At 58.6% G+C, this 57,009-nt stretch carries 50 protein-coding genes, 1 tRNA gene, 3 rRNA genes and 1 pseudogene (2 of these 55 running past the window's edge); 25 read left to right on the plus strand and 30 right to left on the minus strand.

What is annotated here, in order from left to right:
- On the plus strand, window positions 1-337 hold the 3' end of the coding sequence (locus tag ACMGG9_RS23165) for a glycosyltransferase family 2 protein (RefSeq protein ID WP_033645184.1). 437 nt of this gene lie to the left of the window's left edge; only the last 337 of its 774 coding nucleotides appear in the window; the start codon falls outside the window, past its left edge; it ends in the stop codon at window positions 335-337.
- Between the two features lie 3 nt (window positions 338-340).
- Window positions 341-826 (plus strand): pantetheine-phosphate adenylyltransferase, encoded by a 486-nt coding sequence (gene coaD / locus ACMGG9_RS23170; protein ID WP_414161749.1) that lies wholly within the window; start codon window positions 341-343, stop codon window positions 824-826.
- A 3-nt stretch (window positions 827-829) separates the two neighbouring features.
- On the opposite strand, the gene mutM is transcribed toward coaD, so the two are convergent.
- The 4 genes from mutM to radC all read right to left on the minus strand — a co-directional run bounded on the left by mutM (window position 830) and on the right by radC (window position 3,088).
- Window positions 830-1,645, minus strand: coding sequence for a bifunctional DNA-formamidopyrimidine glycosylase/DNA-(apurinic or apyrimidinic site) lyase (gene mutM / locus ACMGG9_RS23175; protein WP_208061026.1), 816 nt, complete (start codon window positions 1,643-1,645; stop codon window positions 830-832).
- 81 nt (window positions 1,646-1,726) lie between these two features.
- Window positions 1,727-1,894: a 50S ribosomal protein L33 gene (rpmG, locus tag ACMGG9_RS23180; protein WP_002442576.1), complete on the minus strand. Its 168-nt coding sequence runs from the start codon at window positions 1,892-1,894 to the stop codon at window positions 1,727-1,729.
- A gap of 11 nt (window positions 1,895-1,905) precedes the next feature.
- Entirely contained in the window at window positions 1,906-2,142 is a 237-nt protein-coding gene (rpmB, locus tag ACMGG9_RS23185; protein WP_004931195.1) for a 50S ribosomal protein L28, read from the minus strand.
- A 262-nt stretch (window positions 2,143-2,404) separates the two neighbouring features.
- The gene (radC, locus tag ACMGG9_RS23190) at window positions 2,405-3,088 is read right to left on the minus strand and encodes a RadC family protein (protein WP_016929682.1); all 684 of its coding nucleotides are present in this window, start codon (window positions 3,086-3,088) and stop codon (window positions 2,405-2,407) included.
- Window positions 3,089-3,271: 183 nt separating this feature from the next.
- Between radC and coaBC the strand changes: the two genes are divergently transcribed.
- The 3 genes from coaBC (at window position 3,272) to slmA (ending at window position 5,773) form a co-directional block, all read left to right on the plus strand.
- Window positions 3,272-4,489 carry a bifunctional phosphopantothenoylcysteine decarboxylase/phosphopantothenate--cysteine ligase CoaBC gene (coaBC, locus tag ACMGG9_RS23195; RefSeq protein ID WP_168177212.1) on the plus strand — a complete coding sequence of 406 codons (1,218 nt, stop codon included), beginning with the start codon at window positions 3,272-3,274 and terminating at the stop codon, window positions 4,487-4,489.
- Window positions 4,467-4,925, plus strand: a complete 459-nt coding sequence (gene dut / locus ACMGG9_RS23200) for a dUTP diphosphatase (RefSeq protein ID WP_033652257.1) — start codon at window positions 4,467-4,469, stop codon at window positions 4,923-4,925. Before coaBC ends, dut begins: the two co-directional genes overlap by 23 nt.
- Before the next feature lie 251 nt (window positions 4,926-5,176).
- Window positions 5,177-5,773: a nucleoid occlusion factor SlmA gene (slmA, locus tag ACMGG9_RS23205; protein WP_033652258.1), complete on the plus strand. Its 597-nt coding sequence runs from the start codon at window positions 5,177-5,179 to the stop codon at window positions 5,771-5,773.
- 31 nt (window positions 5,774-5,804) lie between these two features.
- On the opposite strand, the gene pyrE is transcribed toward slmA, so the two are convergent.
- Both pyrE and rph read right to left on the minus strand, forming a co-directional pair.
- On the minus strand, window positions 5,805-6,446 hold the full coding sequence (pyrE, locus tag ACMGG9_RS23210) for an orotate phosphoribosyltransferase (protein ID WP_042785593.1): 642 nt from the start codon (window positions 6,444-6,446) through the stop codon (window positions 5,805-5,807).
- A 96-nt stretch (window positions 6,447-6,542) separates the two neighbouring features.
- A complete protein-coding gene (gene rph / locus ACMGG9_RS23215) occupies window positions 6,543-7,259 on the minus strand; it encodes a ribonuclease PH (protein WP_025160305.1) in 717 nt (238 codons plus the stop codon).
- Window positions 7,260-7,385: 126 nt separating this feature from the next.
- Here rph and ACMGG9_RS23220 point away from each other — a divergent pair, with 126 nt between their 5' ends.
- Window positions 7,386-8,249, plus strand: coding sequence for a YicC/YloC family endoribonuclease (locus ACMGG9_RS23220; RefSeq protein WP_015379441.1), 864 nt, complete (start codon window positions 7,386-7,388; stop codon window positions 8,247-8,249).
- 54 nt (window positions 8,250-8,303) lie between these two features.
- On the opposite strand, the gene ACMGG9_RS23225 is transcribed toward ACMGG9_RS23220, so the two are convergent.
- Window positions 8,304-8,693, minus strand: coding sequence for a hypothetical protein (locus ACMGG9_RS23225; protein WP_147881328.1), 390 nt, complete (start codon window positions 8,691-8,693; stop codon window positions 8,304-8,306).
- Between the two features lie 375 nt (window positions 8,694-9,068).
- On the opposite strand from ACMGG9_RS23225, the gene ACMGG9_RS23230 reads away from it, so the two are divergent.
- Complete coding sequence (locus ACMGG9_RS23230) at window positions 9,069-10,253, plus strand: NupC/NupG family nucleoside CNT transporter (protein ID WP_004931212.1); 1,185 nt, start codon at window positions 9,069-9,071, stop codon at window positions 10,251-10,253.
- A gap of 34 nt (window positions 10,254-10,287) precedes the next feature.
- On the opposite strand, the pseudogene ACMGG9_RS23235 reads toward ACMGG9_RS23230, so the two are convergent.
- Window positions 10,288-10,724: pseudogene (locus ACMGG9_RS23235) on the minus strand (DUF3574 domain-containing protein).
- A gap of 253 nt (window positions 10,725-10,977) precedes the next feature.
- Between ACMGG9_RS23235 and ACMGG9_RS23240 the strand changes: the two are divergent.
- The 6 genes from ACMGG9_RS23240 (at window position 10,978) to recG (ending at window position 17,669) form a co-directional block, all read left to right on the plus strand.
- On the plus strand, window positions 10,978-11,595 hold the full coding sequence (locus ACMGG9_RS23240) for a trimeric intracellular cation channel family protein (RefSeq protein ID WP_025304704.1): 618 nt from the start codon (window positions 10,978-10,980) through the stop codon (window positions 11,593-11,595).
- A 211-nt stretch (window positions 11,596-11,806) separates the two neighbouring features.
- Window positions 11,807-12,430 carry a guanylate kinase gene (gene gmk / locus ACMGG9_RS23245; RefSeq protein WP_033636481.1) on the plus strand — a complete coding sequence of 208 codons (624 nt, stop codon included), beginning with the start codon at window positions 11,807-11,809 and terminating at the stop codon, window positions 12,428-12,430.
- Between the two features lie 54 nt (window positions 12,431-12,484).
- Window positions 12,485-12,760: a DNA-directed RNA polymerase subunit omega gene (gene rpoZ, locus ACMGG9_RS23250; protein WP_004931221.1), complete on the plus strand. Its 276-nt coding sequence runs from the start codon at window positions 12,485-12,487 to the stop codon at window positions 12,758-12,760.
- Between the two features lie 18 nt (window positions 12,761-12,778).
- Window positions 12,779-14,890, plus strand: coding sequence for a bifunctional GTP diphosphokinase/guanosine-3',5'-bis pyrophosphate 3'-pyrophosphohydrolase (spoT, locus tag ACMGG9_RS23255; RefSeq protein WP_015379445.1), 2,112 nt, complete (start codon window positions 12,779-12,781; stop codon window positions 14,888-14,890).
- 5 nt (window positions 14,891-14,895) lie between these two features.
- A complete protein-coding gene (gene trmH / locus ACMGG9_RS23260) occupies window positions 14,896-15,591 on the plus strand; it encodes a tRNA (guanosine(18)-2'-O)-methyltransferase TrmH (RefSeq protein ID WP_004931227.1) in 696 nt (231 codons plus the stop codon).
- Window positions 15,588-17,669, plus strand: coding sequence for an ATP-dependent DNA helicase RecG (gene recG / locus ACMGG9_RS23265; RefSeq protein ID WP_042785598.1), 2,082 nt, complete (start codon window positions 15,588-15,590; stop codon window positions 17,667-17,669). The genes trmH and recG overlap by 4 nt, the downstream gene beginning before the upstream one ends.
- 42 nt (window positions 17,670-17,711) lie before the next feature.
- Here recG and gltS read toward each other — a convergent pair whose 3' ends face one another.
- A complete protein-coding gene (gene gltS, locus ACMGG9_RS23270; protein WP_033645177.1) occupies window positions 17,712-18,923 on the minus strand; it encodes a sodium/glutamate symporter in 1,212 nt (403 codons plus the stop codon).
- A 240-nt stretch (window positions 18,924-19,163) separates the two neighbouring features.
- On the opposite strand from gltS, the gene ACMGG9_RS23275 reads away from it, so the two are divergent.
- Both ACMGG9_RS23275 and ACMGG9_RS23280 read left to right on the plus strand, forming a co-directional pair.
- Entirely contained in the window at window positions 19,164-20,564 is a 1,401-nt protein-coding gene (locus ACMGG9_RS23275; protein ID WP_414161750.1) for a nucleobase:cation symporter-2 family protein, read from the plus strand.
- Window positions 20,565-20,692: 128 nt separating this feature from the next.
- Window positions 20,693-22,354: an AsmA family protein gene (locus tag ACMGG9_RS23280; RefSeq protein WP_414161751.1), complete on the plus strand. Its 1,662-nt coding sequence runs from the start codon at window positions 20,693-20,695 to the stop codon at window positions 22,352-22,354.
- Window positions 22,355-22,392: 38 nt separating this feature from the next.
- Here ACMGG9_RS23280 and fabY read toward each other — a convergent pair whose 3' ends face one another.
- From fabY to typA, 5 genes are all read right to left on the minus strand, one after another.
- Window positions 22,393-23,340, minus strand: a complete 948-nt coding sequence (fabY, locus tag ACMGG9_RS23285) for a fatty acid biosynthesis protein FabY (RefSeq protein ID WP_004931235.1) — start codon at window positions 23,338-23,340, stop codon at window positions 22,393-22,395.
- Window positions 23,341-23,361: 21 nt separating this feature from the next.
- Window positions 23,362-23,799, minus strand: a complete 438-nt coding sequence (gene dtd / locus ACMGG9_RS23290) for a D-aminoacyl-tRNA deacylase (RefSeq protein WP_016929644.1) — start codon at window positions 23,797-23,799, stop codon at window positions 23,362-23,364.
- Window positions 23,796-24,689 carry a virulence factor BrkB family protein gene (locus ACMGG9_RS23295; protein ID WP_025304713.1) on the minus strand — a complete coding sequence of 298 codons (894 nt, stop codon included), beginning with the start codon at window positions 24,687-24,689 and terminating at the stop codon, window positions 23,796-23,798. The genes dtd and ACMGG9_RS23295 overlap by 4 nt, the downstream gene beginning before the upstream one ends.
- Window positions 24,690-24,740: 51 nt before the next feature.
- Window positions 24,741-25,331: a glucose-1-phosphatase gene (gene yihX, locus ACMGG9_RS23300; RefSeq protein ID WP_033652265.1), complete on the minus strand. Its 591-nt coding sequence runs from the start codon at window positions 25,329-25,331 to the stop codon at window positions 24,741-24,743.
- 166 nt (window positions 25,332-25,497) lie between these two features.
- Complete coding sequence (gene typA, locus ACMGG9_RS23305; RefSeq protein WP_004931243.1) at window positions 25,498-27,321, minus strand: ribosome-dependent GTPase TypA; 1,824 nt, start codon at window positions 27,319-27,321, stop codon at window positions 25,498-25,500.
- Between the two features lie 370 nt (window positions 27,322-27,691).
- On the opposite strand from typA, the gene glnA reads away from it, so the two are divergent.
- From glnA to ACMGG9_RS23325, 4 genes are all read left to right on the plus strand, one after another.
- On the plus strand, window positions 27,692-29,101 hold the full coding sequence (glnA, locus tag ACMGG9_RS23310) for a glutamate--ammonia ligase (RefSeq protein WP_033645173.1): 1,410 nt from the start codon (window positions 27,692-27,694) through the stop codon (window positions 29,099-29,101).
- Between the two features lie 194 nt (window positions 29,102-29,295).
- Window positions 29,296-30,345, plus strand: a complete 1,050-nt coding sequence (glnL, locus tag ACMGG9_RS23315; RefSeq protein WP_004931246.1) for a nitrogen regulation protein NR(II) — start codon at window positions 29,296-29,298, stop codon at window positions 30,343-30,345.
- An 8-nt stretch (window positions 30,346-30,353) separates the two neighbouring features.
- Window positions 30,354-31,766, plus strand: coding sequence for a nitrogen regulation protein NR(I) (gene glnG / locus ACMGG9_RS23320; RefSeq protein ID WP_033652266.1), 1,413 nt, complete (start codon window positions 30,354-30,356; stop codon window positions 31,764-31,766).
- Window positions 31,767-31,879: 113 nt separating this feature from the next.
- Complete coding sequence (locus ACMGG9_RS23325; protein ID WP_015379453.1) at window positions 31,880-32,002, plus strand: YshB family small membrane protein; 123 nt, start codon at window positions 31,880-31,882, stop codon at window positions 32,000-32,002.
- A 34-nt stretch (window positions 32,003-32,036) separates the two neighbouring features.
- Here the strand turns inward: ACMGG9_RS23325 and hemN are convergent, their stop codons facing one another.
- Window positions 32,037-33,410, minus strand: a complete 1,374-nt coding sequence (hemN, locus tag ACMGG9_RS23330; RefSeq protein WP_033645172.1) for an oxygen-independent coproporphyrinogen III oxidase — start codon at window positions 33,408-33,410, stop codon at window positions 32,037-32,039.
- 182 nt (window positions 33,411-33,592) lie between these two features.
- Entirely contained in the window at window positions 33,593-34,135 is a 543-nt protein-coding gene (yihI, locus tag ACMGG9_RS23335) for a Der GTPase-activating protein YihI (protein WP_015379455.1), read from the minus strand.
- A gap of 733 nt (window positions 34,136-34,868) precedes the next feature.
- Between yihI and yihA the strand changes: the two genes are divergently transcribed.
- Window positions 34,869-35,513: a ribosome biogenesis GTP-binding protein YihA/YsxC gene (gene yihA / locus ACMGG9_RS23340; RefSeq protein WP_004931258.1), complete on the plus strand. Its 645-nt coding sequence runs from the start codon at window positions 34,869-34,871 to the stop codon at window positions 35,511-35,513.
- Between the two features lie 517 nt (window positions 35,514-36,030).
- On the opposite strand, the gene polA is transcribed toward yihA, so the two are convergent.
- The gene (gene polA, locus ACMGG9_RS23345) at window positions 36,031-38,829 is read right to left on the minus strand and encodes a DNA polymerase I (RefSeq protein ID WP_108682217.1); all 2,799 of its coding nucleotides are present in this window, start codon (window positions 38,827-38,829) and stop codon (window positions 36,031-36,033) included.
- A gap of 497 nt (window positions 38,830-39,326) precedes the next feature.
- On the opposite strand from polA, the gene ACMGG9_RS23350 reads away from it, so the two are divergent.
- Complete coding sequence (locus ACMGG9_RS23350) at window positions 39,327-40,223, plus strand: acyltransferase (protein WP_033645170.1); 897 nt, start codon at window positions 39,327-39,329, stop codon at window positions 40,221-40,223.
- Window positions 40,224-40,265: 42 nt separating this feature from the next.
- On the opposite strand, the gene dsbA is transcribed toward ACMGG9_RS23350, so the two are convergent.
- The 3 genes from dsbA to ACMGG9_RS23365 all read right to left on the minus strand — a co-directional run bounded on the left by dsbA (window position 40,266) and on the right by ACMGG9_RS23365 (window position 42,273).
- Window positions 40,266-40,889, minus strand: a complete 624-nt coding sequence (gene dsbA / locus ACMGG9_RS23355; RefSeq protein WP_025304721.1) for a thiol:disulfide interchange protein DsbA — start codon at window positions 40,887-40,889, stop codon at window positions 40,266-40,268.
- 29 nt (window positions 40,890-40,918) lie between these two features.
- The gene (locus ACMGG9_RS23360; protein WP_147881325.1) at window positions 40,919-41,905 is read right to left on the minus strand and encodes a serine/threonine protein kinase; all 987 of its coding nucleotides are present in this window, start codon (window positions 41,903-41,905) and stop codon (window positions 40,919-40,921) included.
- A gap of 98 nt (window positions 41,906-42,003) precedes the next feature.
- Entirely contained in the window at window positions 42,004-42,273 is a 270-nt protein-coding gene (locus ACMGG9_RS23365) for a YihD family protein (protein WP_004931268.1), read from the minus strand.
- A gap of 148 nt (window positions 42,274-42,421) precedes the next feature.
- Between ACMGG9_RS23365 and mobA the strand changes: the two genes are divergently transcribed.
- Together mobA and mobB are read left to right on the plus strand one after the other, a co-directional pair.
- The gene (gene mobA, locus ACMGG9_RS23370; protein ID WP_147881324.1) at window positions 42,422-43,012 is read left to right on the plus strand and encodes a molybdenum cofactor guanylyltransferase MobA; all 591 of its coding nucleotides are present in this window, start codon (window positions 42,422-42,424) and stop codon (window positions 43,010-43,012) included.
- Window positions 43,009-43,527: a molybdopterin-guanine dinucleotide biosynthesis protein MobB gene (mobB, locus tag ACMGG9_RS23375; protein ID WP_033652270.1), complete on the plus strand. Its 519-nt coding sequence runs from the start codon at window positions 43,009-43,011 to the stop codon at window positions 43,525-43,527. The genes mobA and mobB overlap by 4 nt, the downstream gene beginning before the upstream one ends.
- A gap of 72 nt (window positions 43,528-43,599) precedes the next feature.
- On the opposite strand, the gene rrf is transcribed toward mobB, so the two are convergent.
- From rrf to ACMGG9_RS23395, 4 genes are all read right to left on the minus strand, one after another.
- Window positions 43,600-43,715 (minus strand): 5S ribosomal RNA (gene rrf, locus ACMGG9_RS23380).
- Between the two features lie 99 nt (window positions 43,716-43,814).
- A 23S ribosomal RNA gene (locus ACMGG9_RS23385) occupies window positions 43,815-46,722 on the minus strand.
- Window positions 46,723-46,961: 239 nt separating this feature from the next.
- Window positions 46,962-47,037: transfer RNA gene (locus ACMGG9_RS23390), tRNA-Glu, on the minus strand.
- Window positions 47,038-47,125: 88 nt separating this feature from the next.
- Window positions 47,126-48,667, minus strand: a 16S ribosomal RNA gene (locus ACMGG9_RS23395).
- Together the 16S, 23S and 5S rRNA genes with 1 tRNA gene alongside form the textbook arrangement of a ribosomal RNA operon.
- Before the next feature lie 475 nt (window positions 48,668-49,142).
- Between ACMGG9_RS23395 and ACMGG9_RS23400 the strand changes: the two genes are divergently transcribed.
- Both ACMGG9_RS23400 and mdtD read left to right on the plus strand, forming a co-directional pair.
- Window positions 49,143-49,832, plus strand: coding sequence for a FadR/GntR family transcriptional regulator (locus ACMGG9_RS23400; protein WP_033652336.1), 690 nt, complete (start codon window positions 49,143-49,145; stop codon window positions 49,830-49,832).
- A 67-nt stretch (window positions 49,833-49,899) separates the two neighbouring features.
- On the plus strand, window positions 49,900-51,315 hold the full coding sequence (mdtD, locus tag ACMGG9_RS23405) for a multidrug transporter subunit MdtD (RefSeq protein ID WP_033645165.1): 1,416 nt from the start codon (window positions 49,900-49,902) through the stop codon (window positions 51,313-51,315).
- Here mdtD and rbsR read toward each other — a convergent pair.
- The 6 genes from rbsR to rbsD form a co-directional block, all read right to left on the minus strand.
- A complete protein-coding gene (rbsR, locus tag ACMGG9_RS23410) occupies window positions 51,312-52,313 on the minus strand; it encodes a ribose operon transcriptional repressor RbsR (protein ID WP_042785608.1) in 1,002 nt (333 codons plus the stop codon). The two genes, mdtD and rbsR, sit on opposite strands and share 4 nt — an antisense overlap.
- Before the next feature lie 4 nt (window positions 52,314-52,317).
- Complete coding sequence (gene rbsK / locus ACMGG9_RS23415; protein ID WP_069100087.1) at window positions 52,318-53,244, minus strand: ribokinase; 927 nt, start codon at window positions 53,242-53,244, stop codon at window positions 52,318-52,320.
- 61 nt (window positions 53,245-53,305) lie between these two features.
- Window positions 53,306-54,193, minus strand: coding sequence for a ribose ABC transporter substrate-binding protein RbsB (rbsB, locus tag ACMGG9_RS23420; protein WP_028128068.1), 888 nt, complete (start codon window positions 54,191-54,193; stop codon window positions 53,306-53,308).
- Window positions 54,194-54,217: 24 nt separating this feature from the next.
- Complete coding sequence (rbsC, locus tag ACMGG9_RS23425; protein ID WP_033652333.1) at window positions 54,218-55,186, minus strand: ribose ABC transporter permease; 969 nt, start codon at window positions 55,184-55,186, stop codon at window positions 54,218-54,220.
- A gap of 6 nt (window positions 55,187-55,192) precedes the next feature.
- On the minus strand, window positions 55,193-56,698 hold the full coding sequence (gene rbsA, locus ACMGG9_RS23430; RefSeq protein WP_033652332.1) for a ribose ABC transporter ATP-binding protein RbsA: 1,506 nt from the start codon (window positions 56,696-56,698) through the stop codon (window positions 55,193-55,195).
- Between the two features lie 7 nt (window positions 56,699-56,705).
- Window positions 56,706-57,009 carry the 3' portion of a D-ribose pyranase gene (rbsD, locus tag ACMGG9_RS23435; protein WP_033645162.1) on the minus strand. It continues 116 nt past the right edge of the window, so only the last 304 of its 420 coding nucleotides appear in the window; the start codon falls outside the window, past its right edge; its stop codon occupies window positions 56,706-56,708.

The following is a 57,009-nucleotide window of genomic DNA, read 5'->3' on the forward strand; positions in this document are numbered from 1 at the left end:
CGATCTGGTGCACGAGTCGCTGAACATCGGCGACGCCAAAGTGATCCCCCTCAGCGGCGATATGCTGCACCTGACCTGCCGCGACTTCTTCGCCTTTCAGCGCAAACAGCTGCGCTATGCCGAAGAATGGGCCACACAGCGCCACCGGGCCGGCAAGCGTTGCGGCTATCTGTCCATCCTGACCCACACGCTCGGCGCCTTCGTCAAAACCTGGCTGCTGCGGGCCGGCTTCCTCGACGGTAAACAGGGGTTGCTGTTAGCGGTGGTCAACGCGCAATATACCTTCAATAAATATGCCGCATTATGGGCATTGGGCCGCAACTACTCAGAGAAGTGAATCATGACCAGCAAAGCCATCTATCCCGGGACCTTCGATCCCATGACCAACGGCCACCTGGATTTAGTGACGCGCGCGTCGCTGATGTTCGATCACGTGATTCTGGCCATCGCCGCCAGCCCGAGCAAAAAGCCGCTATTCAGCCTGGATGAGCGCGTGGCGCTGGCGACGCAGGTCACCTCGCATCTGGACAATGTGGAGGTAATGGGCTTCAGCGAGCTGATGGCGCATTTCGCCGCTCACCAGAATGCCAATATCCTGGTGCGCGGCCTGCGGGCGGTGTCTGACTTTGAGTACGAACTGCAGCTGGCGAACATGAACCGCCATTTGATGCCGACGCTGGAAAGCGTGTTCCTGATGCCTTCCGAAGAGTGGTCGTTCATCTCCTCCTCACTGGTGAAGGAGGTCGCCCGCCACGGCGGCGATATCGCGCCTTTCCTGCCCGATGTGGTCACTCAGGCGCTGATGGCGAAGCTCGCCGCCGCGTGATGCTCAGCGCTGGCAGCGTCGGCAAAAGAAGGTGCTGCGCTGCCCGTGCTTGGTGGATTCAATCGGCGTGCCGCATGTGCGGCACGGTTCTCCCGCCCGTCCGTAAACCTGCAGCTCCTGCGCGAAGTACCCCGGTTTCCCGTCCGACTGCAAAAAGTCGCGCAATGTGGTGCCGCCCTGCTCGATGGAGCGTTGCAACACCGCCTTGATGGTCTTCGCCAACAGCGCCGCTTCGGCTTTGGTCAAGGATCCCGCCGGACGATCGGGCAGGATCCCGGCGCTGAACAGCGATTCACTGGCGTAAATGTTACCGACCCCGACCACCAGCTTATTATCCATCAGCCACGGTTTGATCAGCGTGCGCTTATTACGTGATTTTTCATACAGGTAGTCGCCGTTGAACGCCTCACTCAGCGGTTCCGGCCCCAGATGCGCCAACACGCTGCTGGTCGCCAGGTCTTCGCACCACAGCCAGGCGCCGAAGCGGCGCGGATCGGTATAACGCAGGATCATACCGTTGTTGATCACCAGATCGACGTGGTCGTGTTTGCCGGCTTCGTCTTCGTTTTCCTCACGCAGCATGCGCAGGCTGCCCGACATGCCCAGATGCACGATAATCCAACCGCGCTCCAGCTCAATCAGCAGGTATTTGGCCCGACGCTGCACGCTGAGCACCGGCTGATCGCTCAGCGTCAGGATCTGCTCGGAAACCGGCCAGCGCAGGCGCGCGTTGCGCACCACCGCATACTGAATGCTGTGGCCGACAAGATAAGGCTCTATACCGCGTCTGCTCGTCTCAACTTCCGGTAATTCAGGCATCTGGCTTCCCCTCCGATGTTTTCTACCCTTTATAAAACAAAAAACCCGGCCAAGGCCGGGTTTTTCATTAATCCACTAAAATTATTTAATTTTAGCTTCTTTGTATACTACGTGCTGACGGACAACTGGATCGAATTTCTTCAGTTCCAATTTTTCCGGCTTAGTACGCTTGTTCTTCGTGGTGGTATAGAAGTGACCAGTACCAGCAGAAGAAACCAGCTTGATCTTCTCGCGAACACCTTTAGCCATGATTCAGTTCCTTAATACTTCTCACCACGGGCACGCAGATCGGCCAGAACCGTCTCAATACCCTTCTTATCGATAACACGCATACCTTTAGCAGATACACGCAGAGTTACAAAGCGCTTCTCAGCCTCAACCCAAAAACGGTGTGAGTGCAGGTTAGGCAGAAAACGGCGTTTGGTCGCGTTCATTGCGTGGGAACGGTTGTTACCGCTCACCGGGCGCTTGCCAGTAACTTGGCAGACTCGGGACATGTCTATTCTCCAAAAATCAAATCAGCTCGAGCTTCGTATAGGGTATGGCCGCCTCGTCAGGCTTTTAGAGCCCATCTCAGCAAACTTCATACTGAGGAGACTCTCGTCATCAGGTAGAAACCACACATCAGGTCAGAAACCTGCTGAGATAGGCTCTTGCGCCAAACCCAAGATTCTCAAAGGTGGCGTAGTATACGCTCTGAAGCGTAAGTGCTCAAGTCCCGAACAGCTAAAGATCCCACAAGGATCGCGAAAAAATCGCTTAAAGCCATCCGCGCTCGGCAAAAGAGACGCATTCACCCCGACCGATCACCAAATGATCGAGCACTCGGATCTCCAATAACTGGCAGGCTTTCACCACCTGTTCAGTTATCAAACGGTCGGCATGACTGGGTTCAGCCTTACCCGAGGGGTGATTATGCGCGAGAATCAGCGCGGCGGCATTAGCCTTCAACGCTTCACGCACAATTTCTCTCGGGTAGACGACGACGCTGCTGATGGTACCAGCAAACATCTCCTGATGGCGAATAACCCGATGCTGATTGTCTAAAAACAATACCAAAAAGACCTCTCGCTCACGATGTGCCAGCAGGCTTTGCAGATAATGCTGGGTGACGCGCGGGTTAAGCATGGCGTTTTCCTGCGAGAGATGGCTGGAAAAGAAGCGAAGCGCCAGCTCGGCAATCGCCTGCAGCTGCGTATAGCTGGCGTCGCCCAGGCCTTTTTGACTGCAAAACGCCTGATGATCGGCCGACATCAGATGGTAAAGCGAGCCGAATCGGCGCAGCAGCTGCTCCGCCAGCTGCATTACGTGCACGCCGGGCAACCCGGTGCGCAAGAAAATGGCCAACAGCTCTGCGTCGGACAGCGCCGCGGCCCCCTGCATCAACAGCTTTTCACGCGGCGCCAGCGCGCCCGGCCAGCACGCCACAGTCGGGTTGCTCATCGTGTTCCTCCCTGAAAGGGCTACAGCATGCCATGCGCCCCCCGGCGCGTTCGACAGGTGTTTGATAACATTGCGAAGTGTTTCGCAAAGCACAATGTAACGCCCTGCAGCCATTGCGGAATCGCTCACCTGAACGGCGGATATGCTAAAATGGCGCATCTTTCGGCTTTCAATCGGACAATGATGATGACGGGACTTTCCGGCAAACATATTGTGCTTGGCATCAGCGGCGGCATCGCCGCCTACAAATGCCCAGAGCTGGTGCGCCGCCTGCGTGACAGGGGCGCGGAAGTGCGCGTGGTGATGACCCACGCCGCCAAGGCGTTCATTACGCCGCTGACGCTGCAGGCCGTTTCCGGCCACCCGGTGTCCGACGATCTGTTGGATCCCGCCGCCGAAGCCGCCATGGGCCACATCGAACTCGGCAAATGGGCGGATCTGGTGATTCTGGCGCCGGCGACCGCCGATCTGCTGGCGCGCGTCGCCGCCGGCATGGCCAACGATCTGCTGACTACCGTCTGCCTGGCGACCGACGCCCCTATCGCCGCCGCCCCCGCCATGAACCAGCAGATGTATCGCGCCGCCGCCACGCAGGCCAACCTGCAAACGCTGCAGGCGCGCGGCATGCTGCTCTGGGGGCCGGACAGCGGCAGCCAGGCCTGCGGCGACGTCGGCCCGGGCCGCATGCTGGATCCGCTGGACATCGTCGAGCTGGCGAACGGTCATTTCTCCGCCCCGCAGGATCTGCAACATTTGCAGGTTATGATCACCGCCGGCCCGACGCGCGAAGCGCTGGATCCGGTACGCTTCATCAGCAATCACAGCTCCGGCAAAATGGGCTTCGCCATCGCCCGCGCCGCCGCCGCCCGCGGCGCGCAGGTGACGCTGATCGCCGGGCCGGTGAGCCTGCCGACGCCGCCGAAGGTCACACGCGTGGACGTCACCAGCGCGCTGGAGATGGAACAGGCGGTGCAACAGCGCGCCGCTCAGCAGCAGATTTTCATCTCCTGCGCCGCCGTAGCCGACTACCGTCCCGAGCGGATCGCCGATGAAAAAATAAAAAAACAGGGTGATGAAATCGTCCTCAAGATGGTAAAAAACCCCGATATCGTCGCCGGCGTGGCGGCGATGACCAAAAATCGACCGTTTGTCGTGGGGTTTGCCGCCGAAACCCAGAATGTGGAAGAATACGCGCGGCAAAAACTGGCGCGTAAGAAGCTGGATTTGATTTGCGCTAACGATGTATCGCTTGCAGAGCACGGGTTCAACAGCGACACCAATGCCCTGCACCTTTTTTGGCAGGATGGAGATAAACGCCTGGCGCTGAGCGACAAGGCACTCCTTGGCCAACGTTTAATAGACGAGATAGTCAGCCGTTATGATGAAAAAAATCGACGTTAAGATCCTCGACCCGCGCATCGGTCAGGATTTCCCGCTACCGACCTACGCCACTCCGGGCTCAGCCGGTCTCGACCTGCGCGCCTGCCTGGACAGCGCGGTGGAGCTGGCGCCGGGTGAAACCACGCTGCTGCCTACCGGTCTCGCGATCCATATCGCCGACGCCGGCCTGGCGGCGGTGATCCTGCCGCGCTCAGGCCTGGGCCATAAGCACGGCGTCGTGCTGGGCAATCTGGTCGGCCTGATCGACTCCGATTATCAGGGCCAGCTGATGGTGTCCGTCTGGAACCGCGGCCAGAAGTCATTCACTATCGAACCGGGCGAACGCATCGCGCAGATGGTCTTCGTGCCTGTGGTGCAGGCCGAGTTCAACCTGGTGGAAGAGTTCGACAGCAGCGAGCGCGGCGAAGGCGGCTTCGGCCACTCGGGGCGCCACTAAGCGCCACCCAATGCACGATGGCCGGCAGGGAAACGTCGCCTGAACCTTGCCTTTCCGGGGAGAAGGATGTCTCTGCGGCAAGGTTTTACCGCGACAATTGCAGCGCACACCAGGCAGCGCGGAAAAAGGCCGTTAAGGCCGCTGACCCCAGCATCGTAAAAAAGCTATCACATAAGCCGCACAGAGCCTGCTCTGCAGCGGCCGGTGCCCGGGTTTCCGTCAGTTAAGTTTTAGCAAGGGTCTAATCAGACATGGCAGAAAAAGAAAATACGAAAAGGAATCGGCGCGAGGAAATATTGCAGGCGTTAGCCCAGATGCTGGAATCCAGCGACGGCAGCCAGCGCATTACCACCGCCAAGCTCGCCGCGAACGTGGGTGTTTCTGAAGCTGCGCTGTACCGGCATTTCCCCAGCAAGACACGGATGTTCGACAGTCTGATCGAGTTTATCGAAGACAGCCTGATCACCCGCATCAACCTGATCTTGCAGGACGAGAAAGAGACGTTTAGTCGTCTGCGCCTGATTTTACTGCTGATTCTGGGCTTTGCGGAACGCAACCCGGGGCTGACGCGCATCATGACCGGCCACGCGCTGATGTTTGAACAGGATCGCCTGCAGGGCCGCATCAACCAGCTGTTCGAACGCATCGAGGCGCAGCTGCGTCAGGTGTTGAAAGAGCGCAAATTGCGCGAAGGCAAAGGCTTCATCGTCGATGAAACGCTGCTGGCCAGCCAGCTGCTGGCCTTCTGCGAAGGCATGTTGTCGCGCTATGTGCGTTCGGAATTCCGCTATCGCCCAACGCAGGAATTCGACGCCCGCTGGCCGCTGTTGGCGGCCCAGCTGCAATAACGATAACGCCGGGCATGCCCGGCGTTTTTACTTATATCCCGTACTGCTCGCGGTAAGCGCGCACCGCCGCCAGGTGGTCCGCCATTTCCGGTTTCTCTTCCAGATAGGCGATCAGATCCTTCAGCGTCACGATCGAAATCACCTTGCAGTGGTAGTCGCGTTCCACTTCCTGAATGGCGGAGATGTCCGCGCGGCCGCGTTCCTGGCGGTCGAGGGAGATCAGCACGCCCGCCAACGAAGCGCCGCTGGCGCCGATGATTTCCATCGACTCACGGATCGCGGTACCGGCGGTGATCACATCGTCCACCAGCATCACGCGGCCCTGCAGCGGGCTGCCCACCAGCGAACCGCCCTCGCCGTGGGTCTTGGCTTCCTTGCGGTTAAAGCAGTAAGGCACGTCGCGCTCATGGTGTTCCGCCAGCGCAACCGCCGTGGTGGTGGCGATAGGAATGCCTTTATAGGCCGGGCCAAACAGCAGATCGAAATCGATGCCGGAATCCATCAGGGCTTCGGCATAGAAGCGCCCCAACAGCGCAAGATCGCGCCCGGTATTAAACAGGCCGGCGTTGAAGAAATACGGGCTGGTGCGGCCGGATTTCAGGGTGAACTCGCCGAATTTCAATACCTGCTTGTTAAGCGCGAACTCGATAAACTGGCGCTGATAGGCTTTCATTACTGCTTCTCCTCGTCTGAATCTGCTTGGGTCTTGTCATTACTGCCGCCCGATCGGCGGGCATAAAAAAGGCGACTTCTCAGTCGCCTTGAAAAATTAGTCCGCCAGCGCCGCTTTCTGCGCCTGGAAGATGGTTTCGATGCCTCCTCGGGCCAGCGCCAATAGCGCCAACAGCTCATCGTGGCTGAACGGCTCGCCTTCGGCGGTGCCCTGCACTTCAATCATGCGGCCGTCTTCCATCATCACCACGTTCATGTCGGTTTCCGCCGCGGAATCTTCCACATACTCCAGATCGCACAGCGCTTCGCCGTTGACGATGCCGACGGAAACCGCCGCCACCATGCCCTTCATCGGATTGGCTTTCAGCTTACCGTTGGCCACCAGGGTGTTCAGCGCATCGGCCAGCGCCACGCAGGCGCCGGAGATGGAAGCGGTGCGGGTACCGCCATCGGCCTGCAGTACGTCGCAGTCGAGAGTGATGGTGAATTCACCGAGCTTTTTCAGATCCACCGCGGCGCGCAGCGAACGGGCGATCAGGCGCTGGATCTCCAGCGTGCGGCCACCCTGTTTGCCTTTGGCGGCTTCACGGGCGTTGCGGCTGTGGGTGGAGCGCGGCAGCATGCCGTACTCGGCGGTGATCCAACCTTGCCCCTGGCCTTTCAGGAAGCGCGGAACGCCCTCTTCTACCGTGGCGGTGCACAAGACTTTGGTATCGCCAAACTCAACCAGCACTGAACCTTCAGCGTGTTTGGTATAGTGACGGGTCAGTGTCAGGGGGCGAACTTGCTGTGGTGCTCTGCCTGCAGGACGCATGGGCTCTCTCCGGCTTCAAATCAACTATTGGCTGCGCATTATACGGGCTTCGTGACGTAATGCCTATCCTGCCCGCAGCCGCGACGCTATAATCGCCCCATCTTTTCCTATTACGGGTACGCATCAATGATCCGCAGCATGACCGCCTACGCCCGGCGTGAAATCAAGGGTGAATGGGGCAGCGCAGCCTGGGAGCTGCGTTCCGTTAACCAGCGCTACTTAGAAACCTACATCCGCCTGCCGGAACAATTCCGCAGCCTGGAGCCGGTGATCCGTGAACGTATCCGTGGCCGCCTGACCCGCGGCAAAGTCGAATGCAACCTGCGTTTCGAACTGGATCCAAGCGCGCAAAGCTCGCTGATCCTGAACGAAAAACTGGCCAAACAGCTGGTCGAAGCCGCCAACTGGGTGAAAATGCAGAGCGACGAAGGAGAAATCAACCCGATCGACGTGCTGCGCTGGCCGGGCGTGATGTCCGCGCAGGAGCAGGATCTGGACGCCATCAGCGCCGAGCTGATGCAAGCGCTGGACGGCGCGCTGGATGACTTTATCGTCGCACGCGAAAGCGAAGGCGCCGCGCTGAAAACGCTGATCGAACAGCGCCTCGACGGCGTCAGCGCCGAAGTGGTCAAAGTGCGCGCCCAGATGCCGAACATCCTGCAATGGCAGCGCGAGCGCCTGGTCAGCAAGCTGGAAGAGGCGCAGGTGCAGCTGGAAAACACTCGCCTGGAGCAAGAGCTGGTGCTGATGGCGCAGCGCATCGATGTCGCCGAAGAGCTGGACCGCCTGGAAGCGCACGTGAAAGAGACGCACAACATCCTGAAGAAGAAAGAAGCCGTCGGCCGCCGCCTCGACTTTATGATGCAGGAATTCAACCGCGAATCGAACACCCTGGCCTCCAAGTCAATCAATGCCGACGTCACCGCCTCCGCCATCGAGCTGAAGGTGTTGATCGAGCAAATGCGCGAGCAGATCCAGAACATCGAGTGATCCGCTCCGCACGCCATCAAGCCCGCGCCACGCGGGCTTTTTTATGGCTATAGATCAGCGATAGGCGGCCGCCTGTTCCTCACCGATCAACCCCATTTTCTGCAGTTGCACCGCAATGCTCCAGGTTGAACGCTCGAACTCATCGCTCAGCGCCTCCAGCGTCGTCCCGGCCGCATGGCTCTCGCGCAGCCGCAGTTTTTCTTCTTCCGGCCAAGGGAAGTAGGCATTGGCCGGCCGGCCCTCGGCCAGATTCTTCTGCCGCTTTTCTTCCGGCGTCAGCCTGGCTTTTTTCTGCAGTTCAGATTCACCGTCAAACTCGTCGGCCAACGCGAACAGCAGGCGGATAGCCTCCGGCGCGCAGGCCGCTGAAGCCGGTCTCAATAGCTCGCCGGTGTCGGGATTAACGCCGTTGGCCAGCGCCCTGAGCAACGTGCCGATATTCATCGTTCGCCTCCTTGTTCGATAAAATGCGCGCCGATCGCGACCGGCGCCTTGTCCAAACATGTTTCTCTTCCTCAGCCAAGAAAGCCACGCTTTGCGCCATGAAAAATCGCCCATTGCGAGCCAGATTCCAGGTGCCTGAACGTGCGGGACAGTGGTTGCATCAGGCTGCGAGCCGGCAGGCATCATGGAAGACGGCTCACTAAGGCACTTCGGGGGCTTATGAAAAACTGCCGAGCAGCGCGTGCGGATGACAATCGGCAAGATATCCCGCACGCCATAAGTATTTTGTTCTAATTATCACGCAAGGTAATGAAAGGACGGCGATGCTGTGGCTAAATGTGTTTTTTTCCTGCCCGTGAACCGTACGGACCGTTTATGCCACAAATTCTGCAATTTATTATGGCCCTGGTGGTGATCATCGCCCTGGCGCTGCTGGTCAGCAATAATCGCAAGAAAATCCGCCTGCGCTATATCATCCAGCTGTTGGTGATCGAAGGCGCGCTGGCCTATTTCTTCCTGCACTCCGCCAGCGGGCTCAGCGTGATCAAACACGTCGCCGGCTTCTTCGACACCCTGCTCGCCTACGCCGCACAAGGGTCGGAGTTCGTGTTCGGCGGCATGAGCAAAGATGGCCTGGCGTTTATCTTCCTGGGCGTTTTGTGCCCTATCATCTTTATTTCCGCCCTGATCGGCATTTTGCAGCATTTCCGCATCCTGCCGCTGATCATCCGCCTGGTGGGCACCCTGCTGTCCAAGGTCAACGGCATGGGCAAGCTGGAATCGTTCAACGCCGTCAGCACGCTGGTGCTGGGGCAGTCGGAGAACTTCATCGCCTACAAGGGCATCATCGGCGACATCTCGCCGCGCCGCATGTACACCATGGCCGCGACCGCCATGTCGACGGTATCGCTCTCCATCGTCGGCGCCTACATGTCGATGATCGACGCGCAGTACGTGGTGGCGGCGTTGATCCTTAATATGTTCAGCACCTTCATCATCCTGTCGATCATCAACCCGTATCAGGTCGAAGACGAGCCGGAGCTGAAGCTGAACAAGCTGCACGAAGATCAGAGCTTCTTCGAAATGTTGGGCGAGTACATTCTGGCCGGCTTCAAAATTGCGATGATCATCGCGGCGATGCTGATCGGCTTTATCGCGCTGATCTCCGCCGTCAATGCGCTGTTCTCGGCGGTGCTCGGCATCAGCTTCCAGCAAATCCTCGGCTACGTGTTCTATCCGCTGGCCTGGCTGATCGGCATCCCGGCGGAAGAGGCCCTGAAGGCGGGCAGCATCATGGCGACCAAACTGGTGGCCAACGAATTCGTGGCGATGATTGAGCTGAAGAAAATCGCGGCGGAGCTGTCGCCGCGCGGGCTGGGCATTCTGTCGGTGTTCCTGGTGTCGTTCGCCAACTTCGCCTCCATCGGCATCGTCGCCGGCGCCATCAAGGGGCTGAACGAGCAGCAAGGCAACGTGGTTTCCCGTTTTGGCCTGAAGCTGGTTTACGGCTCGACGCTGGTGAGCCTGTTGTCGGCGGCCATCGCCGGCCTGGTGCTGTAATCCCCACTCCCGGCCGCAGGGCCGGGAGTTTGCTTTAAAACGCCACGCACACCGGCGCATCCACCCGCATTACCGAATCCTGCGCAAACTGCTGCTTATAGCCGCTGCGCAGCGCCTCGATATTCGCCTCGCTCTCTTTGCCCGGCGCATGGATCAACAGCAGCGCCTTGCTGTTCTCGCGCGCCAGCTTGCCGTCGTGACCCAGCCACTGCCCTTTGGCATCAAACACCGTCAGCCCGTCTTTAAAACGCGGCGTCACCTGGCTATCGACGAAGGTTTGCCACTCGGCGGCGGTGATCGCCGGCCCCGCCGGCCGGTTCAGGCCGAAGTAGAGCGTTGTCTGTACCAGCGGATCGCCGGTGCGACAAGTCGGGGCGGGGGGGAAACAGCCTGGTGGCCTGGCGCCACGCAGCCGCTCAGCAGCAGGGCGGCCACCATGGCGCCGGCGGCCAGTCTCGGGGAGTTTTTCATCTGCAGTCTCGATTTTTCGGTTGAAGGATTCGCTGCAAAAGTCATAGTCAGCGATGGAAATTAGCTCGAAATTTCTAATGCTTTCATTAACAGCCAGATGTTAAAAAAGGCTGGTTATCGGCAATAAAAATGGAGTTTGGATTAGCTATATTAATCCGAAACACCATCGGTGAAAAAAACTCAGTGGCGCGCGTCCTCGGCGGCGATTACCCTGCCGGCCATCATTCTGACGCAATTACGCTGTGAACCCCTTATGTTACTGAGCATCCTTTATATCATCGGCATCACCGCCGAAGCCATGACCGGCGCGCTGGCGGCCGGCCGCCGCCAAATGGACATGTTCGGCGTGATCATCATCGCCTCTGTCACCGCAATCGGCGGCGGGTCGGTGCGCGATATGTTGCTCGGGCATTTTCCGTTGGGCTGGGTCAAACACCCGGAATACATCGTCATCGTCGCGATAGCGGCGATCGTCACCACCTGGGTGGCTCCTCTGATGCGCCATCTGCGCCGCCTGTTCCTGGTGCTCGACGCCGTCGGCCTGATCGTCTTCTCCATCATCGGCGCGCAGGTGGCCCTGGATATGGGGCACAGCGCCATTATCGCCGCCATCGCCGCGGTGATCACCGGCGTCTTCGGCGGGGTGCTGCGCGATATGTTCTGCAACCGCATCCCGCTGGTTTTCCAGAAGGAGATCTACGCCGGCATCTCCTTCAGCGCCGCCTGGCTGTATATCGGCCTGCAGCACCTCAGCCTGCCGCACAATCTGGTGGTGATCCTCACCTTGGTCGCCGGCCTGAGCGCGCGTCTTATCGCCCTGCGCTTCCGCCTCGGCCTGCCGGTGTTCAACTACCAGCATCCGGATCACTGATCTCGGGGCGGCAACGCGCCGCCGCCGAGGCCAAAACTGCAAAAATGTCGCCCTTCGACGCGCAAATTCGCCCTTTCGGCGCTTTTTCCACGCAAAGCCGCGGGCAAAATGCGAGCTAACGCTGCACCCGGCGCGTTAGCCGTGTATACTGTGCGGAGAAAATACACATCCGCTGTTTTTGGCATATCAACCGTTATCAACGAACATCATCATGGCTCAAGGCACGCTTTATATTGTCTCTGCTCCCAGTGGCGCAGGTAAATCAAGTCTGATTCAGGCTTTGTTAAAGACGCAACCGCTGTACGACACGCAGGTTTCGGTTTCGCACACCACGCGCGACAGTCGCCCGGGTGAAAATCACGGCGAGCACTATTTCTTCGTCTCGAAAGACGAATTCCGCCGGATGATCGAGCAGGACGCGTTTCTTGAGCACGCCGAAGTGTTCGGCAACTATTACGGCACCTCGCGCGCCGCCATCGAACAAGTCTTGTCGACCGGCGTGGATGTGTTTCTGGATATCGACTGGCAGGGCGCGCAGCAAATCCGCGCCAAAATGCCGCAGGCGCGCAGCATCTTCATTCTGCCGCCGTCGAAGGAAGAACTGGGCCGCCGCCTGCGTGGACGCGGGCAGGATTCCGAAGAGGTGATCGCCAAACGCATGGCTCAGGCCGTGGCGGAAATGACGCATTACGCGGAGTACGATTACCTGATCGTGAACGATGATTTCGATCTGGCGCTGTCCGATCTGAAGACCATCATTCGCGCCGAACGCCTGCGTTTGGGCCGCCAGTTGCTGCGGCATGACGCTTTAATCAGCAAACTATTGGCAGACTGAAGGCAGTTTCAGTATCATGCCCAGTCTTTTCGTCACCTGTGGAGTAGCACAAATATGGCACGCGTAACTGTTCAAGACGCTGTAGAGAAAATTGGTAACCGTTTTGACCTGGTGTTGGTCGCTGCTCGTCGGGCGCGTCAGATCCAGACCGGCGGCAAAGATGCACTGGTTCCGGAAGAGAACGACAAGTACACCGTTATCGCCCTGCGCGAAATCGAAGAAGGCCTGATCACCAGCCAGATCCTCGACGTGCGTGAGCGCCAGGAACAGCAAGAGCAGGAAGCCGCAGAGATTCAAGCGGTTACCGCGATTGCTGAAGGTCGTCGTTAATTAGACTGCGAGTCCGCCTTGTACCTGTTTGAAAGCCTGAATCTGCTGATTCAACGTTACCTGCCCGAGGAGCAGATTAAGCGCCTCAAACAGGCATACCTCGTCGCGCGCGACGCGCACGAGGGCCAGACACGCTCCAGCGGTGAGCCCTACATTACTCACCCGGTCGCCGTGGCCTGCATCCTGGCGGAAATGCGTCTCGATCACGAGACGCTGATGGCGGCGTTGCTGCACGACGTCATCGAAGACACCCCAGCCACCTATCAAGATATGGAACAGCTGTTCGGCAAGAGCGTCGCCGAACTGGTTGAGGGCGTCTCCAAGCTCGACAAGCTGAAGTTCCAGGACAAGAAAGAAGCGCAGGCGGAAAACTTCCGCAAGATGATCATGGCGATGGTGCAGGATATCCGCGTCGTGCTGATCAAGCTGGCCGACCGTACGCACAACATGCGCACCCTCGGTTCGCTGCGCCCCGACAAACGCCGGCGCATCGCGCGTGAAACCCTGGAAATCTACAGCCCCCTCGCCCACCGTCTGGGTATTCATCACCTGAAAACCGAGCTGGAAGAGCTGGGCTTCGAGGCGCTGTACCCAAACCGTTATCGCGTGATCAAGGAAGTGGTGAAAGCCGCGCGCGGCAACCGCAAAGAGATGATTCAAAAAATCCTCTCCGAGATCGAAGGGCGGCTGACCGAGGCCGGCATCGCCTGCCGTGTCAGCGGGCGGGAAAAACACCTCTACTCCATCTACCTCAAGATGCACCTGAAAGAACAGCGTTTTCATTCCATCATGGATATCTACGCGTTCCGGGTGATCGTAAAAGAGGTCGATACCTGCTACCGCGTGCTCGGCCAGGTGCACAGCCTGTATAAACCGCGCCCGGGGCGGGTCAAAGATTACATCGCCATTCCCAAGGCCAACGGCTATCAATCGCTCCATACCTCGCTGATCGGCCCGCACGGCGTGCCGGTCGAAGTGCAGATCCGCACCGAAGACATGGATCAGATGGCTGAGATGGGGGTGGCCGCGCACTGGGCTTACAAGGAAAGAGAACAGGGCGAAACCGGCACCACGGCGCAGATCCGCGCCCAACGCTGGATGCAAAGCCTGCTGGAGCTGCAGCAAAGCGCCGGCAGTTCGTTTGAATTTATCGAGAGCGTCAAATCCGATCTGTTCCCGGATGAGATTTACGTTTTCACCCCGGAAGGCCGCATCGTCGAGCTGCCCGCCGGCGCCACGCCTGTCGACTTCGCCTATGCGGTGCATACCGATATCGGCCATGCCTGCGTCGGCGCACGCGTCGATCGTCAGCCATACCCGCTGTCGCAGTCGCTGACCAGCGGCCAGACCGTCGAGATCATCACCGCGCCGGGCGCACGGCCCAACGCCGCCTGGCTGAACTTCGTGGTCAGCTCGAAAGCGCGCGCCAAGATTCGCCAGATGCTGAAGAACCTCAAGCGCGACGACTCCGTCGGCCTCGGCCGCCGTCTGCTCAACCATGCGTTGGGCGGCAGCCGCAAGCTGGCCGAAATCCCGCAGGAAAACATTCAGCACGAGCTGGACCGCATGAAGCTGGCGACGCTGGACGATCTGCTGGCGGAAATCGGCCTCGGCAACGCCATGAGCGTAGTGGTGGCGAAGAACCTGCAGGGCGATCAGTCCAGCCTGGGCACCACCTCCGGCGTGCGCAACCTGGCCATCAAGGGCGCCGACGGCGTGTTGATCACCTTCGCCAAGTGCTGCCGTCCGATTCCGGGCGACCCGATTATCGCTCACGTCAGCCCGGGCAAAGGGCTGGTGATCCACCATGAATCCTGCCGCAATATTCGCGGCTATCAGAAAGAGCCTGAGAAGTTCATGGCGGTCGAGTGGGATAAAGAGACCGAGCAGGAGTTCATCGCCGAGATCAAGGTGGATATGTTTAACCACCAGGGCGCGCTGGCCAACCTGACGGCGGCGATCAACGCGGCCGAATCCAATATTCAGAGCCTGAACACCGAAGAGAAAGACGGTCGGGTTTATAGCGCCTTTATCCGCTTGACCACCCGCGATCGCATCCATTTGGCAAACATTATGCGTAAAATCCGTATCATGCCGGATGTGATCAAAGTTAACCGCAACCGAAACTAGCGCTTATGAGTCCTGAACGCTATGCGCGGATTTGTGAAATGCTCGCGACCCGGCAGCCGGATCTGACGGTCTGCCTGGAGCAGGTGCACAAGCCGCATAACGTCTCCGCCATTATCCGTACCGCCGACGCCGTCGGCGTGCATCAGGTCCACGCCGTGTGGCCCACCACCCGCATGCGCACCCTGGTCTCCTCCGCCGCCGGCAGCAACAGCTGGGTCAGCGTCAAGACCCATCGCACCATCGGCGACGCGGTCGGCCACCTGAAAGCGCAGGGCATGCAAATTCTGGCCACCAACCTGTCTGCGCGCGCGGTCGATTTCCGCGAGGTGGACTACACCCGGCCAACCTGCGTGCTGCTCGGCCAGGAAAAAACCGGCATCACCGAAGAAGCGCTGGCGCTCGCCGATCAAGACATCGTCATTCCGATGATCGGCATGGTGCAATCGCTCAACGTCTCCGTGGCTTCGGCGCTGATCCTGTATGAGGCGCAGCGCCAGCGGCAAAACGCCGGCCTGTATCGCCGCGACAACAGCATGCTGGACGAAGAAGAGCAGCAGCGTCTGCTGTTCGAAGGCGGCTATCCGGTGCTGGCCAACGTGGCCAAGCGCAAGGGGCTGCCGCGTCCACAGATCGACGAACAGGGCCAGGTGGTCGCCAGCGCCGAATGGTGGGCGGCCATGCAGGCGACGGTGCGCAAATGAAAGGCCGCCTGCTGGATGCTGTCCCACTCACCACGCTTTCCGGGGTTGGCGCCAGCCAGGCGGGCAAACTGGCCAAGCTTGGCCTCGACACCATTCAGGATCTGCTGCTGCACCTGCCGCTGCGCTACGAAGACCGCACCCGCCTCTACCCGATCAACGATCTGCTGCCGGGCATCTACGCCACGGTAGAAGGGGAAGTGCTGCGCAGCGACATCAGCTTTGGCCGCCGCCGCATGCTGACCTGCCAGATCAGCGACGGCACCGGCATCCTCACCATGCGGTTCTTCAACTTCAACGCCGCAATGAAGAACAGCCTGGCCACCGGCCGCCGCGTGACCGCCTACGGCGAGATCAAACGCGGCAACCACGGCGCGGAGATCATCCATCCGGAATACCGTATTCAGGGCGAAACCAGCGAGGTTGAGCTGCAGGAGTCGCTGACGCCGGTCTACCCCACCACCGAGGGGGTGCGGCAGGCCACGCTGCGCAAGCTGACCGACCAGGCGCTGGAGCTGCTGGATACCTGCGCCATCGCCGAACTGCTGCCGCCGGAGCTGAGCGGCGGCCTGATGAGCCTGCCGCAGGCGCTGCACACCCTGCATCGCCCGCCGCCGGACATCCAGCTGGCGGATCTGGAGCTGGGCAAACACCCGGCGCAAAAGCGTCTGATCCTCGAAGAGCTGCTGGCGCATAACCTCAGCATGCTGGCGGTGCGCGCCGGCGCGCAGAGTTATCAGGCGCAGCCGCTGCTGCCGGACGATCGGCTGAAAAACCGTTTTCTCGCCCAGTTGCCGTTCTCGCCAACCGGCGCGCAAACGCGCGTGGTGGCCGACATCGAAGCCGATATGCAAAAAGACTTCCCGATGATGCGGCTGGTGCAGGGCGACGTCGGCTCCGGCAAAACGCTGGTGGCGGCGTTGGCGGCGCTGCGCGCCATCGCGCACGGTAAGCAGGTGGCGCTGATGGCGCCGACCGAGCTGCTGGCCGAACAGCATGCCAACAACTTCCGCCAGTGGTTCGAGCCGCTGGGGCTGGAGGTCGGCTGGCTGGCGGGCAAACAGAAAGGCAAGGCGCGCATCGCGCAGCAGGAAGCCATCGCCAGCGGCCAGGTGTCGATGGTGGTCGGCACCCACGCCATCTTCCAGGAGCAGGTTCAGTTCAACGGCCTGGCGCTGGTGATCATTGATGAGCAGCACCGCTTCGGGGTGCATCAGCGGCTGGCGCTGTGGGAGAAAGGCGAAGAACAGGGCTTCCACGCCCATCAGCTGATCATGACGGCCACGCCAATCCCGCGCACGCTGGCGATGACCGCCTATGCCGATCTCGATACCTCGGTCATCGACGAGCTGCCGCCGGGCCGTACGCCGGTGACCACCGTCGCCATTCCCGATACCCGCCGCGCCGACATCATTCAACGGGTGAAAAGCGCCTGTCTGGAAGAAGGACGGCAGGCTTACTGGGTGTGTACGCTGATCGAAGAGTCCGAGCTGCTGGAAGCGCAGGCGGCGGAAGCCACCTGGGAAGAATTGAAAGCCGCGCTGCCGGAGCTGAAGGTGGCGCTGGTGCACGGCCGCATGAAAGCGCAGGAAAAGCAGGCGGTGATGCAGGCGTTTAAACAGGGCGAGCTGCAGCTGTTGGTCGCCACCACGGTGATCGAAGTCGGCGTCGACGTGCCGAACGCCAGCCTGATGATCATCGAAAACCCGGAACGGCTGGGCCTGGCGCAGCTGCACCAGCTGCGCGGCCGCGTAGGGCGCGGCGCGGTGGCTTCACACTGCGTGCTGCTGTACAAAACGCCGCTTAGCAAAACCGCGCAAACGCGCCTGCAGGTGCTACGCGACAGCAACGACGGCTTTGTCATCGCGCAGCGCGATCTGGAGATCCGCGGCCCGGGCGAGCTGCTCGGCACCCGCCAGACCGGCAGCGCCGAATTCAAGGTGGCGGACCTGTTGCGCGACCAGGCGATGATCCCCGAAGTGCAGCGCGTCGCTCGCCATCTCCATCAGCACTACCCGGAACACGCCCAGGCGCTGATCGAACGCTGGCTGCCAGAGAAGGCGCGCTACTCCAACGCATAAAAAAGGGCGCCGCAGGCGCCCTTCTCATGATGACTCGCGATATCACCCCACCGCCGGGAACACCGGCAACAGCAGATACAGCTTGATGACGATGGCGTTGGCGATATCGATAAAGAACGCCCCCACCATCGGCACCACCAGAAACGCCAGGTGCGACGGGCCGAAGCGATCGGTGATCGCTTGCATGTTGGCGATCGCCGTCGGCGTGGCGCCCATGCCGAAGCCGCAGTGGCCGGCGGCCAGCACCGCCGCATCGTAGTTCTTGCCCATTACCCGGTAGGTGACGAAGATCGCGTACAGCGCCATCACCAGCGTCTGTACGGCCAGGATCGCCAGCATCGGCAGCGCCAGCGAAGCCAGCTCCCACAGGCGCAGGCTCATCAACGCCATCGCCAGGAACAGCGACAGGCTGACGTTGCCCAGCACCGATACCGCCCGCTCGAACACGGTATAGAAACCGGTGAAGGCCAGCGTGTTGCTGAGGATCACCCCGACGAACAGCACGCAAACGAAGTTAGGCAGTTCAAACACCGTACCGCTCAGCAGACCGGCAATCAGTTGCCCCAGGCTCAAACAAATGGCGATCATGGCGATGGTTTCAATCATCACCAGCGAGGTGATCAGGCGGCCACTTTCCGGCTTCTCGAAGCCGCTCGGCTGCACGCTGTCTTCCGGCGTGCCTTCCGGCGTAGAGGAGTGTTTAACCAGATAGCGCGCCACCGGGCCACCGATCAGGCCGCCCAGCACCAGGCCGAAGGTGGCGCAGGCCATGGCGACTTCCGTCGCGTTTTCAAAGCCGTAGCGCTCGATGAACAGCTTGCTCCAGGCCGCCCCGGTGCCGTGGCCGCCCGACAGGGTGATCGAACCGGCGATCAGGCCCATCAACGGATCCAGTCCCAGCATTTTCGCCATGCCGATGCCGATGGCGTTCTGCACCAGCAGCAGCCCCAACACCACGAACAGGAATACCATCAGCGCTTTGCCGCCGGCGCGCAACCGCGCCAGGTTGGCGTTCAGGCCGATAGTGGCGAAGAAGGCCAGCATCAGCGGATCCTTCAACGACATGTCAAAGCTGATTTCCCAGTTGGCGAATTTTTTCAGGACTAACAGCAGGAGGGCCACCAGCAAACCGCCGGCGACGGGAGCGGGAATGGTATATTTTCGCAGCAGAGGAATGCTTCTGACGCACTTGCCCCCAAGGAGCAAAACCAGCGTCGCCGCGACTAACGTGCCATAAGTATCAAGATGAAACATCCAGGTACTCCATGTAAGGGAAAAGATCCAAATAAAAATAATAAGTTATAGAAAACCACGTAGTTTTTAAACTTGATGAGTGCAGGATTAGAAGTAAAAAACGCTGAGATGACAAGAAAAAATGAATGAAAATGCGACATAAACGGGAAAGTCGGCAACATAATATTTAGGCGCAACCGTTTGCTTTTGCGGGGCGGCGCATTAAAATGCCTGCTTTGCCGTATCTGGAAACGCCACACCATGAGCATGTCATCCTCCGAGCTTGATGCCGCACGCCAAACCGCCTCTGAACCCCGCGCCAGCGAACTGATTTATCGCCTCGAAGACCGCCCGCCGCTGCCACAAACGCTGTTTGCCGCCGGCCAGCACCTGTTGGCGATGTTCGTTGCGGTGATCACTCCGGCGCTGTTGATCTGCCAGGCGCTGGGTCTGCCGGCGCAGGATACCCAACACATCATCAGCATGTCGCTGTTCGCTTCCGGTCTGGCTTCCATTCTGCAAATCAAAACCTGGGGGCCGGTGGGCTCCGGGCTGCTGTCGATTCAGGGCACCAGCTTCAACTTCGTTTCGCCATTGATCATGGGCGGCCTGGCGCTGAAAAACGGCGGCGCCGACGTGCCGACCATGATGGCCGCGCTGTTCGGCACCCTGATGGTCGCCTCCTGCACCGAAATTTTGCTGTCGCGCGTGCTGCATCTGGCGCGCCGCATCATCACCCCGCTGGTTTCCGGCATCGTGGTGATGATCATCGGCCTGTCGCTGATTCAGGTCGGCCTGACCTCGATCGGCGGCGGCTATGCCGCGATGAACGACCACAGCTTTGGCTCGCCGAAAAACCTGCTGCTGGCCGGCGCGGTGCTGGCGGTCATCATCCTGCTGAACCGCCAGCGCAACCCTTACCTGCGCGTCGCTTCGCTGGTGATCGCCATGGCGGTCGGCTACCTGCTGGCCTGGGCGATGGACATGCTGCCCGCCGACGCTCCGGCGGCGCCGACGGCGGCGATTACCATTCCAACGCCGCTCTATTACGGCCTGGGCTTCGACTGGAACCTGTTGCTGCCGCTGATGCTGATCTTTATGGTCACCTCGCTGGAAACCATCGGCGACATCACCGCCACCTCTGACGTCTCCGAACAACCAGTTAGCGGGCCGCTGTACATGAAGCGTCTGAAAGGTGGCGTACTGGCCAACGGCCTGAACTCGATGCTGTCGGCGGTGTTCAACACCTTCCCCAACTCCTGCTTCGGCCAGAACAACGGCGTGATCCAGCTGACCGGCGTCGCCAGCCGCTACGTCGGCTTCGTGGTGGCGCTGATGCTGATCGCGCTGGGGCTGTTCCCGGCGGTGGCCGGCTTCGTGCAGCACATCCCCGAGCCGGTACTGGGCGGCGCGACCATCGTGATGTTCGGCACCATCGCCGCCTCCGGCGTGCGCATCGTGTCGCGCGAACGCCTGAACCGGCGCGCCATCATGATCATGGCGCTGTCGCTGGCCGTCGGCATGGGCGTCTCCCAGCAGCCGCTGATCCTGCAGTTCGCGCCGGACTGGCTGAAAACCCTGCTCTCTTCCGGTATCGCCACCGGCGGCATTACCGCCATCGTGCTGAACCTGGTGTTCCCGCAGGAACACGAGAAAAAGTAACCCGCCCATTGGCGTTCAAACGGCCGCTTGCGGCCGTTTTTTATTGTCTATCAGACCATTGCCCTTGAGATGCCCGGCCAATTGCGGCATAAACAGGGTATCTTTTTTGACCGATGCGGATGTAGACGATGAAATTTATCGGAAAGCTGTTGCTGACGTTGCTGCTGCTGATCGTGCTGGCGGTGGTGGTGCTGTATCTGGTGGGGCAAACCCGCTGGGCGGCAGGCCGTCTGAGCGCCTGGATCAGCGACAACAGCGAATACCGCCTGTCGATAGGAAAAATCACCCACTCGTGGAATCAGCCGGGCCAGATCGGTCTGGAAGACGTGCAGCTGGCGCGCAGCGGCCAACCTCAGGCGCTGGTCGCCAAACGCGTCGATCTCGGCCTCAGCCTGCGCCAAATCACCGAACCGCGCTATTTTTACAGCGTCACGCTGCGCGACGGCACGCTGAACGTGCAGCCACAGGCTGTTGCGCTGCCCGTACAGGCCGACGTGCTGCAACTGAGCAACATGGCGCTGCAGTCCAACGATAGCGAGTGGCAGCTCAACGCACAGCAGGTCAATGCCGGCATCACGCCGTGGCGCCCGCTGGCCGGCCATCTGCTGGGGGACAACAACCAGTTCCAGTTCAGCGCCGGTTCGATGACGCTGAACGGCATCCCCGCCTCGAAGGTGTTGGTGCAGGGGGAGCAAAAACAGGGCCAGTTGCTGTTGAACAACTTCGGCGCCGATCTGGCGCAGGGCGACCTGACCGGCGTGGCCAGCCGCGCCACCGACGGCAGCTGGCAGGTGGATCGCCTGCGGCTGAGCGGCGTGCGCATGCAGACCCCGATGACGTTGGCGGAATTCATGCGGCGCTTCACCGCTCTACCGCCGGTCACCCTCAAGCGTTTCGATCTGATCGATGCGCGCCTGGAAGGCAAGGCGTGGGCGGTTAACGATCTCGACCTGTCGCTGCAAAACGTCAGCGTCGAAAAAGGCGACTGGCGCAGTGAAGACGGCTCGCTCAACTTCAACGCCGGCGACGTGGTCAACGGCGGTTTCCACCTGATCGATCCGATCGCCACCCTGCGGCTCTCTTCCGCCGGCATCGCCATTCAGCAGTTCACCACCCGCTGGGAAGGCGGGCTGCTACGCACCTCCGGCAACTGGCTGCGCGCCGGCAAACGCCTGCAGCTGGATGAAGTGGCCATGGCGGCGCTGGAGTACACCCTGCCTATCGACTGGCGCGAGCTGTGGCTGAAACCGCTGCCGGACTGGATGGCGGAGGTGTACGTCACCAAGCTGACCACCAACCGCAATCTGATTATCGATATCAACCCGGCATTCCCGTTCCAGATCACCGCGCTGGACGGTTACGGCAGCAACCTGCTGCTGGCGCGCGACCACCAGTGGGGCATTTGGTCCGGTTCGCTGAACCTGAACGGCAGCGAGGCCACCTTCAACAAAATCGACGTGCGGCGCCCTTCGCTGGCGCTGAACGCCGACGCCAACCAGATCGCCGTCACCGAGCTCAGCGCCTTTATGCCCAATGGGTTGCTTGAGGCCAAAGCGACCGTCGATCAGCTGCCGGGCAAGCCGTTCCAGCTGACGCTGCACGGCCGTTCGGTACCGATCAACACCTTGCAGCAATGGGGATGGCAGCCGGTGCCGCTGACGGGTGACGGCAACCTTGAGCTGCAGTTGAAAGGGCTGCTGAACAGCGATGGGCCGTTCAAGGCCTCATTGAAAGGCAATCTGCAGGCCACCGCCGGCGACGGCCAAGCGGTGAACCAACAACTGCCGTAGTGCACTGCGCGGCCCGCCCTCAGGGCAGGGCCGCCGCCTTACTCCTCCAGCGCTTCAGAGCCGCCCTGATCCAACGGCACATCCGGCTCGGCCGGCAACACCATATAGGTGCCTTCGAACACTGCGCCCTTGTCCTCGTCACCGAACAGATGCACTTCGGCGTGTACGCGCGCGCGGCGGCCGCGCGCCAGACGCGCCAAATCGCCGCTCAGCGAGCCGAGATCCGCCACCGCCCGCGGCCTGCCGGTAATCGGTTTGCTGTAGCGAATGTGCGCATCCGCCAGAATGATGGTGCCGCCCAGATGTCGCTCGCGCAGCAGCAGCCAAATCAGCCCCCAGGCGGTCAGCGTCGCCAGTGAGAACAGGCTGCCGGCAAACAGCGTATGGTGCGGATTCTGGTTGCCGATCTCCGGCATGGTGGTGACGAAGCGCTGGCCGGTGTATTGGCTGATGCGCACGCCCATCTTTTCGCTCAGCGGGATGTGTTCATACCAGGCCTGCTGCAATTGGCCGCACCAGTCGGGGCGATGCAGGATATCGTCCAGCGTCGCCACCGGTTTGATCATCAAAAAATGACGGATCGGGGTGGTCTGCGGCGCGGTGATCTCGCCCTGATTGACGAAGCCCAGTTTGGCGAAGAAATCCACCGCGTCTTCACGGGCGCTGCACACCACCCGCTTCACGCCTTCCTGCCGCGCGACCGACTCCAGCGTCATCGCCACCAGCGTCCCCAGCCCTTTATCCTGCAGCGTCGGATCTACCGCCAGAAAACGGATCGCCGCCTCGTTGTCGGCATTGATGTACAGCCGCCCGATGGCGACGATTTTACCGGCCTCGTCCACCACCATTTGGTGATGGGCCATGGCGTCATAGGCATCCTTTTCCGAACCCACCGGCTGGTGCAGCGGCTTGCGCAGCATTTCCCAGCGAAACTGGTAATACTCCTTCAGTTCTTGCTCTGTTACGGGTACTCGTAGGTGATACATAGACGCCTGTTCTCCGAATGCTTAGACCTGTAGCCAGAATGTCACCGGACCATCGTTGACCAGCGCCACCTGCATGTCGGCGGCGAACTCGCCGGTCTGGGTCTCTACGCCGCGTTCGCGGCACTGGCCAACAAAATATTGATACAACCGATCGGCGACCAAAGGCGCGGCGCCGCGCGAGAAGCTGGGCCGCATGCCCTTCTGGGTGTCCGCCGCCAGGGTGAACTGCGAGACGACCAGCACGCTGCCCCCGGCCTGCTGGACGTTGAGATTCATCTTGTCGTTCTCGTCGCCGAAAATGCGGTATCCCAACACGCGTTCGCACAGGCGCTGCGCTTTTTGCTCGTTATCGCCCTGCTCCACGCCCAATAACACTAACAAACCGGGGCCAATCTTGCCTACCGTCTCGCCACCTACCGTGACGCTGGCGTTTAACACCCGTTGAATCAACGCAATCATTCCTGCTGCCCTTCTGGTTTTTGTTCCTGTTGCTCCGCCTTCTGCCGGCGGTAGTCGCGGTATTCGCCGATGGTCACGGTGATTTCCGCGCCGAGTAACACGATACACCAGCTCCAGTAGACCCACAGGAATAAAATCGGGATCACCGCCAGCACGCCGTAAATCAGCTGATAGGAGGGGAACATGGTGACGTACAGCGCGAATCCCTTCTTACCCAGCTCGAACAGCAATCCGGCCACCACCGCGCCAATCAGCGCGTCTTTGGGCGGCACGCGCACCGTCGGCACGATGCAATACAGCAGCCAGAAGGAGATGCACGACAAAATCAGCGGAAAGATGCGCAGCACCTGATCCACCAGGCCGTTGACGCCGGTCTGCGCCAGCCAGTTGAGCGACAGCAGGTAGGAACTGATGGCCATGCTGGCGCCCACCAGCAGCGGCCCCAGCGTCAGCACCATCCAGTACACGGCGAAGGAGAAGACGATCGGCCGTTTGTTCTTGCTGCGCCAGATGGTGTTCAGCACGCTGTCCACCGAGGAGATCAACAGCAACGCGGTAACGATCAGCCCGCAGGTGCCGACGGCGGTCATCTTGTTGGAATTGGCGACGAACTGTTCCAGGTAGTTCTGGATCACGTTGCCGGCGGCTGGCACGAAATTGGAAAAGATGAAGCTCTTCAGCTGTTCGCTGATGTCGGAAAACATCGGGAAAGCGGCGAACAGCGCGAACACCACGGTGACCAGCGGCACCAGCGACAGCAGGGAAACGTAGGCGAGATGGCCCGCCAACATCGTCAGGCCATCGTGGTCGATGCGTTGGTACAGCAGCCGTCCGAAGGTGACGCTTGGCTTAATCGCAGAAGGCAGCTTCTTGCGGCGGAAAAACGACATGGTCACTCCTTGATGTCCGTTGATACGCCTTAAGCTTAACGCGCCCTGCGCTCATTGAGCAAAATAGGCCGGCACCACGTCGCGATCGGTGACGTGCACCGTCTTGATCCCCAGCGCCTGCGCGGCGAGGACGTTCGCCGGGTGATCGTCAAAGAACACCACGTCGGCGGCGGCGGTGTTTTCCGCAGCCAGCACATGCCGGTAGATGTCAGCTTCAGGTTTGCGCATGCCGAGATCTTGCGACAAATAGAGATGATCGGCGGCGGCGGCCACTTCAGGATAGTGCTGCGGCCAGTAATTGCAGTGCAGACGGTTGGTGTTCGACAGCACCACCACCCGGTGACCTTCGTTGCGCAGGCGCTGCATGATGTCGATCACCTCCGGGCGCAGCGCGACGAATACCGCCTGCCAACCGGTGGCGAACTGCTCAAAGCTGAGCGCGATGCCCATTTCATCGCACAGTTTGCCGGCGAAGTCTTCATCGCTGATTTCACCGCGCTCATGCTGCTGGAACACCTCACCCATGGTGAAACGATCGGACAACACCGCCAACGGCGTGCCGCTCAAATTGCTCCACACGCCCAGCACACGCTTGAAATCGATATCGACGATCACATTACCTAAATCAAAGATATACAGCATAGTCCTCTCCTGATGGGCCGGTGAGATTTCACTGTAGCGGGAAAAGGAACAGCTGAACAGGGAGCGAACGGAAAAGCGCATAGCGCGCCGCACAAACGGGGAACAACAGAGGAAAAAACTCAGGGCGCGAGAGCCGCGCCCTAAGCATGAGACACTCAATCAGCGATTAAGCGTCTTTTGGACCGCGGCTGGCACGCTTACGATCGTTTTCCGTCAGGTGACGCTTACGGATACGGATCGAGGTTGGCGTCACTTCTACCAGTTCGTCGTCATCGATGAACTCCAGAGCTTGCTCCAGGGTCATTTTGATGGCCGGAACCAGGGTAGTCGCTTCGTCGGTACCGGAAGCACGCATGTTGGTCAGCTTCTTACCGGTCAGGCAGTTTACGGTCAGGTCGTTGGAACGTGAGTGAATACCGATGATCTGGCCTTCATACACTTCCGCACCGTGGCCCAGGAACAGCTTGCCGCGATCCTGCAGGCCGAACAGCGCGAACGCGACCGCTTTGCCCTGGCCGTTGGAGATCAGCACGCCGTTCTGACGCTGGCCCACTTCGCCCGGACGCACGTCGTCGTAGTGGCTGAAGGTGGAGTACAGCAGACCGGTACCCGAAGTCATGGTCATGAATTCGTTACGGAAGCCGATCAGACCGCGGCTTGGGATCACGTAGTCGAGACGTACGCGGCCCTTACCGTCCGGATCCATGTTTTTCAGGTCGGCTTTACGCTCACCCATCGCCTGCATCACGGAACCCTGATGCTGCTCTTCGATATCCAGCGTCACGTTCTCGAATGGCTCCTGCTTACGGCCATCGATTTCGCGGAAGATAACTTTCGGACGGGAAACCGCCAGCTCGAAACCTTCACGGCGCATGTTTTCGATCAGCACCGACAGGTGCAGCTCGCCACGACCGGATACGCGGAAGGCGTCAGCATCGTCGGTTTCTTCAACGCGCAGCGCCACGTTGTGCACCAGTTCTTTGTTCAGACGGTCAAGGATCTGACGCGACGTCACGTACTTACCTTCTTTACCGCAGAACGGCGAGGTGTTGACGTTGAAGAACATGGTTACGGTCGGTTCGTCGACGGACAGCGCCGGCAGCGCTTCTACGGCGTTGGTGTCGCAGATGGTGTCGGAGATGTTCAGCTCGCCCAGGCCGGTGATGGCGATGATGTCGCCCGCTTCCGCCAGGGTGCTGTCGATACGCTCCAGACCCAGGTGACCCAGCACTTTACCCACTTTACCGTTGCGAGTTTTACCTTCGCTGTCGATGATGGTGACCTGCTGGTTCGGCTTCACTTTACCGCGCTTGATGCGGCCGATGCCGATAACGCCCAGGTAGTTGTTGTAGTCCAACTGGGAGATCTGCATCTGGAATGGCGCTTCCAGCTCAACCTGCGGCGCAGACACGTGGTCGACGATCGCCTGATACAGCGGGGTCATGTCTTCTGCCATGTCGGTGTGGTCGACGCCGGCGATGCCGTTCAGCGCAGAAGCGTAGATGATCGGGAAGTCGAGCTGCTCGTCGGTCGCGTCGAGGTTCACGAACAGGTCGAACACCTGATCCACAACCCAGTCAGGGCGCGCGCCAGGGCGGTCAACCTTGTTGATTACCACGATCGGCTTCAGACCGTTGGCGAACGCCTTTTTGGTCACGAAGCGGGTTTGCGGCATAGGGCCATCCATTGCATCCACAACCAGCAGCACCGAGTCAACCATCGACATCACGCGCTCTACCTCACCGCCGAAGTCGGCGTGTCCTGGGGTATCCACGATGTTGATGCGGTAACCATTCCAATTAATGGCGGTGTTTTTTGCGAGGATGGTAATCCCACGCTCTTTCTCCAAATCGTTGGAGTCCATTACGCGTTCGGTGGCTTCCGCACGCTCTCCGAAAGTACCGGATTGTTGCAGCAGCTTGTCAACCAGGGTGGTTTTACCATGGTCAACGTGGGCAATAATGGCGATGTTACGCAAATTTTCGATCACAGCTTTGCCTCGGGCATTAGAAATAGCGCGCTATTGTACACGTATTAAGCGAGGGACTAAACAAGATCACAACCATCTCTTATAAACAACCGCGTACCGGTCAGTTTGTGATCCCTTTCACGGTGCAAAAAGCCGCAATCGTTGCACTTTTGCACCATTTCAGTGCCCACGCCCACCCTTATTGCACCACAATGGTGCAAATTATCGCTGATGGTGCATACTGTGTCTGGGTAAAACCCGCGCAGAAAGGCGATGAAAGCCTTTTTAAAAAGTTGGCACGCTTTTCGCTTTAGTCTTTTCAAGGCGAAAAAAAGCCAGTTCCACAGATTCGTTCCACGACGACGACAATGATAAACCGGGAGAGTTAAGTATGTCCGCTGAACACGTTTTGACGATGCTGAATGAGCATGAAGTGAAATTCGTAGACCTGCGTTTCACTGACACCAAGGGTAAGGAACAGCACGTGACTATCCCGGCTCATCAGGTAAACGCCGACTTCTTCGAAGAAGGCAAAATGTTTGACGGCTCCTCTATCGGTGGTTGGAAGGGCATCAACGAATCTGACATGGTGCTGATGCCGGATGCCAGCACGGCGGTTCTGGATCCGTTCTTCGAAGAACCTACGCTGATCATTCGCTGCGACATTCTCGAGCCGGGCACCATGCAAGGCTACGATCGCGACCCGCGCTCCATCTCCAAACGCGCCGAAGACTTCCTGCGCTCCTCCGGCATCGCGGACACCGTGCTGTTCGGGCCAGAGCCTGAGTTCTTCCTGTTCGACGACATCCGCTTCGGCAGCAGCATCCGCGGTTCCCACGTGGCCATCGACGACATCGAAGGTGCCTGGAACTCCGGCACTCAATACGACGGCGGCAACAAAGGCCACCGTCCGGCGGTGAAAGGCGGTTATTTCCCGGTTCCACCGGTCGACTCTTCGCAGGATCTGCGTTCCACCATGTGTCTGACCATGGAAGAGATGGGCCTGGTGGTTGAAGCGCACCACCACGAAGTGGCGACCGCCGGTCAGAACGAAGTGGCGACCCGCTTCAACACCATGACCAAGAAAGCCGACGAAATTCAGATCTACAAGTACGTGGTGCACAACGTGGCGCACGCCTTCGGTAAAACCGCGACCTTCATGCCGAAACCCATGTTCGGCGACAACGGTTCCGGCATGCACTGCCACATGTCGCTGTCCAAGAACGGCACCAACCTGTTCGCCGGCGACAAATACGGCGGCCTGTCTGAAACCGCGCTGTTCTACATCGGCGGCATCATCAAGCACGCCAAGGCGATCAACGCGTTGGCAAACCCGACCACCAACTCGTACAAACGTCTGGTGCCGGGCTACGAAGCGCCGGTGATGCTGGCCTACTCCGCCCGTAACCGCTCTGCGTCCATCCGTATCCCGGTGGTCGCCAGCCCGAAAGCGCGCCGCATCGAAGCCCGCTTCCCGGATCCGGCGGCTAACCCATACCTGTGCTTCGCCGCACTGCTGATGGCCGGCCTGGACGGCATCATCAACAAGATCCACCCTGGCGACGCCATGGACAAAAACCTGTACGACCTGCCGCCGGAAGAAGAAGCCGAGATCCCAAAAGTGGCCGGCTCGCTGGACGAAGCGATGGCCGCGCTGAACGAAGACCGCGAGTTCCTGACCCGCGGCGGCGTATTCACCGACGATGCGATCGATGCCTACATCGAACTGCGCAAAGAAGAAATGGACCGCGTTCGCATGACGCCACACCCGGTCGAGTTCGAACTGTACTACAGCGTCTAAGCCCTACCCGCGCCGTCTGCAAAGGCGGACGGCGCCCACAATTTTTGTTATCGCTTTTTTGTTGCCGTGGAAACTTTCAGCCCATCTTCGGATGGGTTTTTTTCTCCACCGTATTTTCTGCAAAACTATTCCATACCGCGCCGATCCCGGATGGAGTAGGATAGATGCACTAAAAAGGTGCAGGAGTCTGCTGTATGGCAACTGGCAAGCTGCCCGATGCTGGGCAGATCCTCAATTCACTCATCAACAGCATCCTGCTGTTGGATGACTCACTGGCGGTTCACTACGCCAACCCTGCGGCACAGCAGCTGCTGGCGCAAAGCTCCCGCAAGCTGTTCGGCACGCCGCTGCCCGACCTGCTCGGCTATTTTTCGCTGAACGTCTCTCTGATGCGTGAAAGCCTGCGCGCCGGTCAGGGCTTCACCGACAACGAAGTGACCCTGGTGGTCGATGGCCGCGCGCATATTCTTTCCCTGACCGCTCAGGCGCTGCCGGAAGGCTATATCCTGGTCGAGCTGGCGCCGATGGACAATCAGCGCCGCCTGAGCCAGGAACAGCTACAGCATGCCCAACAGGTGGCCGCCCGCGATCTGGTACGCGGTTTGGCGCACGAGATTAAAAACCCGCTGGGCGGCCTGCGCGGCGCGGCGCAGCTGCTGGCTAAAGCGCTGCCCGATCCGGCTCTGACCGAATACACCAAGGTGATCATCGAGCAGGCCGATCGGCTGCGCAATCTGGTGGATCGCCTGCTCGGGCCGCAGCGCCCCGGTCAGCACATCACCCAGAGCATTCATCAGGTCGCGGAGCGCGTCTGCCAGCTGGTGTCGCTGGAAATGCCGGATAACGTCACGCTGGTGCGCGACTACGATCCGAGCCTGCCGGAAATGGCCCACGACCCGGATCAGATAGAACAGGTGCTGCTGAACATCACCCGCAATGCGCTGCAGGCCTTGGGCGAGGCGGGCGGCACCATTACGCTGCGCACCCGCACCGCGTTTCAGATAACGTTGCACGGCACCCGCTATCGCCTGGCGGCGCGTATCGATGTCGAAGACGACGGCCCCGGCGTGCCGGCGCAGCTGCAGGACACGCTGTTCTACCCGATGGTCAGCGGCCGTGAAGGCGGTACCGGCCTGGGATTATCCATCGCCCGCAATCTGATCGATCAGCATTGCGGAAAAATTGAGTTCAACAGTTGGCCAGGTCATACCGAATTCTCGGTCTACCTGCCCATTCGTCAGTGAGGTTTGCAATGCAACGAGGGATAGTCTGGATCGTCGATGACGATAGCTCCATCCGCTGGGTGCTTGAGCGCGCGCTCACCGGCGCGGGCATGAGCTGCGCCACCTTCGAAGGCGGCAATGACGTGCTGGAAGCCTTGGCCACGCAAACTCCCGACGTGTTGCTGTCCGATATCCGCATGCCGGGCATCGATGGTCTGGCGCTGCTCAAGCAGATCAAACAGCGCCACCCGATGCTGCCGGTGATCATCATGACCGCGCATTCGGATTTGGACGCGGCCGTCAGCGCCTATCAGCAAGGGGCCTTCGACTACCTGCCGAAACCGTTCGACATCGACGAAGCGGTGGCGCTGGTCGAGCGCGCCATCAGCCATTATCAAGAGCAGCAGCAGCCGGTGCGCAGCCAGCCGGCCAGCGATCCGGCAGCGGACATCATCGGCGAAGCGCCGGCGATGCAGGACGTGTTTCGCATCATCGGCCGGCTGTCACGTTCGTCGATCAGCGTGCTGATCAACGGCGAATCCGGCACCGGCAAGGAACTGGTGGCGCATGCGCTGCACCGCCACAGCCCGCGCGCCAAGTCGCCGTTCATCGCCCTGAACATGGCCGCTATTCCCAAGGATCTGATCGAGTCCGAGCTGTTCGGCCACGAGAAAGGCGCCTTCACCGGCGCGAACCAAATCCGTCAGGGACGCTTTGAACAGGCCGACGGCGGCACGCTGTTCCTCGACGAGATCGGCGATATGCCGCTCGACGTGCAAACGCGTCTGCTGCGGGTGCTGGCGGACGGCCAGTTTTACCGGGTCGGCGGCTATGCGCCGGTGAAGGTCGACGTGCGCATCATCGCCGCCACGCACCAGAACCTGGAATTGCGGGTACAGGAAGGCAAGTTCCGCGAGGATCTGTTCCACCGCCTGAACGTGATCCGCGTACACCTGCCGCCGCTGCGCGAGCGTCGGGAAGACATCCCGCGGCTGGCGCGCCACTTCCTGCAGATCGCCGCCAAGGAGCTGGGCGTAGAGGCCAAGAACCTGCATCCGGAAACAGAAACCGCGCTGACCCGCCTGCCTTGGCCGGGGAACGTGCGCCAGCTGGAGAATACCTGCCGCTGGCTGACGGTGATGGCCGCCGGGCAAGAGGTGCTGATTCAGGATCTGCCGAGCGAACTGTTCGAAACCGCCGCACCGGAGAGCCCCAGCCACAGCCTGCCGGACAGCTGGGCCACGCTGCTGGCGCAGTGGGCCGATCGCGCGCTGCGTTCCGGTCATCAAAATCTGCTGTCGGAAGCGCAGCCGGAGATGGAGCGTACACTGCTCACCACCGCCTTGCGTCACACCCAGGGGCACAAACAGGAAGCCGCACGCCTGCTGGGCTGGGGGCGCAATACCCTGACCCGCAAGCTCAAAGAACTGGGCATGGAATAGGCGCTGAGGTTGATGATAAAAAACGCAGCCCAGCGCACAAAAAAACGCCAACCGCAGACTTTACAGCCGGTGCGGGCGCAGTATGATCGTGTCGCACACTCTGGAGGTTGACGATGCTGGACTCATTCATCGTATTCATTTCTCAGGGCGCGGAGCTGGGCTCCGCCGCCAGCCACACCCCGCAGGCGGCGGTCGCCGCGGTGTTGTGCGCCGCGCTGATTAACTTCTTCAGTTAAAAAAACAGCCGCATCAGCGGCTGTTTTTTCATCCTCAGATCACCCGAGAGAACTGCTGGCTGCGCGCCTGTTGCCGCAGATAACGGTCGAAGCACATGCAGATATTGCGGATCAGCAACCGCCCGCGCGGCGTGACGCGAATGCCTTGCTCGTCGCGCTCCACCAGCCCATCGCGTTCAAACGGCGCCAGCAGCTGCAGGTCTTCGGCGAAGTAAGCGGTGAAATCGATGCCGTATTGCCGTTCAAGCGGCTGATACGCCAACCGGAAGTTGCAGATCAACGTTTTGATCAGATCGCGCCGCAGGCAATCGTCGTCCGTCAGCGCCAACCCGCGCCACAGGGCGTTGCCCTGCGCCGGTACGCTCTCATAGTAACGCTTCAGCTCTTTCTGGTTCTGCGCATAGCTGTCGCCAAGCATGCTGATGGCCGACACGCCCAACCCCAGCAGATCGCTGTCGCCCTGGGTGGTGTAGCCCTGGAAATTGCGGTGCAGCTTGCCTTCGCGTTGCGCAATCGCCAGCTCATCGTCCGGGCGTGCAAAGTGATCCATGCCGATAAACTGATAGCCGGCGTCAGTCAGGAACGCGATGCTCTGCTGCAGGATATCCAGCTTCTGCTGCGCGCTGGGCAGATCGGCGTCTTTGATTTTGCGCTGGGCGGCGAATAAATTCGGCATATGCGCGTAGTTGAACACGCTGAGGCGATCGGGATTCAGTTCAGCCACCCGCTGCAGCGTGAAGGCGAAGCTTTCCGGCGTCTGTTTCGGCAGGCCGTAGATCAGATCGATATTGGTCGAGCGGAAGCCCAGCACTTTGGCCCGCTCGATCAGGGCGAAGATAAAGGCTTCATCCTGCTCGCGGTTGACCAACGCCTGCACCTGCTTGTTGAAATCCTGCACCCCCATGCTCAGGCGGTTAAAGCCTTCGGCGCGTAAATGATCGAGCACATCCAGCGCTATCTCGCGCGGATCGACTTCGATCGACATCTCCGCATCGGGCAGAAAATCAAAATGTTCGCGCAGCAGCGCCACCAGCCGGCTGATTTGCGCCTTGTCCAGGTAGGTTGGCGTACCGCCGCCCCAGTGCATCTGGCCAACCTTGCGGCCGGCGAACAGCGGCGCACGGCTGGCGATCTCTTGCGCCAGGACATTCAGGTATTCATCGGCCTTGTGCGTCTGACGCGTCACCAGTTTGTTGCAGCCGCAGAAGTAGCACAGCTTATGGCAGAAAGGGATATGCACGTACAGCGACAGCGGGCGCTCAGGGTAGCGCGCCGCGGCGCGTTGAAACGCCGCTTCGTCGTAGCGCTGGTTAAACTCCAGCGCCGTGGGGTATGAGGTATAACGCGGCCCTGAGTAGTTATATTTTTGGATCAGGGCCAAATCCCAGACAATCGTCTGCTCTGACATGCTCACTCCTTCCGATATCTTTTTCTACCGGGCCGGGAGAGAGGCGGTTGTCTGCGCTGTCTGGCCACGGAAGCGCTGCGAAAACGCGCTTTGCGCTTAGACAGCCGCCATAGTTTACCGAATAACCACAGCAGATAACACATCAAGAGTAGGGCTATTGTCGGGATCAGCCACATGGCGCGTTAAAAAGCGTCCTTCGGGTTGCCGCCTTTCAGCAGCTTCAGAATATCTTCCTGCTTCTCTTCTTCTTCCTCGTCGTCTTCATCGCCCAGCTCGATGCCCAGCACGTCCATCAGCACATCGATGCGATCCAGCGTCTTGTCGACATACGCCTGCTCTTGCGCGTTCAGCGTTTCGCCATCGTCGATGCGATCCAGCAGCGCGTTCAGACGTTCGTCATTTTCCAGCTTCGCCAGCTCTTCTTCCGGCGACAGGCGCGGTTTTGCTTCAGCCTTTGGCTTCGGCTGCGGTTTGGCCTTCACTTTGGTTTCGTCGACCACCAGCGCAACCGGCACTTTACTGCCGATACGCGGATCTTTGGCTTCCGCCGCCGATTTGTTTTTCTGGCTGCCGGACTCGACCTGAGTGCGTGAACCGGAAGCGTGACCGCGGCGTTTTTTCAGGCGTTTGCGCTCACGCGCTTCCTGATCGAGCTCCATACGGCTTTTCTTTTTCGTTTTTGACTTCGCCGCGCTGCCGCGAGGTGCTTTTGATGGCTGGTTCATAGCGTGTGCTCTTAGGTATGTAGATTCAGTATAGAATTGCGGCGGAATCTAGCAGAAAGCGGACAAAGAAAAAGGCGGCAGGTTAAACCTGCCGCCTATTTCGCACCTTCTTGCGAAGGGTATTCCTGTTACGCGCTCCTTGCGTACATGCAACATCCCGGTTTTTCCTTCTGCTATAACCGCATTCCCTGCCACTACGTCCTTCATCCTGAAAGGAAAATCGTCCGTGGCGCAATCCATTCGCATCCGCTCTTCCCGAGCGCGCTTCCTGCGGGCATCCAAACTGCCGATACTTCACCATCCGATGTGCCTGCCGCCTATTCCGGTGCGAAAGGGTCACTTCCTTTTGCGTTCATCCTGGCACTCATTGCACGCCCTGTGCATTCCCTGAGATTTGTCATCCTTCCCGGATGTTCCCTAATCCTGCGCAACCCTGCGTTAACGAGTACTTTACGTTATTGTTGCGAAGGCTCAAGGCACCAGAGGCCGATTTGACTGACATTTCCACACAACGAAAAAACAACACATTGTTTTTAAAAAAGAAAAATAAATATCGCTTTCGAATAAAGCGACATTACCCGCGATTCGAATGGCAAATGTCTCACAACGTACGAGCGGCTTAACCGTCGTTTTATCGCGCCCCGCCGCTTAAAAACGGAGAAACACGCCATTTTTACCGCTGATGCAGTTATAATCGCCAACCAGTTAGCCATCCTCACGGAGACGAAAAATTTTGACCAGCAAGAACTACAACTATCATGTGACCCATTTCGTCACCAGCGCACCCGATATTCGCCATCTTCCGGGGGATGCAGGAATTGAAGTCGCCTTTGCCGGCCGTTCCAACGCCGGTAAATCCAGCGCGCTGAATACGCTGACCAACCAAAAAAGCCTGGCGCGCACCAGTAAGACGCCGGGGCGCACCCAGCTGATTAACCTGTTCGAAGTGGAAGACGGCATTCGTCTGGTCGACCTGCCGGGTTATGGCTACGCCGAAGTGCCGGAAGAAATGAAGCGCAAATGGCAACGCGCGCTGGGCGAATACCTGCAGATGCGCAACAGCCTGAAAGGGCTGGTGGTGCTGATGGATATCCGCCATCCGCTGAAAGATCTCGACCAACAGATGATCCAGTGGGCGGTCGACGTCGGCACGCCGGTACTGGTGTTGCTGACCAAGGCCGACAAGCTGGCCTCCGGCGCACGCAAGGCGCAGCTCAACATGGTGCGTGAAGCGGTGCTGCCGTTTATGGGGGATATCCAGGTCGAAGCCTTCTCATCGCTGAAAAAGATCGGCGTCGACAAGCTGCGCCAGAAGCTGGACACCTGGTTTAACGAGATCCCGCCGGAAGTGCTGCCGGAAGAAGACATCGGCGAATAGGCCCTGATCGCACGTTTGAGCCGATGCCTCGCCGCATCGGCTTTTTTATGCCCGCAGATCGGCCGCAGGCGGGATTTTTCGTTATCTAATTACATTTTTGAAATAAAGCCATCATAAAGACTTATCGCCAAAACGGGCTTGTTTCGCCGAATTACGCGGATTGAGGGAGCGGAAGTTGAAATGAAAGTCGGGGCTGAGCGATAGGAAAAACGTATGGTTTGCTGCTGTTTTTACAATAAAAAACGCCCCAGTCAATACTGACTGGGGCGGCTAAATATTCAGCCAAATCCGATTACGTGAAGTAAAAGGTCTGAAAGATAGAACATCTTACCTCTGTACCCTACGCCTGTAACTCTACATCATTTTTTCGCAGGGCAAAAGAATTTTTTGTAGTTTACTTACACAATTTGAGACGCAAGAACGGCGAAGTTGGGGAAACTATCGCCGCATCTTGTAGCTTAATTACGAAAAGTGCTTAGCTTCTCGCCAGTTAGCGCATACGGCGATAACCCGGCGATCAGTGCGCCTCATCCCAGTTCATGCCGACGCCCACATCGACCTTCAGCGGCACCGCCAGCGTCATGCTGCCTTCCATCAGTTGGCGGATACGTTGGCTGGCTTCGTCGATCACCGACTCGTGCACCTCGAACACCAATTCATCGTGCACCTGCATGATCGCGCGCACCAACGGCTTCTCCTGCCCCTGCAGCCAGGCGTCGACCTCGATCATCGCACGCTTGATGATATCGGCCGCCGTGCCCTGCATCGGGGCGTTGATGGCGGCGCGCTCGGCCGCCTTGCGGCGCATGGCGTTGCTGGAGCGTACGTCCGGCAGATACAGACGGCGGCCGTCCAGCGTGCTGACATAGCCCTGCTCGGAAGCCTGCTGACGGGTGCGCTCCATGTAATCCAGCACGCCCGGGTAACGTTCGAAGTAGAGATCCATATAGCGCTGGGCTTCCCCACGCGGGATCCCCAGCTGACGCGCCAGGCCGAAGGCGCTCATGCCGTAAATCAAACCAAAGTTAATCGCCTTGGCGCTGCGGCGCTGCTCGCCGGTCACTTTATCCAACGGCACGCCGAAAACTTCCGACGCCGTGGCGCGGTGAATGTCTTTCCCTTCGGCGAAGGCCTTCAGCAGCCCTTCATCCTGAGACAGATGCGCCATGATGCGCAGCTCGATCTGCGAGTAGTCGGCCGCGACAATGCGGTAGCCTTCCGGCGCAATAAAGGCCTGGCGAATGCGCCGCCCTTCTTCGTTGCGCACCGGGATGTTCTGCAGGTTCGGATCGCTCGAGGAGAGACGGCCGGTGGCGGTCACCGCCTGATGATACGAGGTATGCACCCGCCCGCTGACCGGATTGATCATCAGCGGCAGCTTGTCGGTATAGGTGGTCTTCAGCTTCGCCAAACCGCGGTATTCCAGAATCACCTTCGGCAGCGGGTAGTCGAGCGCCAGCTCGGCCAGCACTTCTTCGTTGGTGGATGGCGCCCCGCCCGGAGTTTTCTTCAGCACCGGCAGCTTTTGTTTTTCGTACAAGATAGCCTGCAGCTGCTTGGTCGACGCCAGGTTGAACGGCTCTTCCGCCAGCTCGTGGGCCTGCGCCTCCAGCTCAGCCAGACGCTTGGCCAGCTCCTGGGAGTGGGCCGATAAAATGGCCGGATCGATCAGCACCCCGGTGCGTTCAATATGCGACAGCACCGGCAGCAGCGGCATTTCAATCTCGTTGAACACCGTCAGCAGTTCCGCGCTCTGTTTCAGCTGCGGCCACATCGCCAGATGCAGCTGCAGCGTGACATCGGCGTCTTCGGCAGCGTATGGCGCCGCCTGCTCAAGCGCGATCTGATTGAACGTCAGCTGGTTCTTGCCCTTGCCGGCGATCTCTTCGAAGGTGATGGTTTTGTGGCCAAGATAACGATCGGCCAGGCTGTCCATATCATGACGGCCGCCGACGCTGTCCAGCACATAGGACTCCAGCATGGTGTCGTAGGCGATGCCGCGCATCTCGATGCCGTAACGCGCCAGCAGGCTCATGTCGAACTTCAGATTTTGCCCGACCTTGAGCGCTTTCTCGTCTTCCAGCAGCGGCTTGAGCGCCTCCAGCACGTAAGCGCGATCCAGCTGCGCCGGCGCATCCAGATAATCGTGTGCCACCGGCAAATAAGCCGCTTCGCCCGGCGCGATCGCAAAGGACAGGCCGATCAGATTGGCGGTCAGGGTATCCAGGCCATCGGTTTCGGTATCGAAGGCAAACACGTCGGCTTTTTTCAACCGCGCCAGCCAGTCGGTAAAGGTCGCTTCGTCCAGGATGGTGACATAACCGTCCTGAGACAGCTTGGCCTCCGCCAGCGCTTTCGGCGCTTCCGCGGCTACGGCTGGTTTGGCGGCGCCGGCAGCTTTCGCACCCGCGCCTTTCTTGTTTTCCAACCAGACGCCGGCTTCTACGTCCGCCAGCCAGCGTTTGAACTCGTACTGTTTGAACAGCTGTTGCAGCGTGTCGACATCCGGCGCGGAGACCGTCAGGTCCGCACAGGTCAGATCCAGCTCGACGTCGGTTTTGATCGTCGCCAGCTTATAGGAGAGGTACGCGACCTCTTTATTCTGTTCCAGCTTGGCCGCCATGGTTTTGGCACCGCGGAAGCTCAGCGTGGCGATGTTATCCAGATTGCCGTACAGCGCATCCAGGCCGCCGATACCCTGCAGCAACGCCTGGGCGGTTTTCTCGCCCACGCCCGGCACGCCGGGAATGTTGTCCGATGAATCGCCCATCAGCGCCAGGAAGTCGATGATCAGCTCCGGCGGAATGCCGTATTTGTCGCACACTTCCTGCGGGCCGAGGATCGTGTTGTTCATGGTGTTGATCAGGGTGACGTTCGGCGTCACCAGCTGCGCCATGTCTTTGTCGCCGGTGCTGATCAGCACCGCGTGGCCGGCCTTTTCAGCCTCCAGCGCCAGCGTACCGATGACGTCATCCGCCTCTACGCCGGGCGTCACCAACAGCGGCAGGCCCATCGCCTTGACCATGTTGTGCAGCGGCTCGATCTGCGCGCGCAGATCGTCCGGCATCGGCGGCCGGTGCGACTTGTATTCAGCGAACAGATCATCGCGGAAGGTCTTCCCTTTGGCATCAAACACCACGGCAACGTGGCTCGGTTGATACTGCAACAGCAGACTGCGCAGCATATTCAGCACGCCGTACATCGCGCCGGTCGGCTCGCCCGCCGAATTGGTCAGCGGCGGGAAGGCGTGATAAGCGCGGTAGAGGTAAGAGGAACCGTCAACCAGGATTAGTGGGTTTTCTGCAATCTGGGCCATAGCGTTTCTTTATCGTGATCGGACATAGGGGTAAGCATGCCATAGCTGGCCGCCGGAGACGAACCTTAGCGTGCATTGCGGACGAAAATGATGTGATTGTGCGCGAGGATCCGCAAGATCTTACCTGTGGATAACTTTGTGCATAGAAAAGAGACCGAATTATAACGCTGCGATTATCGTTATAACGGCGAATAAAATTCCTATTTAAATCACCGCGTTAAAAGAACGAATTCCGGCGACGCTTAATTATTGGCTTTCATTGGATTTGTGGATATAACTTTCGCCGGATTTTAATCGCACTATTAATCAAATTCGGCGCCTCAATTACCATAGCACAAGCTGGACAAGTTGCACGAAAACTCAGCAAATGGTTATCCGATGAGACGAAAAACAGTGATTTTAAGCGGCGCTTTACCCCGGCGATTTCTGTTAAAATGCGTTTTTGTTCATGCGCTTTGGCATGCAACGATGTTCCCACCAACCGTCAGCCCATAATCATGCCAAGATTGTTAACGCCTGTTATCTTTATCATTTCCGTCATACTTACCATTCTGGTGACGGTGTTATGCTCCATCCCCATCACGCTGGCCGGCATCGTGAAACTCGTGGTGCCCATTCCCGCCGTTTGGCGATATATCTCGGCTTTCGCCGATTTCATGATGTGGTGTTGGTGCCAAGGGCTGGCGCTGTTATTGCGCATTAACGGGCAATTGCGTTGGGATATTGAAGGGCTGGAAGGGTTGGATCGCAAAAACTGGTATCTGCTGATCAGCAACCACGAAAGTTGGTCAGACATTGTCGTGTTATGCGTGCTGTTCAGAAATCATATTCCAATGAATAAGTATTTCCTCAAACAGCAGCTCGCCTGGGTGCCGTTTGTCGGCCTGGCCTGCTGGGCGCTGGACATGCCATTCATGAAGCGTTACTCCCGCGCCTATTTGCTCAAGCACCCGGAAAAACGCGGCAAGGATATCGAAACGACGCGCCGTTCCTGCGAAAAATTCCGCCAGCGCCCAACCACCATCGTCAATTTCGTCGAAGGCTCACGCTTCACCGAAGCCAAGAAAATTAAAAGCAATTCACCTTATCGCAATTTGCTGGCGCCCAAAGCTGCCGGCATCGCGTTTACCCTTAGCGCGCTGGGCAATCAGTTCGACAAAGTGTTGAACGTCACCCTGCTTTATCCGGAAAATAACCAGCGGCCCTTTCTGGATATGCTGTGCGGCCGCCTGACGCGTATCGTGGTGAGAATAGAGACGCTACCGATCGATGAAACCCTGCACGGTGATTATTTCAACGATAAACAGTTCAAGCGGCGCTTCCAGCTGTGGCTGAATACGCTGTGGCAGGAAAAAGACCGGTTGCTGGATAAATTGAAGCGGCAATACGGATAAAAAAACGCCGGCGATGCCGGCGTTTTTCATGTTGAATCAGGCTTATTTCTGCTGGCTGAGGAATTTAACCACATCGGCGAACTGCTTCACGTAAGCGTCCATCGAGCTGGTGTCCAGGCCATCGTTTTTAACCATGTATTTGCCGTTGACGAATACCGCCGGCACGCCGCGCAGCTGCAGATCTTCTGCGGCTTTCTCCTGTTGAACCACCAGAGATTTCACCACGAAGCTGTTCCAGGCCGCGTCATAATCTGCGGCGGTTACGCCCGCTTTCACGAAGACGTTACGGATATCGTCCGGCGTTTGCACGGTCTGGGTTTTCTGCACCGCTTCAAACATCAGCGGGCTTACTTTGTCTTCCACGCCCAGCGCCATCGCGACCGCCCACGCCTGAGTCAGCTGTTTGCCCAACGGCCCCAGGAACTCCACGTGGTACTTGGTCATTTTGGTGCCGGCAGGCAACGCTTTTTTTACGTTCTCGGACACGTGATAGACCTGCTCAAACTGGTAGCAGTGTGGGCAGTAAAAGGAGAAGAACTCCAGCACCTGCGGCTCACCGGTCACCGGCTTGTCCAGGGTCACGTACTGAGTGCCATCGCTAAACTGTGCCGCCGAGGCGCTGAATGCCATCACCATGCCAACGAGCGCCAACCATATTTTTTTCATAAGACTAAACTCTCCATTGTGTTAAAGCTTCAATACATTGGCGTCAGCTGCAGAGGAGGCTCCTGCAACAGCTTAACCTGTTCATTAAACGCCGCAGTCTGAGATAACCAGAAATCAGACTCCGCCATCCACGGAAAACTCTTAGGGAAGGCCGGATCCTGCCAACGGCGAGCGACCCAGGCCAGGTAATACACCATACGCATCGCCCGCAGTGGCTCAATTAACGCCAGCTCGCGCTGATCGAACTCGGCAAATTCGCCGTACGCCTCCAGCAAAACGTCCAGCTGCATCAGTTGGTCGCGACGTTCGCCGTGCAACAGCATCCACAGATCCTGAACCGCAGGGCCGTTGCGCGCGTCATCAAGATCGACGAACAGCGGGCCATCGCGCCACAGAATATTGCCCGGATGGCAATCGCCGTGCAAACGCCGCGGCTGCCAGTTCAGATTCCAGTGTGGCTTGATCGCCGCAATCAGGTTATCCGTCGCCTGCAGAAAGGCATCACGCTGAGCCGCCGGCAACAGCTCGCAATTGGCCAGCGCCTGACGCGGGGCAACAAGATACTCTTCAATCCCCATGGTTGGACGCTCGGCAAACAAACGCTCGCCGCCGACCTGATGGATACGCCCCAGAAAACGGCCTACCCATTCCAACTGCTCCAGATTGTCTATCTCGTATTGCCGGCCCCCCACGCTGGGGAACAGGGCAAAGAAAAAACCGCCGTGCGTATGCAGCGTAGCACCTTGCAGCGCCAACGGCGCCACCGCCGGGATCTCCGCGCCGGCCAGATCCAGAGCGAACTGATGTTCCTCACCGATTTGTGCGGCGCTCCAGCGCTCCGGTCGGTAAAACTTCACCACGTAGCGTCGACGATCCTCGTCCATAAACTGATAGACGCGGTTCTCATAGCTGTTCAGCGCCGTCAGGCCGGAATCGACGCGCACGCCAATCCCTTCTAGCGCGTCCATGATCAAATCGGGCGACAGGGTGTCGAAATTAAAAGCTGAGTTATTCATAACGTTCGTTTGATCGCTGACAGCACGGTGCCGGGAATGAGAAATAGTAGCATTAATGGCGCATTTCACGCGCTATGCTTTCTCGCACCGCACGAGGATCAATCCTTGATAACGCCGCGAGCACGCAGCAACGCCGTTTTAAAATCTTCTTCGTAATCTTTCTTCAGGCCCGGGATCTGATCTGTGCCGGCGCTGCCGCGCATTTTCAGATGGTAAATAAGAATATCGTCGCTCAACTCGGACAACTCGCCCTGGAAGCCCGCTTCCTTCGCCAGCTTTTGCAAAAACTGCATCAAATTGAGATCGGGATCTTCCTGCCAGGCCGGGTGCAACAGCTCGATCAACTCGTTTACGCGATGCGTTTTCATCTCAATATCGTCCAATAGCATGAATAAACTCACAAAGTAACAGGCTTACCCACGCAGTGAAAGAACCGGCTTGTCAATAAAGGTAAATCCTGATGTCGCGCCGGCTTTAGCGCTACAATCAGCGCATCGACAAGGCGGGATAAACGAGATGCATAAAGAAATCAGCGGCGTCATTTTGGCCGGCGGACGGGCCACGCGCATGGGCGGTGAAGACAAAGGCCTGGTGTCGATTGGCGGGATCGCACTCTATCAACACGTATTGGCTCGGTTACGCCCGCAGGTGGCTTCCGTCGCCATCAGCGCCAATCGCAATCAGGCACGTTACCAGGCGAGCGGTTTGCCGGTGATTGGCGATCTGACGCCCGATTTCGCCGGGCCGCTGGCAGGCATGCTGGCCGGGCTCAAACAGGCTCCCAGCGAATGGGTGGTCTTCGTCCCTTGTGATGTCCCCGACTTTCCCGCCGACTTAGTCGCTCAGCTATGGCAGCAAAAAGGCGCGGCGCAGGCGGCCTTTGCCAGCGATGGTGAACGAGATCACCCCACGCTGGCGTTACTGCATAGCCAAATAGCGCCGCAGCTGGCCGACTATCTGGCGCGCGGTGAACGCAAGCTGATGCTGTTCTTGCATCAAATTGGCGCACAACGCGTAGTGTTCAACGGGCAGCAAGCGGCATTTCATAACCTGAATACGCCGGCTGACTGCCTGAATTGGCAACAAACGCGAGAGCTCAAAAAATGAATCGTTCATTGCCTCCCTTGCTGGCCATCGGCGCCTACAGCGGAACGGGGAAAACGACCCTGCTCAAACAGCTGATCCCGTTGCTGAAACAACGCCAGGTAAGGATTGGACTGATCAAACATACGCATCACGACATGGATGTGGATACGCCGGGTAAAGACAGCTATGAGCTGCGTAAAGCAGGCGCCGAGCAAACGCTGGTCGCCAGCGATCGTCGCTGGGCATTAATGACCGAAACGCCGGAGCAACAACCTTTGGATCTGCGCTATCTGGCTGGGCGCTTTGACGCCGATAAGGTCGACTTGATTCTGGTGGAAGGGTTCAAACATGAGCCGGTCAGCAAGATCCTGCTTTATCGGGCCGAGATCGGCAGGCCGTTGGAAGACATGCTGGATCAGTTTGTCGTCGCGGTAGCCAGCGATCGACCGCTATCCATTTCGGCTAAGCAGCTGGATCTCAATCAACCGGAAAGCATCGCCGACTTTATTGTCGAGTGGTTGAAAGGCGCAGCGTAGCTGCGCTTTTTTGCGTTTTACGCATAGCAAAAAGCCCTGAACGTCAGTTCAGGGCTTTCAGCTTTGTTTGATGCCTGGCAGTGTCCTACTCTCGCATGGGGAGACCCCACACTACCATCGGCGCTACGGCGTTTCACTTCTGAGTTCGGCATGGGGTCAGGTGGGACCACCGCGCTATTGCCGCCAGGCAAATTCTGTTTCATTCCAACCGCCTCACTTCCGTGAAGCCATCAGAACCAATCTTGGAACGTCGCTGAAAATCTCTCTAAAAACACCTTCGGTGTTGTAAGGTTAAGCCTCACGGATCATTAGTACTGGTTAGCTCAATGCATCGCTGCACTTACACACCCAGCCTATCAACGTCTTAGTCTTAAACGTTCCTTCAGGGGCCTTGAAGGCCCAGGGAAGACTCATCTTGAGGCAAGTTTCGCGCTTAGATGCTTTCAGCGCTTATCTTTTCCGCACTTAGCTACCGGGCAATGCCATTGGCATGACAACCCGAACACCAGTGGTGCGTTCACTCCGGTCCTCTCGTACTAGGAGCAACCCCTCTCAATCTTCCAACGCCCACGGCAGATAGGGACCGAACTGTCTCACGACGTTCTAAACCCAGCTCGCGTACCACTTTAAATGGCGAACAGCCATACCCTTGGGACCTACTTCAGCCCCAGGATGTGATGAGCCGACATCGAGGTGCCAAACACCGCCGTCGATATGAACTCTTGGGCGGTATCAGCCTGTTATCCCCGGAGTACCTTTTATCCGTTGAGCGATGGCCCTTCCATTCAGAACCACCGGATCACTAAGACCTACTTTCGTACCTGCTCGAGCCGTCACTCTCGCAGTCAAGCTAGCTTATGCCTTTGCACTAACCTCACGATGTCCGACCGTGATTAGCTAACCTTCGTGCTCCTCCGTTACTCTTTGGGAGGAGACCGCCCCAGTCAAACTACCCACCAGACACTGTCCTCACCCCGGATCACGGGGCCGAGTTAGAACATCAAACATTAAAGGGTGGTATTTCAAGGATGGCTCCACGCAGACTGGCGTCCACGCTTCAAAGCCTCCCACCTATCCTACACATCAAGGCTCAATGTTCAGTGTCAAGCTATAGTAAAGGTTCACGGGGTCTTTCCGTCTTGCCGCGGGTACACTGCATCTTCACAGCGAGTTCAATTTCACTGAGTCTCGGGTGGAGACAGCCTGGCCATCATTACGCCATTCGTGCAGGTCGGAACTTACCCGACAAGGAATTTCGCTACCTTAGGACCGTTATAGTTACGGCCGCCGTTTACTGGGGCTTCGATCAAGAGCTTCGCCTTGCGGCTGACCCCATCAATTAACCTTCCAGCACCGGGCAGGCGTCACACCGTATACGTCCACTTTCGTGTTTGCACAGTGCTGTGTTTTTATTAAACAGTTGCAGCCAGCTGGTATCTTCGACTGGCTTCAGCTCCATCCGCAAGGGACTTCACCTACATGCCAGCGTGCCTTCTCCCGAAGTTACGGCACCATTTTGCCTAGTTCCTTCACCCGAGTTCTCTCAAGCGCCTTGGTATTCTCTACCTGACCACCTGTGTCGGTTTGGGGTACGATTTAATGTTACCTGGAGCTTAGAGGATTTTCCTGGAAGCAGGGCATCAACTACTTCTGCACCGTAGTGCATCGTCATCACGCCTCAGGGTTAGTATGCAACCGGATTTACCAGGTCACACCCCCTACACGCTTAAACCGGGACAACCGTCGCCCGGCCAGCCTAGCCTTCTCCGTCCCCCCTTCGCAGTAACACCAAGTACAGGAATATTAACCTGTTTCCCATCGACTACGCTTTTCAGCCTCGCCTTAGGGGTCGACTCACCCTGCCCCGATTAACGTTGGACAGGAACCCTTGGTCTTCCGGCGAGCGGGCTTTTCACCCGCTTTATCGTTACTTATGTCAGCATTCGCACTTCTGATACCTCCAGCAACCCTCACAGGCCACCTTCAACGGCTTACAGAACGCTCCCCTACCCAACAACGCCTAAGCGTCGCTGCCGCAGCTTCGGTGCATGGTTTAGCCCCGTTACATCTTCCGCGCAGGCCGACTCGACCAGTGAGCTATTACGCTTTCTTTAAATGATGGCTGCTTCTAAGCCAACATCCTGGCTGTCTATGCCTTCCCACATCGTTTCCCACTTAACCATGACTTTGGGACCTTAGCTGGCGGTCTGGGTTGTTTCCCTCTTCACGACGGACGTTAGCACCCGCCGTGTGTCTCCCGTGATAACATTCTTCGGTATTCGGAGTTTGCATCGGTTTGGTAAGCCGGGATGGCCCCCTAGCCGAAACAGTGCTCTACCCCCGAAGATGAGTTCACGAGGCGCTACCTAAATAGCTTTCGGGGAGAACCAGCTATCTCCCGGTTTGATTGGCCTTTCACCCCCAGCCACAAGTCATCCGCTAATTTTTCAACATTAGTCGGTTCGGTCCTCCAGTTAGTGTTACCCAACCTTCAACCTGCCCATGGCTAGATCACCGGGTTTCGGGTCTATACCTTGCAACTAATCGCCCAGTTAAGACTCGGTTTCCCTACGGCTCCCCTATACGGTTAACCTTGCTACAAAATATAAGTCGCTGACCCATTATACAAAAGGTACGCAGTCACACCACGAAGGTGCTCCCACTGCTTGTACGTACACGGTTTCAGGTTCTATTTCACTCCCCTCGCCGGGGTTCTTTTCGCCTTTCCCTCACGGTACTGGTTCACTATCGGTCAGTCAGGAGTATTTAGCCTTGGAGGATGGTCCCCCCATATTCAGACAGGATGTCACGTGTCCCGCCCTACTCATCGAACTCACGACCTGTGCATTTTAGTGTACGGGGCTATCACCCTTTGCTGCGCGACTTTCCAGACGCTTCCACTAACACACAAGCCGATTCAGGTTCTGGGCTCCTCCCCGTTCGCTCGCCGCTACTGGGGGAATCTCGGTTGATTTCTTTTCCTCGGGGTACTTAGATGTTTCAGTTCCCCCGGTTCGCCTCATGCCACTATGTATTCATGACATGATAGTGTGTCGAAACACACTGGGTTTCCCCATTCGGGTATCGCCGGTTGTAACGGTTCATATCACCTTACCGACGCTTTTCGCAGATTAGCACGCCCTTCATCGCCTCTGACTGCCTAGGCATCCACCGTGTACGCTTAGTCACTTAACCTCACAACCCGAAGATGTTTCCATCGTTCGCGCTGCAAACATTTGAGAGACTCTATGACAGGTTACTCTTTATCCCAGTACATCTACGGAGGGATAAATTTCAGCCGTCATGTTTCAATTTTCAGCTTGTTCCAGATTGTTAAAGAGCAATATCTTAAACATGACTCGGAAGTCATCTTTAAGATATGGTGTATCGTCAGATACTTGAGACCGCCGCTTTCACCGGGTGGGTCGGAAGCTTGGCGTCCCCTAGGGGATTCGAACCCCTGTTACCGCCGTGAAAGGGCGGTGTCCTAGGCCTCTAGACGAAGGGGACACGACACCGTACTTTTATGACGCTTTTGCTCGTTACTTTTTCATCAGACAATCTGTGTGAGCACGCCACGCGAACTAATATCTTTAGGTAAGGAGGTGATCCAACCGCAGGTTCCCCTACGGTTACCTTGTTACGACTTCACCCCAGTCATGAATCACAAAGTGGTAAGCGCCCTCCCGAAGGTTAAGCTACCTACTTCTTTTGCAACCCACTCCCATGGTGTGACGGGCGGTGTGTACAAGGCCCGGGAACGTATTCACCGTAGCATTCTGATCTACGATTACTAGCGATTCCGACTTCATGGAGTCGAGTTGCAGACTCCAATCCGGACTACGACGTACTTTATGAGGTCCGCTTGCTCTCGCGAGGTCGCTTCTCTTTGTATACGCCATTGTAGCACGTGTGTAGCCCTACTCGTAAGGGCCATGATGACTTGACGTCATCCCCACCTTCCTCCAGTTTATCACTGGCAGTCTCCTTTGAGTTCCCGGCCGAACCGCTGGCAACAAAGGATAAGGGTTGCGCTCGTTGCGGGACTTAACCCAACATTTCACAACACGAGCTGACGACAGCCATGCAGCACCTGTCTCAGAGTTCCCGAAGGCACCAAAGCATCTCTGCTAAGTTCTCTGGATGTCAAGAGTAGGTAAGGTTCTTCGCGTTGCATCGAATTAAACCACATGCTCCACCGCTTGTGCGGGCCCCCGTCAATTCATTTGAGTTTTAACCTTGCGGCCGTACTCCCCAGGCGGTCGATTTAACGCGTTAGCTCCGGAAGCCACGCCTCAAGGGCACAACCTCCAAATCGACATCGTTTACAGCGTGGACTACCAGGGTATCTAATCCTGTTTGCTCCCCACGCTTTCGCACCTGAGCGTCAGTCTTCGTCCAGGGGGCCGCCTTCGCCACCGGTATTCCTCCAGATCTCTACGCATTTCACCGCTACACCTGGAATTCTACCCCCCTCTACGAGACTCTAGCTTGCCAGTTTCAAATGCAGTTCCCAGGTTGAGCCCGGGGATTTCACATCTGACTTAACAAACCGCCTGCGTGCGCTTTACGCCCAGTAATTCCGATTAACGCTTGCACCCTCCGTATTACCGCGGCTGCTGGCACGGAGTTAGCCGGTGCTTCTTCTGCGAGTAACGTCAATTGATGAGCGTATTAGGCTCACCACCTTCCTCCTCGCTGAAAGTGCTTTACAACCCGAAGGCCTTCTTCACACACGCGGCATGGCTGCATCAGGCTTGCGCCCATTGTGCAATATTCCCCACTGCTGCCTCCCGTAGGAGTCTGGACCGTGTCTCAGTTCCAGTGTGGCTGGTCATCCTCTCAGACCAGCTAGGGATCGTCGCCTAGGTGAGCCATTACCCCACCTACTAGCTAATCCCATCTGGGCACATCTGATGGCAAGAGGCCCGAAGGTCCCCCTCTTTGGTCTTGCGACGTTATGCGGTATTAGCTACCGTTTCCAGTAGTTATCCCCCTCCATCAGGCAGTTTCCCAGACATTACTCACCCGTCCGCCGCTCGTCACCCGGGGAGCAAGCTCCCCTGTGCTACCGCTCGACTTGCATGTGTTAAGCCTGCCGCCAGCGTTCAATCTGAGCCATGATCAAACTCTTCAATTAAAAGCTTGATTTGCTTCCACTCGAGAAGCGGTGCTCAAAGATTTACTGCATGAATTTTACTTCAGTTAGTCACTCTTCAAGACTTGATATTTTTTTGCATCCGAAGATGCTGGATATCGTCTTGTGGAGTGCCCACACAGATTGTCTGATAAATTGTTAAAGAGCAGCACCGAGAAACTCATCGGCGCGGGCTGCGTATATTACGCTTTTCACCCGGAGAGTCAAGCGTTTATTTCGCTTTCTTCTCGCTGACCCGGCGGATTGTCAGTCGTTGTTCCCGGTCAGTGGAGGCGCATTATAGGGAGTTCTCGGCAGGCCGCAACCCCTAAATGCAAAAAACTTTTCAAGCGCGGATTTTTTCGGCAAAAGAGCGAAAAAGCGGCGAATTTATGTCACTTTTTCAGGCAAACAGCCATAAAAGCTGGCGATCACTGGAGTAAAATAGAAGAAACGAAGTCAGTAAGGATCCGCAGCCATGCCATTAAATGCACAACAACAGGCCGCCCAACGCAATCTTTCTTATCTGCTTGCAGAGAAACTCGGCCAACAAATTCTGGCAGGCGATTATCAGGCCGGCAGCATCCTGCCCGGTGAAATGGAACTGGGCGAGCAATTCGGCGTCAGCCGCACCGCAGTGCGCGAAGCGGTAAAGATGTTAGCCGCCAAAGGCATGTTGTTGCCGCGCCCGCGCATTGGCACCCGCGTGATGCCGCAAAGCCAATGGAATTTCCTCGATCAGGATTTACTGACCTGGTGGATGACGCGGGAAAACTTCGATCAGGTGATGCAACACTTCCTTATATTGCGCACTTCGTTGGAACCGCAGGCCTGCGCGTTGGCGGCAGACCACGCCAGCCCGCAGCAAACCAAACTGCTGGCGGAACTGATGGCGGAGATGCGCGCGCTGCATACCCAGTTTGATCGCGAGCGCTGGATCCAGGTCGATACTCAATTCCACCAGCTCATCTACGAGGCCAGCGGCAATCCGTTCCTGACCTCGTTCGCTAACCTGTTCAGTTCGGTGTATCAGAGTTACTTCCGCGCCATCACCGGCAATGAAGTGATCAAGCTGCGCCACCATCAGGCTATCGTCGATGCGATACTCGCCGGAGACAGCGCAGGCGCCCTCGTCGCCTGCCAAGTTTTGCTGAAAGAGAAAGACTAGACACGCTCCCCGCTTATAGATAGAAGAAAGAGATGAGGGAGAGACGACCATTTAACCAGGACCGACCATGACCCAATCCGCGCGCAGTATGGCAGGACTCCCGTGGATCGCCGCAATGGCGTTCTTTATGCAGGCGCTGGACGCCACCATCCTCAACACGGCGCTGCCGGCGATCGCCCACAGCCTCGGGCACTCGCCGCTGGCGATGCAATCTGCCGTCATCAGCTATACGCTGACGGTGGCGATGCTGATCCCGGTCAGCGGTTGGCTGGCGGACCGCTTCGGCACCCGCCGCGTGTTCATCTTCGCCGTCACGTTATTCACCCTCGGTTCGCTGTTGTGCGCCCTCTCCCCCACGTTGAGCGTACTGGTTGCCTCTCGCGTGCTGCAGGGCATCGGCGGCGCGATGATGATGCCGGTCGCGCGACTGGCGCTGCTGCGCGCCTACCCGCGCAGCGAACTGCTGCCGGTGCTGAACTTCGTCACCATGCCCGGCCTGGTCGGGCCGATTCTGGGGCCGCTGCTGGGCGGCTGGCTGGTGACCTACGCCACCTGGCATTGGATTTTCCTGATCAATATCCCTATCGGCCTGCTCGGCATCTTCTATGCGCGCAAATACATGCCGGACTTCACCACGCCCAAGCGCCGCTTCGATTTTCTGGGTTTTATGCTGTTCGGCCTGAGCCTGGTGCTGATCTCCACCGGGCTGGAACTGTTTGGCGAGCGGGTGCTGGCGAGCTACGTTTCGCTGGGCATTCTGCTCAGCGGCTTCGTGATGCTGTTCGGCTACATCGCGCACGCCCGCCGTCATCCTCAGCCGCTGATCGGCCTCGACCTGTTCAAAACCCGCACCTTCTCGGTCGGCATCGCCGGTAACGTCGCATCCAGGTTGGGCACCGGCTGCGTGCCGTTTTTGATGCCGCTCATGCTGCAGGTGGGATTTGGCTACACGGCGATCGTCGCCGGCTGCATGATGGCGCCGACCGCCATCGGCTCGCTGATGGCGAAATCCACCGTCACTCAGGTGTTGCGCTGGTTCGGCTACCGTAAAACGCTGGTCGGCATCACCGTTATCATCGGAGCGCTGATCGCGCAGTTCGCCCTGCAGAGCCCAGGCATGCCGCTGTGGCTGATGATCCTGCCGCTGTTCGTACTGGGCATGGCGATGTCCACCCAGTTCACCGCCATGAATACCATCAGCCTGGCGGATTTGAACGACGCCAACGCCAGCGCCGGCAACAGCGTCCTGGCGGTCACCCAACAGCTGTCCATCAGTTTCGGCGTCGCGATCAGCGCGGCGGTGCTGCGTTTTTACGAATCCCTGTCGTTAGGCACTATGATCGACCACTTCCATTACACCTTTATCACCATGGGGATCGTCACCGTGGCGTCGGCGCTGGTATTTATGTTGCTGAGAAGGAAAGATGGCCGCAACTTGATCAGCGGCCAGGAAAGCAAGAAAGAAGCGAAGGCGGCCAGTTAACGGCGGCCCACCGAGGCGCGTTCCACCAGCTCGGGCGTCAACACCAGCACCTGGGGCGCGCGCTCCGGGTTTTGCAGGCGGTTGATCAGCGCATCGATCGCCAGCTCGCCCAGCGAATCCTTCGGTTGATGAATGGTGCTCAGCGGCGGCGCCAGATAACGCGCCAGTTCAATGTCATCGTACCCCATCACCGCCATATCCTGCGGCACGGAAAGCCCGGCCTGATACAGCGCCTGATAAACGCCTACCGCCACCGCGTCGTTGCCGGCGAACACCGCATGCGGCGGCTCTTCCAGCGCCAGCAGTTGGCGCATGGCGGTCACGCCGCCTTCAAACTCAAAGTCGCAATGCACTTCATACCCTGGCGGGATCGGTAATCCGGCGCGCCGCATCGCATTGCGATAGCCTTCCAGCCGGTGACGAGCGGTGGTTTTATCCTGCGGGCCGGCGATGCAGGCGATCTTGCGGTAGCCGCGAGCGATCAGATGATCGGTCGCCATCTCGCCGCCCAGCAGCGAGTTATCCTGAATAATGTCGTTCGCGCCCTCGAACGGCGCCCAGTCCATCATCACGATCGGCAATGACGGGTAGCGACTCAGGGCATCCTGAGATGGCCGGTGATTTTCGGTGCACATCAACAGCAAACCGTCGACGCGCTTTTGCAGCAGCGTCTCCATACTGCGGTTCATGCGCGCGGCGTCTTCTTCGGTATTGCACAGGATCAGACTGTAGCCGCGTTCATAGCAGCTGCGCTCCACGCCGCGCACCACTTCAGCATAAAACGGGTTGTTGCTGGCGGTCACCAGCATGCCGATGGTGCGGGTCTGATTAAGCTTCAGGCTGCGCGCCAGCGCAGAAGGCGCATAGTTCAACTGTTCCACGGCCGCCATGACCTTGTCGCGCACGCTGTCGCTGACAAAGCGATTGTTGTTGACCACATGCGAAACGGTAGAGGTTGAAACGCCCGCCAGGCGGGCGACATCTTTCATGGTGGCCAAAGGATCACCCCTGTTGCTGCAAGAAGGCGTCGATCTCTTCGCGCCACGGCACCGAAGGCTGCGCGCCGGGGCGGGTGACGGCGATCGCCGCCGCCGCATGGGCGAAACGCACCGCGTCGGCCATGACCTTGCCTTCCAACAGAGCAGTGACCAGCGCGCCGTTAAAGGTATCGCCGGCGGCGATGGTATCCACCGCTTGCACTTTGAAGCCGGGCACCCGTTTGCCGTTGCCGTTTTCGCTCAGCCACACGCCGCGGCTGCCGAGGGTGATGATCACCGTCGCGATGCCTTTGTCGTGCAGCGCCTGCGCCGCGCGCGCCGCATCGGCGTCGCTGTCCACGGCGATGCCTGTCAGGCGCTGCGCTTCGGTTTCATTCGGGGTGATCATATCAATCATCCCCAGCAGCTCGTCCGGCAGCTCGCGCGCCGGGGCCGGGTTGAGGATCACCTGCGTTTGATGTTGCTTGGCCAAGCGGGCGGCGGCGATCACCGTCTCCAGCGGCGACTCCAGCTGCATCAGCAGGGCGTCGGCGTCGATGACTTTTTGCCGGTAGCGCGCCAGGTAATCCGGCGTCACCGCGGCGTTGGCGCCGGCATTGATGCCGATCACGTTCTCGCCTTCGGCATTGACGAAGATCAGCGCCACGCCGGTGGTGCTGTCGGCGATGGCTTCAATCGGTTGGGTATCAATGCGATCGCTCGCCAGCTGCCGGCGGACACGCTCGCCGATATCGTCGGCGCCCACGCAGGCGATAAAGGCGATCTCCGCCCCACTGCGCCCGGCCGCCACCGCCTGATTCGCGCCCTTGCCGCCAAACGCCACCTTATACTGCTTCCCGATCACCGTTTCGCCCGGGTGGGGGAATTGTTCAATATTGAGGATATGGTCGGCATTGATGCTGCCCAGAACCACCAGCTTACCTGTTTCCATCACATTGATTCCTGAATTGCGCGCCATCGTAAACGCCCCGTCCCGATGGCGCTGGTATGACTTACTGAGTGACCAGTTTCAAATCGACCGGAATGGTCGCCGGCACTTTTTCGCCTTTCAGCACTTTATCGGCGGTTTCCACGCCTATCACGCCGATCTGATCGGGACGCTGCGCCACGGTCGCCGCCAGCTTGCCGCCTTCAACCGCTTTCACGCCGTCGGCGGTGCCGTCGAAGCCTACCACGATCACGTCGGTTTTACCGGCGGTTTGCAGCGCACGCAGCGCGCCCAGCGCCATTTCATCGTTCTGGGCAAATACCGCCTGCACATCCGGGTGAGCGGTCAGCAGGTTCTGCATCACGTTCAGGCCCTTGGTGCGGTCGAAATCGGCCGGCTGGCTGGCCAGCAGCTTGAATTTATTCTGATCCAGCGACTGTTTAAAGCCTTCGCCGCGTTCCCGCGCGGCGGAGGTGCCGGCAATGCCTTCCAGCTGAATCACCTTGGCGTCGGCGCCCGCTTTCTTGGCGATGAAGTCGCCGGCCATTTTGCCGCCCACGCGGTTATCCGAAGCGATATGGCTCACCACTTCACCCTTGCTCGCCACGCGGTCCAGCGTGATGACCGGGATCTTAGCCTGGTTGGCCATCTTGATGGCGTTGCCCACCGCATCGGAGTCGGTCGGGTTGATCAACAGCAGCTTGGGCGCCCGCACCATCAGATCCTGCACGTTGGCCAGCTCTTTCGCCGGGTTGTTTTGGGAATCCAGCACCACCAGGTTATAACCCAGCTTGTTGGCCTCTTGCTGCGCCCCATCCTTCATCGAGACGAAGAACGGGTTGTTGAGGGTGGACACCACCAGCGCGATGGTGTCTTTGGCCATGGCATTGGCGCTCAAGGTGGCGCTCAACGCGATGGCGGAAGCTAAGGTTGCCAGTTTTTTCATTTTCATCATCGTGATTCCTGTAGGGGGAGGTTACTTGTTGCTTTTGTTATCTACCAGAACCGCCAGCAGTATCACCACTGCCTTCACGATCATTTGGTAGTAGGAAGAAACACCCAGTAAATTCAGGCCGTTGTTCAGAAAACCGAGGATCAGCGCCCCGATCAGCGTGCCGACGATGCGTCCCTTGCCGCCGGCCAGGCTGGTGCCGCCCAGCACCACGGCGGCGATGGCGTCCAGCTCATAGCCGGTGCCGGCGGTCGGCTGCGCCGACGAGAGGCGCGCCACTTCGATCACCCCCGCCAGCGCCGCCAGCAGGCCGCACAGCGAATAGACGATAATTTTCACTTTATCGACGCTGATACCGGACAGGCGTGTCGCCGCTTCATTGCCGCCCAGGGCATAAATATAGCGGCCCAGGCGCGTATGGTGCAGCATATACCAGGCGGCGATGAACACGATCGCCATGATCCAGATCGGCGTAGGCACACCCAGCGGACGGCCGATGCCGAACCAACCAAAGGTGTCGGCCACGTCGGTGAAACCGGTATTGATCGGGCTGCCGTTGGTGTACACCATGGTGACGCCGCGCAGCAGCAGCATCATCACCAGCGTAGCGATAAAGGCTTGCACCTTGCCTTTGGCGACGATCACCCCGGTGCAGGCGCCAATCGCGGCGCCCAGCGCCAAGGCCGCCGCCACCGCCACCAGCGCGTTGACTTCAAAGCCGACGATCGACGCCGCCACCGCGCCGGTCAGGGCCAGCAGCGATCCCACCGACAGATCGATGCCGGAAGTGAGGATCACCAGCGTCATCCCCACCGCCATGATGGCGTTGACCGAGGTCTGCTGCAGAATATTGAACAGGTTGTTCAGGGTGAAGAAGTTCGGGCTCATGGAAGAGACCACGGCGATCAGCACCAGCAGCGCAATCAACGACTTCTGCTCTAACAGCCACTCTTTACTGAACCAGCGCTTAGCTGCGATAGTCTGGGAACTCATATCTGATTACTCCTGCTTTACGCCGTATTGCTTGCCGACGGCTGCCGCCATCAACGCTTCCTGGGTGGCCTGTTCAATCGGGAACTCGCCGCTGAGATGCCCTTCGTGCATCACCAGAATGCGATCGCTCATGCCCATCACCTCCGGCATTTCCGAAGACACCAAAATGATGCTCAGCCCTTCCTGCTTGAACTGGTTGATTAACTGATAGATCTCTTTTTTCGCCCCGACATCGACGCCGCGCGTCGGCTCATCGAGGATCAGCACCTTCGGCCGGGTCATCAGGCCGCGGGCGATCGCCACTTTCTGCTGATTGCCGCCGGAAAGCAGACCTATCGGCTGCTCCATCGACGGCGTTTTGATATTGAACAGGCGGATGAAGTCCCCCACCGCCTGCCGCTCGTCGGCCTGTTTCAGGCTGCCGTCGGCGCGGCTGAAGTAGCGCAGCGCGGTCAGAGACATGTTTTCCTTTACCGACATGCCCAGCACCAGGCCGTCGCGCTTACGGTCTTCCGAGATATAGACGATGCCGTTCGCCAATCCATCCTGCGGCGAATGGGTGACTACCTCGCGGCCGTCGAGGTTGACGGTGCCGGCCTTGCGCGGCGCGGCGCCGTACAGAATCTTCATCAATTCGGTGCGCCCGGCGCCCATCAAGCCGGCCACGCCGAGGATCTCACCGCGATACAGCGTAAAGCTGACGTCTTCAACGCCGGGTCCGGAAAGATGACTGACTTCCAGCCGCTTTTCCCCGCGCGGTAAATCAAGGCGCGGGTATTGTTCTTCCAGCTTGCGACCGACCATCATTTCAATCAGCGAATCTTCCTGCAGCTCGCTCACCGGCCGCTCGGCGATGAACTGCCCGTCGCGAAATACCGTCACGTCGTCGCAGATTTCAAAGATCTCTTTCAGACGGTGTGAGATATAGACGATGCCGCGCCCTTCGGCCTTCAGCTCGTTGATCACCTTGAACAGCGAGGCGGTTTCGGTGTCGGTCAGCGCATCGGTCGGTTCGTCCATGATGATCACTTTCGATTCGAAGCTCAGCACCTTGGCAATCTCCACCATCTGCTGATCGCCAATCGACAGCTCGCCCACCAGCCGGTGGCTGCTGTAGCGCAGGTTGAGGCGCGCCAGCAAGCGATCGGCCTCGGCGTACATGCGCTTCCAGTCAATGCGGCCGAAACGGTTGACGAACTCGCGGCCGAGGAAGATGTTTTCCGCAATCGTCAGCTGCGGGATCAGGTTCAGCTCCTGATGGATAATGCCGATGCCCGCTTCCTGCGAATCTTTAGGCCCGTTGAACGCCACCTCTTTACCGAGAAAATACTGACTGCCGGCGTCTTTCTGATAGATGCCGGTCAGCACTTTCATCATGGTGGACTTCCCGGCGCCGTTTTCCCCCACCAGCGCCATCACCTTGCCGGGATAAACGCTGAGAGCGGCGCCGGAAAGCGCCTTCACGCCGGGAAAGGCTTTATCAATCCCTTTCAGTTGCAGTAAAGGTTGCATAAACGCCTCAGAAAGTTACGCCGGCGCACAGGATCACGTTCGCGTAAGGCGAACACTCCCCGCTGCGGATCACCGCCCGGCTGTGCTCGGTTTGCGCTTTAAACGCCTGATGGCTGATATAACGCACGCCGATGGTATTGCCCTGGCGTTGGCCCAGTGCGGTCAGTTCAGCCAACAATGCCTCGTGGAGCGACGGATTTTGTTTCACGATTTCTTCCGCCAGGATGGCGCTTTCTACCTGCATCTCTTGCGTGACCGCCGCGAACACCTGCATGAAGGTCGGCACGCCCTGCGTCAGCGCCAGATCGATG

The sequence above is a fragment of the Serratia sp. BNK-10 genome (assembly GCF_047456065.1).
GTDB lineage: Bacteria > Pseudomonadota > Gammaproteobacteria > Enterobacterales > Enterobacteriaceae > Serratia > Serratia ureilytica.

Coding starts and splice junctions, on each gene's coding strand:
- slmA (WP_033652258.1), top strand. CDS start 5,177: ATGGCAGAAAAAGAAAATACGAAAAGGAATCGGCGCGAGGAAATATTG.
- rbsA (WP_033652332.1), bottom strand. CDS start 56,698: ATGCAACCTTTACTGCAACTGAAAGGGATTGATAAAGCCTTTCCCGGC.
- gltS (WP_033645177.1), bottom strand. CDS start 18,923: ATGTTTCATCTTGATACTTATGGCACGTTAGTCGCGGCGACGCTGGTT.
- trmH (WP_004931227.1), top strand. CDS start 14,896: ATGAGTCCTGAACGCTATGCGCGGATTTGTGAAATGCTCGCGACCCGG.
- gmk (WP_033636481.1), top strand. CDS start 11,807: ATGGCTCAAGGCACGCTTTATATTGTCTCTGCTCCCAGTGGCGCAGGT.
- rpoZ (WP_004931221.1), top strand. CDS start 12,485: ATGGCACGCGTAACTGTTCAAGACGCTGTAGAGAAAATTGGTAACCGT.
- mdtD (WP_033645165.1), top strand. CDS start 49,900: ATGACCCAATCCGCGCGCAGTATGGCAGGACTCCCGTGGATCGCCGCA.
- yihI (WP_015379455.1), bottom strand. CDS start 34,135: ATGAACCAGCCATCAAAAGCACCTCGCGGCAGCGCGGCGAAGTCAAAA.
- coaBC (WP_168177212.1), top strand. CDS start 3,272: ATGATGACGGGACTTTCCGGCAAACATATTGTGCTTGGCATCAGCGGC.
- hemN (WP_033645172.1), bottom strand. CDS start 33,410: ATGTCAGAGCAGACGATTGTCTGGGATTTGGCCCTGATCCAAAAATAT.
- ACMGG9_RS23275 (WP_414161750.1), top strand. CDS start 19,164: ATGAGCATGTCATCCTCCGAGCTTGATGCCGCACGCCAAACCGCCTCT.
- mobA (WP_147881324.1), top strand. CDS start 42,422: ATGCATAAAGAAATCAGCGGCGTCATTTTGGCCGGCGGACGGGCCACG.
- glnL (WP_004931246.1), top strand. CDS start 29,296: ATGGCAACTGGCAAGCTGCCCGATGCTGGGCAGATCCTCAATTCACTC.
- rph (WP_025160305.1), bottom strand. CDS start 7,259: ATGCGTCCTGCAGGCAGAGCACCACAGCAAGTTCGCCCCCTGACACTG.
- ACMGG9_RS23225 (WP_147881328.1), bottom strand. CDS start 8,693: ATGAATATCGGCACGTTGCTCAGGGCGCTGGCCAACGGCGTTAATCCC.
- ACMGG9_RS23280 (WP_414161751.1), top strand. CDS start 20,693: ATGAAATTTATCGGAAAGCTGTTGCTGACGTTGCTGCTGCTGATCGTG.
- yihX (WP_033652265.1), bottom strand. CDS start 25,331: ATGCTGTATATCTTTGATTTAGGTAATGTGATCGTCGATATCGATTTC.
- dut (WP_033652257.1), top strand. CDS start 4,467: ATGATGAAAAAAATCGACGTTAAGATCCTCGACCCGCGCATCGGTCAG.
- ACMGG9_RS23400 (WP_033652336.1), top strand. CDS start 49,143: ATGCCATTAAATGCACAACAACAGGCCGCCCAACGCAATCTTTCTTAT.
- polA (WP_108682217.1), bottom strand. CDS start 38,829: ATGGCCCAGATTGCAGAAAACCCACTAATCCTGGTTGACGGTTCCTCT.
- ACMGG9_RS23350 (WP_033645170.1), top strand. CDS start 39,327: ATGCCAAGATTGTTAACGCCTGTTATCTTTATCATTTCCGTCATACTT.
- ACMGG9_RS23220 (WP_015379441.1), top strand. CDS start 7,386: ATGATCCGCAGCATGACCGCCTACGCCCGGCGTGAAATCAAGGGTGAA.
- recG (WP_042785598.1), top strand. CDS start 15,588: ATGAAAGGCCGCCTGCTGGATGCTGTCCCACTCACCACGCTTTCCGGG.
- ACMGG9_RS23230 (WP_004931212.1), top strand. CDS start 9,069: ATGCCACAAATTCTGCAATTTATTATGGCCCTGGTGGTGATCATCGCC.
- mobB (WP_033652270.1), top strand. CDS start 43,009: ATGAATCGTTCATTGCCTCCCTTGCTGGCCATCGGCGCCTACAGCGGA.
- ACMGG9_RS23365 (WP_004931268.1), bottom strand. CDS start 42,273: ATGAAAACGCATCGCGTAAACGAGTTGATCGAGCTGTTGCACCCGGCC.
- rbsC (WP_033652333.1), bottom strand. CDS start 55,186: ATGAGTTCCCAGACTATCGCAGCTAAGCGCTGGTTCAGTAAAGAGTGG.
- fabY (WP_004931235.1), bottom strand. CDS start 23,340: ATGTATCACCTACGAGTACCCGTAACAGAGCAAGAACTGAAGGAGTAT.
- glnA (WP_033645173.1), top strand. CDS start 27,692: ATGTCCGCTGAACACGTTTTGACGATGCTGAATGAGCATGAAGTGAAA.
- ACMGG9_RS23325 (WP_015379453.1), top strand. CDS start 31,880: ATGCTGGACTCATTCATCGTATTCATTTCTCAGGGCGCGGAGCTGGGC.
- glnG (WP_033652266.1), top strand. CDS start 30,354: ATGCAACGAGGGATAGTCTGGATCGTCGATGACGATAGCTCCATCCGC.
- rbsB (WP_028128068.1), bottom strand. CDS start 54,193: ATGAAAATGAAAAAACTGGCAACCTTAGCTTCCGCCATCGCGTTGAGC.
- dtd (WP_016929644.1), bottom strand. CDS start 23,799: ATGATTGCGTTGATTCAACGGGTGTTAAACGCCAGCGTCACGGTAGGT.
- ACMGG9_RS23240 (WP_025304704.1), top strand. CDS start 10,978: ATGTTACTGAGCATCCTTTATATCATCGGCATCACCGCCGAAGCCATG.
- pyrE (WP_042785593.1), bottom strand. CDS start 6,446: ATGAAAGCCTATCAGCGCCAGTTTATCGAGTTCGCGCTTAACAAGCAG.
- rbsK (WP_069100087.1), bottom strand. CDS start 53,244: ATGGAAACAGGTAAGCTGGTGGTTCTGGGCAGCATCAATGCCGACCAT.
- mutM (WP_208061026.1), bottom strand. CDS start 1,645: ATGCCTGAATTACCGGAAGTTGAGACGAGCAGACGCGGTATAGAGCCT.
- coaD (WP_414161749.1), top strand. CDS start 341: ATGACCAGCAAAGCCATCTATCCCGGGACCTTCGATCCCATGACCAAC.
- rpmG (WP_002442576.1), bottom strand. CDS start 1,894: ATGGCTAAAGGTGTTCGCGAGAAGATCAAGCTGGTTTCTTCTGCTGGT.
- radC (WP_016929682.1), bottom strand. CDS start 3,088: ATGAGCAACCCGACTGTGGCGTGCTGGCCGGGCGCGCTGGCGCCGCGT.
- ACMGG9_RS23360 (WP_147881325.1), bottom strand. CDS start 41,905: ATGAATAACTCAGCTTTTAATTTCGACACCCTGTCGCCCGATTTGATC.
- ACMGG9_RS23295 (WP_025304713.1), bottom strand. CDS start 24,689: ATGTCGTTTTTCCGCCGCAAGAAGCTGCCTTCTGCGATTAAGCCAAGC.
- rpmB (WP_004931195.1), bottom strand. CDS start 2,142: ATGTCCCGAGTCTGCCAAGTTACTGGCAAGCGCCCGGTGAGCGGTAAC.
- dsbA (WP_025304721.1), bottom strand. CDS start 40,889: ATGAAAAAAATATGGTTGGCGCTCGTTGGCATGGTGATGGCATTCAGC.